Annotated in this window: 46 protein-coding genes and 1 pseudogene (2 of these 47 cut by a window edge); 20 read left to right on the forward strand and 27 right to left on the reverse strand. The window is 71.5% G+C overall.

Translation table 11 applies throughout. The features are described 5' to 3' along the window. The 3 genes from ACPEH0_RS06725 to ACPEH0_RS06735 form a co-directional block, all read right to left on the reverse strand. Positions 1-671: the 5' portion of an ABC transporter permease gene (locus ACPEH0_RS06725; RefSeq protein WP_064003763.1), read on the reverse strand. Its footprint begins 289 nt before the window's first position; only the first 671 of its 960 coding nucleotides appear in the window; its start codon is at positions 669-671; its stop codon lies beyond the left edge, outside the window. After that, the gene (locus ACPEH0_RS06730; protein WP_363379009.1) at positions 668-1,672 is read right to left on the reverse strand and encodes an ABC transporter permease; all 1,005 of its coding nucleotides are present in this window, start codon (positions 1,670-1,672) and stop codon (positions 668-670) included. The genes ACPEH0_RS06725 and ACPEH0_RS06730 overlap by 4 nt, the downstream gene beginning before the upstream one ends. 85 nt (positions 1,673-1,757) lie before the next feature. Next, on the reverse strand, positions 1,758-3,428 hold the full coding sequence (locus ACPEH0_RS06735) for an ABC transporter substrate-binding protein (protein WP_366213709.1): 1,671 nt from the start codon (positions 3,426-3,428) through the stop codon (positions 1,758-1,760). A 149-nt stretch (positions 3,429-3,577) separates the two neighbouring features. Here ACPEH0_RS06735 and ACPEH0_RS06740 point away from each other — a divergent pair, with 149 nt between their 5' ends. The 3 genes from ACPEH0_RS06740 (at position 3,578) to ACPEH0_RS06750 (ending at position 5,589) form a co-directional block, all read left to right on the forward strand. Next, positions 3,578-4,441: a spermidine synthase gene (locus tag ACPEH0_RS06740; RefSeq protein ID WP_366213708.1), complete on the forward strand. Its 864-nt coding sequence runs from the start codon at positions 3,578-3,580 to the stop codon at positions 4,439-4,441. Between the two features lie 88 nt (positions 4,442-4,529). Then, positions 4,530-5,057 carry a hypothetical protein gene (locus ACPEH0_RS06745; protein ID WP_064003759.1) on the forward strand — a complete coding sequence of 176 codons (528 nt, stop codon included), beginning with the start codon at positions 4,530-4,532 and terminating at the stop codon, positions 5,055-5,057. Between the two features lie 43 nt (positions 5,058-5,100). Then, positions 5,101-5,589 carry a SprT-like domain-containing protein gene (locus ACPEH0_RS06750; protein ID WP_217529482.1) on the forward strand — a complete coding sequence of 163 codons (489 nt, stop codon included), beginning with the start codon at positions 5,101-5,103 and terminating at the stop codon, positions 5,587-5,589. Here ACPEH0_RS06750 and ACPEH0_RS06755 read toward each other — a convergent pair. Further along, on the reverse strand, positions 5,576-6,235 hold the full coding sequence (locus ACPEH0_RS06755) for a 2-phosphosulfolactate phosphatase (protein WP_359920256.1): 660 nt from the start codon (positions 6,233-6,235) through the stop codon (positions 5,576-5,578). The two genes, ACPEH0_RS06750 and ACPEH0_RS06755, sit on opposite strands and share 14 nt — an antisense overlap. Continuing rightward, positions 6,232-8,691 carry a beta-glucosidase gene (locus ACPEH0_RS06760; RefSeq protein ID WP_366213707.1) on the reverse strand — a complete coding sequence of 820 codons (2,460 nt, stop codon included), beginning with the start codon at positions 8,689-8,691 and terminating at the stop codon, positions 6,232-6,234. Before ACPEH0_RS06760 ends, ACPEH0_RS06755 begins: the two co-directional genes overlap by 4 nt. Positions 8,692-8,781: 90 nt before the next feature. Between ACPEH0_RS06760 and ACPEH0_RS06765 the strand changes: the two genes are divergently transcribed. Next, positions 8,782-9,288 (forward strand): hypothetical protein, encoded by a 507-nt coding sequence (locus tag ACPEH0_RS06765; protein WP_366213706.1) that lies wholly within the window; start codon positions 8,782-8,784, stop codon positions 9,286-9,288. A 72-nt stretch (positions 9,289-9,360) separates the two neighbouring features. Here ACPEH0_RS06765 and ACPEH0_RS06770 read toward each other — a convergent pair whose 3' ends face one another. The 6 genes from ACPEH0_RS06770 to ACPEH0_RS06795 all read right to left on the reverse strand — a co-directional run bounded on the left by ACPEH0_RS06770 (position 9,361) and on the right by ACPEH0_RS06795 (position 15,160). Continuing rightward, the gene (locus ACPEH0_RS06770; protein WP_366213705.1) at positions 9,361-10,830 is read right to left on the reverse strand and encodes an ABC transporter permease; all 1,470 of its coding nucleotides are present in this window, start codon (positions 10,828-10,830) and stop codon (positions 9,361-9,363) included. Then, positions 10,827-11,588 (reverse strand): ABC transporter ATP-binding protein, encoded by a 762-nt coding sequence (locus ACPEH0_RS06775; protein ID WP_217529498.1) that lies wholly within the window; start codon positions 11,586-11,588, stop codon positions 10,827-10,829. The genes ACPEH0_RS06770 and ACPEH0_RS06775 overlap by 4 nt, the downstream gene beginning before the upstream one ends. 101 nt (positions 11,589-11,689) lie before the next feature. Beyond that, entirely contained in the window at positions 11,690-12,331 is a 642-nt protein-coding gene (locus ACPEH0_RS06780) for a response regulator transcription factor (protein WP_366213704.1), read from the reverse strand. A 19-nt stretch (positions 12,332-12,350) separates the two neighbouring features. Continuing rightward, positions 12,351-13,514 (reverse strand): sensor histidine kinase, encoded by a 1,164-nt coding sequence (locus ACPEH0_RS06785; protein ID WP_366213703.1) that lies wholly within the window; start codon positions 13,512-13,514, stop codon positions 12,351-12,353. 59 nt (positions 13,515-13,573) lie between these two features. Next, the gene (locus tag ACPEH0_RS06790; RefSeq protein ID WP_366213702.1) at positions 13,574-14,521 is read right to left on the reverse strand and encodes a diacylglycerol/lipid kinase family protein; all 948 of its coding nucleotides are present in this window, start codon (positions 14,519-14,521) and stop codon (positions 13,574-13,576) included. A gap of 180 nt (positions 14,522-14,701) precedes the next feature. Then, the gene (locus tag ACPEH0_RS06795) at positions 14,702-15,160 is read right to left on the reverse strand and encodes an Lrp/AsnC family transcriptional regulator (RefSeq protein WP_217529504.1); all 459 of its coding nucleotides are present in this window, start codon (positions 15,158-15,160) and stop codon (positions 14,702-14,704) included. Positions 15,161-15,278: 118 nt separating this feature from the next. On the opposite strand from ACPEH0_RS06795, the gene ACPEH0_RS06800 reads away from it, so the two are divergent. Continuing rightward, positions 15,279-16,691, forward strand: coding sequence for a DUF6421 family protein (locus ACPEH0_RS06800; RefSeq protein ID WP_366213701.1), 1,413 nt, complete (start codon positions 15,279-15,281; stop codon positions 16,689-16,691). A gap of 60 nt (positions 16,692-16,751) precedes the next feature. Here the strand turns inward: ACPEH0_RS06800 and ACPEH0_RS06805 are convergent, their stop codons facing one another. Then, positions 16,752-18,167 carry an MFS transporter gene (locus tag ACPEH0_RS06805; RefSeq protein WP_366213700.1) on the reverse strand — a complete coding sequence of 472 codons (1,416 nt, stop codon included), beginning with the start codon at positions 18,165-18,167 and terminating at the stop codon, positions 16,752-16,754. Positions 18,168-18,230: 63 nt separating this feature from the next. On the opposite strand from ACPEH0_RS06805, the gene ACPEH0_RS06810 reads away from it, so the two are divergent. Next, the gene (locus tag ACPEH0_RS06810; protein WP_366213699.1) at positions 18,231-19,298 is read left to right on the forward strand and encodes a threonine aldolase family protein; all 1,068 of its coding nucleotides are present in this window, start codon (positions 18,231-18,233) and stop codon (positions 19,296-19,298) included. A 3-nt stretch (positions 19,299-19,301) separates the two neighbouring features. On the opposite strand, the gene ACPEH0_RS06815 is transcribed toward ACPEH0_RS06810, so the two are convergent. Continuing rightward, positions 19,302-19,928, reverse strand: coding sequence for an NUDIX hydrolase family protein (locus ACPEH0_RS06815; protein WP_423719431.1), 627 nt, complete (start codon positions 19,926-19,928; stop codon positions 19,302-19,304). Between the two features lie 92 nt (positions 19,929-20,020). On the opposite strand from ACPEH0_RS06815, the gene ACPEH0_RS06820 reads away from it, so the two are divergent. The 4 genes from ACPEH0_RS06820 (at position 20,021) to ACPEH0_RS06835 (ending at position 28,266) form a co-directional block, all read left to right on the forward strand. After that, positions 20,021-20,680 (forward strand): alpha/beta hydrolase, encoded by a 660-nt coding sequence (locus ACPEH0_RS06820; protein WP_359920230.1) that lies wholly within the window; start codon positions 20,021-20,023, stop codon positions 20,678-20,680. A 285-nt stretch (positions 20,681-20,965) separates the two neighbouring features. Further along, the gene (locus ACPEH0_RS06825; protein WP_366213698.1) at positions 20,966-22,660 is read left to right on the forward strand and encodes an ABC-F family ATP-binding cassette domain-containing protein; all 1,695 of its coding nucleotides are present in this window, start codon (positions 20,966-20,968) and stop codon (positions 22,658-22,660) included. 59 nt (positions 22,661-22,719) lie between these two features. Then, on the forward strand, positions 22,720-27,483 hold the full coding sequence (locus ACPEH0_RS06830; RefSeq protein ID WP_366213697.1) for an ATP-dependent helicase: 4,764 nt from the start codon (positions 22,720-22,722) through the stop codon (positions 27,481-27,483). Positions 27,484-27,492: 9 nt separating this feature from the next. Continuing rightward, positions 27,493-28,266: a DNA-formamidopyrimidine glycosylase family protein gene (locus ACPEH0_RS06835; protein ID WP_366213696.1), complete on the forward strand. Its 774-nt coding sequence runs from the start codon at positions 27,493-27,495 to the stop codon at positions 28,264-28,266. 7 nt (positions 28,267-28,273) lie between these two features. Here ACPEH0_RS06835 and ACPEH0_RS06840 read toward each other — a convergent pair whose 3' ends face one another. Both ACPEH0_RS06840 and ACPEH0_RS06845 read right to left on the reverse strand, forming a co-directional pair. Beyond that, positions 28,274-28,573, reverse strand: a complete 300-nt coding sequence (locus ACPEH0_RS06840; protein WP_366213695.1) for a putative quinol monooxygenase — start codon at positions 28,571-28,573, stop codon at positions 28,274-28,276. After that, positions 28,573-29,238: a YitT family protein gene (locus ACPEH0_RS06845; protein ID WP_366213693.1), complete on the reverse strand. Its 666-nt coding sequence runs from the start codon at positions 29,236-29,238 to the stop codon at positions 28,573-28,575. Before ACPEH0_RS06845 ends, ACPEH0_RS06840 begins: the two co-directional genes overlap by 1 nt. Before the next feature lie 96 nt (positions 29,239-29,334). On the opposite strand from ACPEH0_RS06845, the gene ACPEH0_RS06850 reads away from it, so the two are divergent. The 4 genes from ACPEH0_RS06850 (at position 29,335) to ACPEH0_RS06865 (ending at position 31,855) form a co-directional block, all read left to right on the forward strand. Beyond that, positions 29,335-29,742 (forward strand): transferase, encoded by a 408-nt coding sequence (locus tag ACPEH0_RS06850; protein ID WP_217529530.1) that lies wholly within the window; start codon positions 29,335-29,337, stop codon positions 29,740-29,742. Positions 29,743-29,808: 66 nt separating this feature from the next. Continuing rightward, positions 29,809-30,339, forward strand: coding sequence for a thermonuclease family protein (locus ACPEH0_RS06855; RefSeq protein ID WP_366213692.1), 531 nt, complete (start codon positions 29,809-29,811; stop codon positions 30,337-30,339). 25 nt (positions 30,340-30,364) lie between these two features. After that, a complete protein-coding gene (locus tag ACPEH0_RS06860) occupies positions 30,365-31,087 on the forward strand; it encodes a LysR substrate-binding domain-containing protein (RefSeq protein WP_217529533.1) in 723 nt (240 codons plus the stop codon). A 42-nt stretch (positions 31,088-31,129) separates the two neighbouring features. Beyond that, a complete protein-coding gene (locus ACPEH0_RS06865) occupies positions 31,130-31,855 on the forward strand; it encodes a glutamine amidotransferase-related protein (protein ID WP_217529535.1) in 726 nt (241 codons plus the stop codon). A 90-nt stretch (positions 31,856-31,945) separates the two neighbouring features. On the opposite strand, the gene ACPEH0_RS06870 is transcribed toward ACPEH0_RS06865, so the two are convergent. The 7 genes from ACPEH0_RS06870 to ACPEH0_RS06900 all read right to left on the reverse strand — a co-directional run bounded on the left by ACPEH0_RS06870 (position 31,946) and on the right by ACPEH0_RS06900 (position 41,494). Next, complete coding sequence (locus tag ACPEH0_RS06870) at positions 31,946-32,764, reverse strand: tryptophan-rich sensory protein (protein WP_423719443.1); 819 nt, start codon at positions 32,762-32,764, stop codon at positions 31,946-31,948. A 186-nt stretch (positions 32,765-32,950) separates the two neighbouring features. Further along, positions 32,951-34,615, reverse strand: a complete 1,665-nt coding sequence (gene treZ, locus ACPEH0_RS06875; RefSeq protein WP_423719444.1) for a malto-oligosyltrehalose trehalohydrolase — start codon at positions 34,613-34,615, stop codon at positions 32,951-32,953. Positions 34,616-34,665: 50 nt separating this feature from the next. Then, on the reverse strand, positions 34,666-37,014 hold the full coding sequence (gene treY / locus ACPEH0_RS06880; RefSeq protein WP_366213689.1) for a malto-oligosyltrehalose synthase: 2,349 nt from the start codon (positions 37,012-37,014) through the stop codon (positions 34,666-34,668). Then, positions 37,014-39,224 (reverse strand): glycogen debranching protein GlgX, encoded by a 2,211-nt coding sequence (gene glgX, locus ACPEH0_RS06885; RefSeq protein WP_366213688.1) that lies wholly within the window; start codon positions 39,222-39,224, stop codon positions 37,014-37,016. The genes treY and glgX overlap by 1 nt, the downstream gene beginning before the upstream one ends. A gap of 69 nt (positions 39,225-39,293) precedes the next feature. Beyond that, a complete protein-coding gene (locus tag ACPEH0_RS06890; RefSeq protein ID WP_217529545.1) occupies positions 39,294-39,773 on the reverse strand; it encodes a glutaminase in 480 nt (159 codons plus the stop codon). Between the two features lie 5 nt (positions 39,774-39,778). Continuing rightward, on the reverse strand, positions 39,779-40,462 hold the full coding sequence (locus ACPEH0_RS06895) for a GTP pyrophosphokinase (protein ID WP_217529548.1): 684 nt from the start codon (positions 40,460-40,462) through the stop codon (positions 39,779-39,781). 9 nt (positions 40,463-40,471) lie between these two features. After that, complete coding sequence (locus ACPEH0_RS06900; protein ID WP_217529551.1) at positions 40,472-41,494, reverse strand: LacI family DNA-binding transcriptional regulator; 1,023 nt, start codon at positions 41,492-41,494, stop codon at positions 40,472-40,474. A gap of 151 nt (positions 41,495-41,645) precedes the next feature. Between ACPEH0_RS06900 and ACPEH0_RS06905 the strand changes: the two genes are divergently transcribed. The 4 genes from ACPEH0_RS06905 to ACPEH0_RS06920 are packed head-to-tail and all read left to right on the forward strand — an operon-like array spanning position 41,646 to position 47,131. After that, entirely contained in the window at positions 41,646-42,932 is a 1,287-nt protein-coding gene (locus tag ACPEH0_RS06905; RefSeq protein ID WP_366213687.1) for an ABC transporter substrate-binding protein, read from the forward strand. Between the two features lie 2 nt (positions 42,933-42,934). Beyond that, entirely contained in the window at positions 42,935-43,948 is a 1,014-nt protein-coding gene (locus ACPEH0_RS06910) for a carbohydrate ABC transporter permease (protein WP_254631853.1), read from the forward strand. 8 nt (positions 43,949-43,956) lie between these two features. After that, positions 43,957-44,832: a carbohydrate ABC transporter permease gene (locus ACPEH0_RS06915; protein ID WP_064003730.1), complete on the forward strand. Its 876-nt coding sequence runs from the start codon at positions 43,957-43,959 to the stop codon at positions 44,830-44,832. 1 nt (position 44,833) lies between these two features. After that, positions 44,834-47,131 carry a beta-glucosidase gene (locus tag ACPEH0_RS06920; protein WP_366213685.1) on the forward strand — a complete coding sequence of 766 codons (2,298 nt, stop codon included), beginning with the start codon at positions 44,834-44,836 and terminating at the stop codon, positions 47,129-47,131. Here ACPEH0_RS06920 and ACPEH0_RS06925 read toward each other — a convergent pair. The 3 genes from ACPEH0_RS06925 to ACPEH0_RS06935 are packed head-to-tail and all read right to left on the reverse strand — an operon-like array spanning position 47,121 to position 53,898. After that, positions 47,121-49,619, reverse strand: coding sequence for a glycoside hydrolase family 3 C-terminal domain-containing protein (locus ACPEH0_RS06925; protein ID WP_366213684.1), 2,499 nt, complete (start codon positions 49,617-49,619; stop codon positions 47,121-47,123). The genes ACPEH0_RS06920 and ACPEH0_RS06925 overlap by 11 nt on opposite strands. Next, a complete protein-coding gene (gene yicI, locus ACPEH0_RS06930; protein WP_366213683.1) occupies positions 49,616-51,892 on the reverse strand; it encodes an alpha-xylosidase in 2,277 nt (758 codons plus the stop codon). Before yicI ends, ACPEH0_RS06925 begins: the two co-directional genes overlap by 4 nt. Further along, positions 51,889-53,898, reverse strand: coding sequence for a beta-galactosidase (locus ACPEH0_RS06935; RefSeq protein WP_366213682.1), 2,010 nt, complete (start codon positions 53,896-53,898; stop codon positions 51,889-51,891). The genes yicI and ACPEH0_RS06935 overlap by 4 nt, the downstream gene beginning before the upstream one ends. Positions 53,899-54,076: 178 nt before the next feature. Between ACPEH0_RS06935 and ACPEH0_RS06940 the strand changes: the two genes are divergently transcribed. Together ACPEH0_RS06940 and ACPEH0_RS06945 are read left to right on the forward strand one after the other, a co-directional pair. Then, a complete protein-coding gene (locus ACPEH0_RS06940; protein ID WP_217529578.1) occupies positions 54,077-55,054 on the forward strand; it encodes a LacI family DNA-binding transcriptional regulator in 978 nt (325 codons plus the stop codon). 3 nt (positions 55,055-55,057) lie between these two features. Further along, positions 55,058-55,672 (forward strand): YesL family protein, encoded by a 615-nt coding sequence (locus tag ACPEH0_RS06945; protein WP_217529584.1) that lies wholly within the window; start codon positions 55,058-55,060, stop codon positions 55,670-55,672. A gap of 385 nt (positions 55,673-56,057) precedes the next feature. Here ACPEH0_RS06945 and ACPEH0_RS06950 read toward each other — a convergent pair whose 3' ends face one another. Further along, positions 56,058-56,702 (reverse strand): DsbA family protein, encoded by a 645-nt coding sequence (locus ACPEH0_RS06950; RefSeq protein WP_423719432.1) that lies wholly within the window; start codon positions 56,700-56,702, stop codon positions 56,058-56,060. 289 nt (positions 56,703-56,991) lie between these two features. Further along, positions 56,992-57,671, reverse strand: a pseudogene (locus tag ACPEH0_RS06955) (peptidoglycan DD-metalloendopeptidase family protein) (it continues 751 nt past the right edge of the window).

Genomic DNA, 57,671 nt, shown 5'->3' on the forward strand with positions numbered 1-57,671 from the left:
GTGATGCGGCCGCGACCGAGGCCGAGGGTCTGCGCCGAGAGGACGTAGTCGGCCGACCGCTGCTGCAGCATCGAGGCGCGGAGCAGGCGCGCGAAGATGGGCACCTGCGCGACACCGATGGCGATCATGACGGAGTTCTGGTTCTGGCCGAGGATCGCTGCGATCGAGACGGCGAGCAGGAGGCTCGGCACCGAGAGCAGGATGTCGACGAGTCGCATGATGACGTTGTCGACCCAGCCGCCGAAGGTGCCGGCGATGAGGCCCAGCAGCATCCCGCCGACGAGTCCGTAGGCGGTCGAGATGACACCGATGAGCAGCGACGACTGCGCTCCCCAGATGAGCTTGGACAGCACGTCGCCGCCGAACCGGTCGAGGCCGAGCGGGAACGCCGCGATCTCGCCGGGACCGGGGATGTAGGTCGGGGTGATCTCGCGCGCACCCGGGAGGTCGGTCTCGGGGTAGGGGGCGAGCAGCGGCGCGAGGATCGCGACGAGCACGAACAGCAGCACGATGACGAGGCCGGTCCACGCGACGGGGCTGCGCCGCAGGCGGCGGAAGACGTCGTGCCAGAAGCCGCCGCGCGGCGCTCCACCGCTGCCGGCCTTCAGGTCGACGGCCGTGGCGTCCTCGGCGGGGCTCCCGCCGGCGGCGGGGGGAAGGACGGTGCTCATGAGACCCTCACTCTCGGGTCGATCAGGCTGTACGAGACGTCGACGAGCAGGTTGATCAGCGCGTAGACGACGGCGATGAAGATGATGAAGCCCTGCAGGACCGGGAAGTCGCGGTTGAAGATGGCGCCGGCGAGGAACGATCCGATGCCGGGGAAGGCGAACACCGTCTCGGTGAGGATCGCTCCCGACAGCAGCAGACCCGCCTGCAGGCCGATCGTCGTGATGACCGGCAGCATCGCGTTGCGGAGGATGAAGCGGTTGCGCAGCAGCGCTCCGGGCACGCCCTTGGCCTTGCCGGTGCGGACGTAGTCCGCGTTCTGGACCTCGAGGACGGATGCCCGGGTGATGCGCACGATGATCGCGAGGGGGATCGTGCCGAGCGCCACCGCCGGCAGGATCAGGTGGAGGACGGCATCCCATGCCGCGTCGAACTCCCCTGTGATGAGGCCGTCGAGGACGTAGAAGTTCGTGTAGTGCGTCGCGTCGATCCGGGGGCTCTGGCGGCCGTCCGAGGGCAGCCATCCCAGCTGCACCGCGAAGACGTACTTGAGGATGAAGGCCAGGAAGAACACCGGCACGACGATGCCGAGCAGGCTGAAGACGACGGCGGCGCTGTCGGCCGCCTTGCCGTGGCGGCGGGCGGCCCAGTACCCGAGGGGCACGCCGACGCCGACGGCGATGATGAGCGCGGCGAGCGAGAGCTCGATCGTCGCGGGGAAGCGGCGCAGGAACTCGTCGAGCACGGGACGGCTCGTCTGCAGCGAGCTGCCGAAGTCGCCCGAGAGGAGCCTGCCGATCCACGTGAAGTACTGCTCGAGGAGCGGGCGGTCGAAGCCGTAGAGCTCGTTGATGCGGGCGACCGCTTCGGGGGTGGACTTCTCGCCGAGCAGGGCCTGGGCGGGCCCACCGGGGAGGGTTCTCACCCACCAGAAGAGCAGGATGCTCAGGCCGAGGAGGGTGGGGATCAGCAGCAGGAGCCTTTTGCCGATGGTTCGCAGCACGGGTGTCGCTTTCGGGGAGGTCGGTGCGGGGCGGGAGGGTGTCCCGCCCCGCACCGGTCAGGCGGCCGGGGCCGCCTCGATCGGCTTACTTCGTGAGGACGATCTCGCTGAACACCTCATCGTTCACGGGGCTCGCCGGGTAGCTCTCGACGCGGGGGTCGAAGGCCAGGGTGGGAGCCGGGTGGGCGAGCGGGACACCGGGGATGAACTCGGCGACCTGCTCGTTGATGTCGGAGTACACCTGCGTCTGCTCGTCGAGGTCCGCGATGCCGCGGGCGTCGGTCAGCGCGGAGAACAGCTCGGGGTTGTCGAAGCCCCACTCCGCCGACTTCTGGCCGAAGAAGACGCCGAGGAAGTTGTCGGTGTCGTTGTAGTCGCCGGTCCAGCCGAGCAGGTGGATGCCGTGGTCCGTGCCGCCGGTGATGAGGTCGAGGTACTCGCCCCACTCGTTCGACTGCGGCGTGGTCTCGACGCCGACCTCGTTCAGCTGCTTCGACAGCACCGTGAAGATCTGCTCGGGGTCCGGCATGTACGGACGCGAGACGTTGACCGGGTAGTTGAAGGTCAGCGCCAGCGGGTTGGCCTCGTCGTAGCCGGCCTCGGCGAGCAGCTGCTTCGCCTTCTCGGGGTCGTAGTCGTACGTCGTGACGTCGGCGTTCCAGCCGTTGACGGTCGGCGGCATGAACTGCGTCGCCTTCTCGGTGCCCTCGGGGAGGACCTGCGAGATGAGCGCGTCCTTGTCGACGGCGTACGAGAGAGCCTCACGGACCTTCGGGTCCTGCAGCTCCGGGACCGCCTGGTTGAAGGCGAGGTAGAGGATCGTGAAGGGAGGACGCGACACCATCTTGTAGCCGTCCTCCTCGAGAGCGGCCGTATCGGCGGGGCCGACGAGGTCGTACCCGTCGATGGAGCCCGACTCGAGCGCCTGACGGCGGGCGGTCGGGTCGTCGATCACGCGGAAGATGATCTCGTCGATCTGGCCGGCGTCGCCCCAGTAGTCCTCGTACGAGCTCAGCGTCAGCTGCTCGCCCGGCGACCACTCGTCGAACTTGTAGGGACCGGTGCCGACGGGGTGACCCATCGCGTACTCGCTGAGCGTCGGAGCCTCGGCGGTGCCGCCGACCTCGTCGGCCTTGTACTCCTCGAGGGCGGTCGGCGACTGCATCCCGAAGGCGGGGAGCGACAGCGCCGCGACGAAACCGGCGAAGGGCTTCTTCAGCGCGATGGTGACCGAGTCGTCGCCGTCGGGCGTGCAGGAGTCGTAGACCGCGGTGTCGGGGCTCGACGCGTAACCCTTGAAGAGCTTGTTGTAGTAGTAGCCGAGCGCCTCGCTGGCGGCCAGGCCCTCCCAGTTGTACCAACGGTCGAAGTTGGCGCAGACGGCCTCCGCGTTGAACGGCGTGCCGTCGTGGAACGTGACGTCCTTCTTGAGGGCGAACGTGTAGCTCAGCGAGTCGTCCGAGACCTCCCACGACTCCGCGAGGAGCGGCGCCGGGTCGGCAGTGCCGGGCTTGGTGCCGACGAGACCCTCGAAGATCTGACGCGAGACGCGGAACGTCTCGCCGTCCTGGGCGAAGGCGGGGTCGAGGCTGGCCGGGTCGGCCGAGGCGCCGAAGACGAACGTGCCGTCGACGTCGGCCGAGCCTTCGCCTTCGGTCTCGCCGCCGCGCTGACTGGCGCACGCGCTGAGCGCGAGCGCACCGATGACGAGGGCCGCGGCGCCCGCGACCACCCGCTTCCTGGACATGGGGAGCATTGCTGTGCACCTTCCGATGAGGCTCGTCGGCGATGCGCCTGGAGGGCGACGTTGCCGAAGGGATGCCGCTGACGCTACCTGCCGCACTGCGGGCAAGCGGTTACATCTGCATCTCGATCGTGTTTCTTCCTGCGGGCTACCGTAGACGAATGGCCCGCTCCCGCGACCCGATCGACCCGCCTGTCGCGAGACTGTCCGACGGCCGGCAGGCGCGCATCGTGCCGGGTCGTTTCGCCGGCGGCTGGGAACTGATCGTCGACACGACCCCCCAGTCGCACGTGGACCTCGACGATCCGTCGCACCTCCACTTCGAGTACGTCGCCCGGATGGGTGCGGTGATCGACCAGGTCGGGATGCCGGGCGAGCCCCTCACGGCCGTGCACCTCGGTGCGGGCGCCATGACCCTGCCGCGGTACGTCGAGCACACCCGGCCGGGGTCGCGGCAGCAGGTGATCGAGCTGGAGCAGGCGCTCGTCGACCTGGTCCGCGCGCACCTGCCGCTCCCCCGCACGGGACAGCTCCGGGTACGCATCGGCGACGCGCGCGACGTCGCGGCGCGCCTGCCCGCGGGGCTCGTCGGCAACGTCGACCTCGTCGTCTCCGACGTGTTCGCGGGCGCCCAGACCCCCGCCCACATCACGAGCGTGGAGTACTACCGCATCCTCGCGGGGCTGCTCGCACCCACCGGCATCCTGCTCGTCAACATCGCCGACGGCAGCGGGCTGGCCTTCGCGCGCCGTCAGGTCGCGACCGTGCGCTCGGTGCTCGAGCACGTCGTGATCCTCGCCGAGGTCGGCACACTCAAGAGCGGTCGGTTCGGCAACATCGTCATCGCCGCCTCTCCCGCTCCGCTGCCGATGGACTGGCTGCCGCGGCTCATGGCGGCGGGGCCGCACCCCGCGAAGGTCGCCCACGGCGCCGAGCTCGAGGCGTTCGCGCGCGATGCGCGGATCATGACGGATGCCGACGCCACCCCGTCGCCGAAGCCCGCCGCATCCGTCTTCGACCGCTGAGGCCACGACGCGCGGCGCGCCCTCAGCCGATTCCGGGTCCCGCCCGGCGACACTGGAGGCACACGTCGCTGGGTGGGAAGGATTGGCCGTGGGCTTCATCAAGGGATACGACCCGGAGACACTCCGAGAGATCGTCGACCTCGACGAATGCCAGGCACGGCTCGTCGAGCTCGGCGAGCAGCGCAGCCTCGCGGCGATGCTCGAGAAGGTGTGGCTCCTCAAGGTGACCGGCCGTCTCGACGACGCGCTCGTGGTGTCGGAGGAGTCGGTCCGTCTCGCGCGGATGGCCGGGACACGCAAGGACCTGCTGCGCGCACGGATGCTGCACGCCACCGTCCAGCAGTTCCGCGGCGCCTACGCGGCCGCGATCCACGAACTCAACACGTGCGTCGAAGAGGCCGAGGGCCAGGGCTGGGCGGCGGTGGCCGCGTTCGGCTGCCAGCACCGCGGGAAGGTGCACTTCGACGCCGGCGACGATGCGTCGGCGCGCGCGGACTTCAAGAAGGCGCTCTTCCTGCGGCAGGAGGCCGGGGCGCCCGAGGAGCAGCTCGAGTCGACGCTGCTCGCGATCGACGCCGTCGACCGGCGCCGCAACCGTTCCACGGTCGCCAGCTGAGCCGTTCCCGGCGAGTGTCGTACATCCGTTCTATCGTGCTGGCATGAGCGATCTGATCGACGTCCGCCGCGAGGCGGAGTCCCTGCTGCGGCAGCTGCTCGACGACTCGTGGAGCTTCGCGTTCGACAACGCCAAACGGCGCGCGGGCGCGTGCGACTACCTGCGCAAGCGCATCACGCTCTCGCGCTACCTCGCCGCGCGGTACGACGCCGAGACCAACCGGCAGACGATCCTGCACGAGATCGCCCACGCGATCGCGGGCGCCGCCGCCGGTCACGGCGCGGACTGGAAGCGCATCGCGCGCTCGCTCGGCTACACCGGCGGCGTGACGCACCGCGGTGAGACGGCGACCGAGCTCGCCCCCTGGGTCGGGGTCTGCCCCGCGGGGCACGTCGCCTACCGGCACCGCAAGGCCACGCGGGCGACCTCGTGCGCACGCTGCGCACCGACGTTCGATCCGCGCCACCTCATCACCTGGCGGCGGCGCGAGATCACCGCCGAGACGCGGCGGGCCGCCCTCACTCCGCGCTGATCGCCTCGTACGCCCGCCACACGCCGCCGCGCAGGACCGGCACCGCATCGTCGGCGTCGTGGACCGCGGCGGCGAGCACCTCGGCGCGGCGGTCGGCCTCGAGCAGCTCCTGCCCCGAGCCGCTCGCCGTCAGCAGGTGACGGACGGCGGAACGGAGCCCGCGGAAGGACTCGGATGCCGCCGCCGCCTCCGGCGACGAATGGTCGAGGCCGAGCGCCTCGAGGGCGGCGAACACCGCGCCCGCGCCCAGCTGGTCCTCGACCGAGAAGCGGAGGACCGCGGCATCCCCCTGCCCGGACAGCTCCCCCGCCGCGATCACGTTGACGCTCGTCCGCGCCGCGCGGCGGTTCTGCTCGGCCAGCACGGCGTGCGCGACCGCGGTCGCGTTGCGCAGGCACCCCAGGAAGACGACCGCGCCCGCGTCCGCGGCGGCCGAGGCGACGGCGGCGCCGTTGCGCGAAACGGCGTGGGCCGCGTCGTCGTGCGGCACGGTCTCGCCGCCCACGATCCGCGCCGACACGGTCGACGAGAACCGCAGGACGTCGACCACGACGACCACGTCCGCGGGGGCGAGGCGGCGCAGGCCCTCCTGCCCCCAGTCGAAACGCAGTTGGTAGCGGGACTGGTCGAATGGGCTCGCGGTCATCCCTCCAGCGTACGAGCGTCGACGACCGGCTTCAGCGCGAGCGCGAGGCCGAGGACGTTCCGCGCCGTGCGCTGCAGTTCACCGCGGGTGAGTCCGTCCGCGCAGGCGAGCGAGTCGAGGATCGACGTGTCGGCGTACGCCTGCGGCGCGCCGTCGCGCTTGACCCCGCCGGGCATGAGGACGTCCACCTGCGCACGGACGCGGTAGGCGTTGTCCGCGAGGGCGGGGAAATCGGGGTCGGCGGACTCCTCGATCCACCAGTCGGTGATGACCGTGCCCTCGTACCCCCACTCGCCCCGCAGGACGACCGTCGCGAGGTCGTGGTGGTAGTGCGCCCACACCCCGTTGATCTGGTTGTACGACGTCATGATCACGCGGGGCGCGGCTTCGCGCACGCAGATCTCGAAGCCGCGCAGGTAGATCTCGCGCAGCGCGCGTTCGGAGACCCGCGAGTCGTTGCGGGTGCGGTTGGTCTCCTGGTTGTTCGCGGCGAAGTGCTTCGGACAGGCGGCGAGTCCGGTGCTCTGCACGCCGCGCACGACGGCGGCGGCGATGCGTCCCGAGACGACCGGGTCCTCGCTGAAGTACTCGAAGTTGCGCCCGCACAGGGGGTCGCGGTGGATGTTCATGCCCGGGCTGAGCAGCACGTCCGAGCCCTTGCGCAGCATCTCCTGGCCGTGCAGCGCGGCGAGCTCCTCGATGAGCGGGACGTTCCAGGTCGAGGCGAACGCCGTCCCCGAGGGCAGCAACGAGGCGTAGGCCGCGAGGCGGATGCCGCTCGGCCCGTCGGTCGTCGTGATCGGCGGCACGCCCTTGGCGCGCAGCGACTCGGACACCCCGCCCAGCACGCCCGCGTTGCCGGCGGCCCCCAGCGGGCTGTCCATCGTGACGTCGCCGCGGGCGAGGAGCGACAGTTCCTCATCGCTCAGCTGCGCGACGAAGTCGTCGAGGGATGCCGCACCCGCGGCGACGTCGGCGAGGTCGACACCCCTGTCGCCCGTGTGTGGGATCTCGGCGGGCAGGGTGGTGAGGATCCGGTCGGCCCGCGCGACGGTGCGCGTGGGGACGGTCTCGTGGGCGACGACGGCCGAGCCGTCCGCCGCTCGCGCGAGCGTGAGTCGCTCGAAGGGCAGGACCGGGGCGGCGACCTCGGCGGCCGTGCGCACGACCCGCGTCTCGGGCACGTCGAACGCCGCCACGCGCGTCGCCGAGCGCACGTCGGTCCCCACGAACACGGGGTACTCGCCGGCTTCGAGGACCCAGGCGCTGCGGGTACCGGTCGCGCCGGCGTCGTCGTACGAGGCGAGGTCGTCGAGACGCACCGTGAGCCGGACCGTCTCGCTCGCCCCGGGCGCGAGCAGCCCGGTCTTGCCGAACGCCGCGAGCTGACGGGCGGGCTTGCCGAGGGCGCCGTCCGGAGCGCCGGTGTAGACCTGCACGACCTCCTTTCCGGTGACGGCCCCCGTGTTGGTGACGACGGCCTCGAGGGTCAGGGCACCGGCATCCGTCCTCACCGTCGTCGCCAGCTCGAACGTCGTGTACGACAGGCCGTGCCCGAACGGGAACAGCACCCGGTCGGGGGCGAACGTCTCGAAGTAGCGGTAGCCGACGAAGACGTCCTCGGCGTAAACGTTGACGTCGAGGTGACCGAAGTTCGGCGCACTGGGGTAGTCCTCGTAGCTGAGGGCGATCGTGTCGGTCAGCTTGCCGCTGGGGGCCGATTCGCCGGCGAGCACCCCCGCGACGGCGCGGGCACCCTCCATGCCGCCCTGCCAGGCCAGCAGCACGGCGCTGATCCGGTCGCCGTACGCGACGACCCACGACAGGTCCATCACGTTACCCGCGTCCACGACGACCACCACACGCTCGAAGTGCGCGGTCACGGCGTCGAGGAGGGCGCTCTCCTCCGGCGTCAGGTAGTAGCTGCCGGGCTCGAGGATGCTGTCGCGCGCCTCGCCCGCCGCGCGGCCGATGGCGACGACCGCCGTGTCGGCACGGGATGCCGCGGCCGCGACCTCGGCGTCAGCGATGGGCATCTCGGGGAAGTGGTGCGGCCACTGGCCCCAGTTGGCGGTGAACACCGGCCGGTTCTCGGCGGACCACGTCGAGTAAAGGGTCGCGAGGTCGTCGTCGACGCGGACACCCGCGTCGCGGAGCCCGGCGAGCAGGTTCCAGATGTAGGGCACCTTGACGTCGCCGCCCGAGCCGTAGCCGACGGCGAACCAGTCCACCTGCACCCGCCCGAAGACCGCGACGGTGCGCTCGCCGAGCGGCAGCGTGCCGTCGTTCGTCAGCAGCACGACACCCTCGGTGGCGGTCGCCCGCGCGATCTCGGCGAGGGCGGGATCGAGGGTCGGGTCGGTGTCGAGCAGCATCGACGAGATCTGCGCAACGGACTCGACGGGAGCGAGCGTGTGCGAGCGGTCGCCGGATTCGATGGCGGGTTCGAGGGGCATGGCGGTCTTTCGCAAGGGTCGCCGAGGCGACGGGAGTATGGGAGCGCTCCCAACGTACCGACTCCCCCGCCGGAATGCGAGAGTGGAGGCATGCGGATCCTGCTGAAACTCGAACTCGACTGCACCGCGGATGCGGCGTGGCGCGCCCTGCACTCGCCGCGGGCGGTCACCGAACTGTACGGACCGCTCCTCGACATGGCGCCGATGGCCGCCTTGCTCCCGACCTCGTTCGAGCCGGGCGCCGACGTCCCGGTCGAGATCCGCGCCCTCGGCCTCCTCCCCGTCGGTCAGCAGCTGATCCACGCGAGCGACCGCTACACCGAGGACGCGAACGGTCCGGTGCGAATCTTCCGCGACAGCGGCATCCCGCTCACCGGTCCCCTCGCGGCGCTCGACGTCTGGGACCACCAGATGGCGGTCAGCCCGCTGCCGGGCGATCCGTCGCGGACGCTGTGGCGCGATCGCCTCACGATCGGCGGGATCGCGGCGGTGCCGCTGTGGCCGATGCTGTGGGCGGCGTGGCAGTACCGCGGCATCCGTCTTCGCGCGCTCGCGCCGACGTGGTCGTACGACCCGCCGGCCGCCGAGGACGCCTGACCGACGGATGCCGCCCCTCCTAGCGACCCGGACAGGTCGCGCGGAGGGGCGACGGTCTCACTCCGCGAGCGCCTACTCCGACAGAGCCTCGACGGGCACCGTGCGGGTCGCGATCCGCGTCGGGGCGACGGCGGCGCCGAGGGTGAGGGCGGCGGTGGCGACGATCACGATCGCCACCGGCAGCAGCGGGATCGCGGGTGCGACGAACGTCGGCGACTGCCACAGCGGCGGCATCGCGACCGAGCCGAGCAGCGACTGCGCGGCGACCCAGCCGTAGAGGACGCCAAGGACGAGCCCGAACAGCAGCGCCGTGACCGTGACGTGCGCCGCCTCGATGAGGACCATCCGGCGGATCTGCGCCGAGGTGAGACCCAGCGCCCGCAGGAGCCCGAGCTCACGCTTGCGCTGCACGATGCCGATCGTGAGGAGGTTCACGAGGCCGACCGCCGCGATCACCGCACTGACGGCGACGAGAGACATCATGACCGTCGAGAAGGTGTCCATCATCTGGTTGAAGGCTGCGTCGGGTTCGCCGCCGCTCGAGGCGGTGACGAGGGACTTGGCCGACTCGGCCGCGACCGCGAACATCACGACGAGCGCGACGCCCATGACGACGCCGATGGCCATGCGGCTCGACCGCTCCGGGTACCGGACGGCGTTCTCGGCGGCCAGCCGCGCGGTGACCGACTTCCCGAAGAAGCGGCCGGTGGCCTTCAGCAGCGGCGGCATGATCGAGACCGCGCTCATCGAGACGGCGGTGAAGCTGCACAGCCCGCCGAAGAAGGCGACGAGCACGCCGATCGGGCTCAGCAGCCCGAGCAACAGTCCCCCGCCCAGCAGGACGGCGCCGATCACACCGAGGACGAGGGCGGCGACCTTGCGCCCACGATTCTCGGCGATCTCCTCCCGCGAGCGCTCGACCGATCCGCCGAGCGCCTGGAGCGGCGTGACGGTGAGCACCCGACGCGACCCGGACCAGGCCGCGATCCAGGTGGTGAGGGCGACGGCGACGGTCGGCACGAGAAGCGACGGCTGCACGGGCGACCAGGACGACGTCACCTCGAGGGCGCGGTTGAGGAACGGGACGGCGACGAGCATGAGGATCGTCGTCACGACGAGGCCGAGGACGGCGCCGATCGCGCCGACGATGAGACCCTGGCGGGCGACCTCGGTGCGCTGCGACCGGGCGGTCGCGCCGATCAGACGCAGGAGCGCGATCCGGCGGGTGCGGCCGGCGATGATCGTCGAGAAGGTGTTGGCGGTCACGATCGCGGCGACGTAGACGGCCACGGCGAGCAGGATGCCGCTGAGCAGCATCAGCACGAGGGTCATCGTGCCGGAGTCCCCGTACTCCGGGTTCGACCCAAGCGCGTTCGAGAGGTACCCGGTGGCCGAGAGCAGAACGACACCGAACGCGGTCGAGATGGCCGAGACGAGGATCGTGGCCCCCATCCCGCGTTCCCGCAACCAGGCGAGCCGAGAGGTCCGAGCGGGCTCCGGCACGGCGGTGACGGGGGCGGCCGGAGCGGCGAGCGCGGTCACGCGGTCACCTCCGCGCTGAGCATGTGGGCCGAGATCTGCTCGGCGCTCTGACGGGGCTTGTCGGCGACGATGCGGCCGTCGCCGAGGAAGAGCACGCGATCGGCGTACGACGCGGCGACCGGGTCGTGCGTGACCATGGCGATGGACTGACCGTGCTCGGTGCTCGCGGCGGCGAGCAGCGAGAGCACCTCGCGCCCGCTGCGGGAGTCGAGGTTGCCGGTCGGCTCGTCGGCGAAGACGAGGTCGGGCGCCGTCGCGAGGGCGCGGGCGATCGCGACGCGCTGCTGCTGCCCGCCCGAGAGCTGGTGGGGGCGGTGCCGCAGGCGCGGGCCGAGGCCCAGCGTCTCGACGAGTCCGTCGATGCGGGCGCGCTCCTGCGTGGTCGGCCGGCGACCGTCGAGGTCGAAGGGCAGCAGGATGTTGCCGATCGCATCGAGGGTCGGGACCAGGTTGAAGGACTGGAAGACGAAGCCCACCCGGCGGCGGCGCAGGATCGTCAGCTCGACGTCGGACAGGCCCGTGATGTCGGTGTCGCCGATCCAGACGCGGCCGGAGGCCGGGGCGTCGAGTCCCGCCATGATGTGCATGAGGGTGGACTTGCCCGAGCCCGACGGGCCCATGATCGCGGTGAACTCCCCGCGGCGGATGCCGACGGTCACGTCGTCGAGTGCGCGGACGATCGACTCGCCCCCGCCGTAGGTCTTGGTCAGGTGCTGGACGCGGGCGGCGAGGCCCAGGTCGGTGGTCGTGATCTCCATGTCTTCGACGCTACGGAGGAGGCCGCCCGCGCCGCGTCGGCCTGACGGTGCCTCCGCGTACATCGTGAGGATGATCCGGCATCCCCCGTCGCGACGGTGGGTCAGGCCAGGCCGTGCTCGAACGCGAAGACGACGAGCTGCACGCGGTCGCGCAGGCTCAACTTGGCGAGGATGCGGCTGACGTGCGTCTTCACGGTGGCCTCGGAGAGGAACTCGCGCGCGGCGATCTCGGCGTTGGACAGGCCCCGTGCCGCGAGCCCGAAGATCTCGCGCTCGCGCTCGGTGAGGGCGTCGAAGGCGGGCGGGATCGGACGGGTCGGCCCGCCGAGCGAGGCGAACAGGTCGCGGGTCGCCGACGCGGCGATGACCGACGACCCGGCGTGGACCGTGCGGATCGCCGCGAGCAGGAACTCGGGGTCGGCGTCCTTCAGCAGGAACCCGCTGGCGCCGCGCTGGATCGCCCGCGCGGCGGCCTCGTCGAGGTCGAACGTCGTGAGCATGACGACCCTGGGCGGATCGGGGTCGGCCAGCAGCGCCTCGGTCGCGGCGAGTCCGTCCATCACCGGCATCCGGATGTCCATCATCACGACGTCGGGCCGGGTCGCGCGGACGACCTCGATGGCCTGCGCGCCGTCGGAGGCCTCGCCGACGACCTCGAGGTCGGGCTGCGAGGCGACGACCATGCGGATGCCGGCGCGGAAGAGGGCCTGGTCGTCGACGAGGACGACGCGGATCGGGGTCATGCGGGGTCTCCAGTGGGGATCATGCGGCGGGCGCGCCGATCGGCAGCGATCCCGACACGAGGAAGGACGTTCCGGCGGGGGCGGCGTCCAGGCGGCCGCCGATCAGCTGCGCCCGCTCGCGCATGCCGATGAGCCCGTGACCGGGGGCGCGCTTCTCACCCGTCGACACGTCGCCGAGGTCGTTCCGCACCGACAGGTCGACGCGGTCCGGATGCCACGCGAGCGCGACGTCGACTCCGCCGTCGCCGCCGTGGCGGATCGCGTTGGTCAGGGCCTCCTGCAGGATCCGGTACACGGCGAGCTGCACCGAGGCGGGGACCTCGGCGGTGGGAGCGGGGTCGACGTCGACGCGCAGCGGCGTGCCCGCCGCCCGCACCTGCGCGTAGAGCTGCTCGAGGTCGGCGAGCGTCGGCTGCGGCCCCTCGGCCTGCGAGTGACGCATCTGCGTGAGCAGCAGGCGCACGTCCGACAGCGCAGCGCGCGCCGTTGACGAGATCGTGCCGAGGGCGTCGGACTGCGCCTTGGGATCGGATGCCGCGGCGTACCGGGCGCCGTCGGACTGCGCGATGATGACGGCCAGCGAGTGCGCGACGATGTCGTGCATGTCGCGGGCGATGCGGGTGCGCTCCTGCTCGGCCGCGGTCTCCTCCTCGGCCCGCGACTGCGCCGCGCGGTTCGCTCGGGCGCGGAGGGCGGTGCGGACGAGTGCGCCGGCGGTCCACGAGAGGCCGAGTGCGAAGAGGGCGGCGAGCAGGACGAAGATCAGGGTCGGGATGTCGGACAGCGAGCCCGTGCCGAGGAACGCCCAGCGGAAGAGGTAGGCCGTGATGGTCCCGGCGCCGAGCACGACGGAGGACAGACCCAACCAGAAGACGCGGCGCGACCCGTAGGCCGCCGTCGCGTACAGGACGGCGAAGATCGCGATGTCGGCGAAGCTCGGCCCCCGGTCCAGACCCATCTGCACGACGGCGCCGACCCAGGCGACGGCGAGCGCGAGACCCGGCGAGAATCGTCGCAGGCCGAGGGCGCCCGCCAGGAGGAAGACGACCGGGACCGCCGACCACCCGCCGATGGGTGACGACATCGTGCCGGTGTTCAGCTCGTACGGCAGCGCCACCAGCGCGAACAGCACCGCGACGGCCGCATCGACGGCGGCCTGGGAGGGGCGGAGCTTGCGGAACACTCCCCCGACGCTACGCGGTCGGCGGCGGCGCGGCATCCGCCCCGGGATGTATCCCGCGCTCAGCCGTCGGCGGCGGGAAGGTAGACCCGCAGACCGTCTGCGACCGCGCGCACCCGCATCCGGAATCCGTCGGCGCCGACCTCTTCGAGCTCGCCGTCGTGCACCCAGATGTCGGGCGCGCTGCCGGCGGCCACCTCGAGTTCGAAGTCCTCGTCGAGGATCCGTTCCAGATCGGATGCCGGGGGCATCACCCGCAGCGCGCGGAGGAGCTTGACGGTGTTCTTGCCGAAGGCGAGCGAGGCGACGGCCCGCAGCCGCGACCCGCGGGCGTGGTGGACGCGGACGTCGATGACGGCGTCGTGCAGGGTGGCCCGCTGCATCGTCGCGATGTGGTCGGGGTCGTTGCGCCCGACGCCCGCGAACACCGACCACACGCGGGCGCGCTTGCCGCCGCGGACGACGTCGACGGGGTGGGCGCCGTAAACCGCGCGCCAGGCGGCGACCGCGCCGCCCCACCACTTGCCGAGGCTCGTGCGGCGCTCGCGCTCGGCGAGGAACTCGGGATACGCCCCGAGCGAGACCGCGTTAAGGACCGTGATCGGATCGCCGCCGTCGACCGAGACCTCGGCGACCGCGACCGGACGCACGTGTCCCGCCGCGTAGGCATCGAGCCCGGCGTCGACGTCCTCGATCCCCGCCGAGCGCGCGAAGTGGTTGAACGTGCCGTTCGGCAGCACCAGGAGGGTGAGGTCGTGGCGGCGCGCGAGGTGCGCGGCGCGCGAGACCGACCCATCGCCGCCGAGGATCGCGAGGACCCGCGGCGGACTGTCGTCGGCCACGGCCGCCGCGACGACGTCGTCGAGGGTCTCGTCCTCACCCAGGCGGTGCACGGTGGCGCCCGGCATCCGTCGCTGCACGTCGGGGACGCGATCGGGTCGCCCGAGAGAGGCGCCCGAGCGGGCGTTGGCGACGACGAGGACCTCGAAACCGATCGGGGTGTCGCTCATGCCGCCACGGTAGGCGGCCTCGGGGTCCGTCGCCTCCCCTTGACACCCGCACGCGGTTCGCCGACGCGCACCGCCCGGCGCCGAATCACCGCCCCTGTGCCGAATCACCACCGAATTGGCGACATCGCGATGGTGATTCGGCAACCGAGTGGTGACTCGGCGGTGAGGGGCGGGGGCGGGTCAGGCCGGCGAGAGCGGACGGTGCTCGAAGAAGGTCTGCAGGACGACGGTCGTGCGGGTGCCCACCGAGGCGGCCGAGCGGATGTCGCGGATCAGCCGCTCGAGGTCGCGCGGGGTGGCCACGCGCACGAACAGCATGTACGCCGCGTCGCCGGCGATCGAGTGGCACGCCTCGATCTCATCGAGGTGCGCGATGAGCTCGGGGGCGTTGTCGGGCTGCCCGGGGTCGAGCGGGGTGATCTCGACGAACGCGGCGAGCGGCTTGCCCGCGACCTCGGGGTCGATGACGGCGCGGTACCCCGAGATGAGCCCGCGCGCTTCGAGCCGGCGCACGCGCGCCTGCGTCGCCGAGACCGAGAGCCCGGCGACCGCGGACAGCTCGTTGAGCGTCGCGCGCGCGTTGGCCGAGAGTGCGGCGATGATCGCGGTGTCGGCGGTGTCGGTCTCGTCTGCGGCCACGCTCCGACCGTACCGCAGGCGGGTTGCACACGAGATCCTTACGGCCTTACGCTGAAATGACCGGAAATCTTCCCGCAACAGCGCGAGGAAACCGTGAGGAACCGACAGGAGGTCCACCATGAGCACCGTCACCACTGCGCCGACGATCATCGGGATGCCCGAGGTCGTCGAGGACGCCCGCACGGCCGAGACCTCCACGGCCTGGGCGATGCTGCGGGATGCCGCGACCGCCCTGCAGGAACTGCAGACCACCGACGGCTCGGTGCCCGACGCCGCCGACCACGACGCCGCCCGCCGCCACGTCGAGGCGATCACCGCCGGCATCCGCTCGCTCTCCCCCGCCTTCCCGCACGACGCCGCCTACCTCGAAGTGAGCGTCGCGGACTTCGAGCGCTGGGTGTCGGAGGGGTTCGGGGTGCCCGACTTCCTCGACTCGCTCGTCGCCTTCCAGCCGCAGGAGCACCGCATCGACGGCCTGCGCCACCTCGTGGTCTTCCCGATGTACACGCAGAACGGCACCCGCGACCGCAAGGTCGAGGCCGTCCTCGTCGAGACGATCTGGCCCGAGTTCATCGCCGAGCTCGAGCAGACCTACACGAACCGCCTGTTCGTGTCGTTCCGCCTGCTCGACTTCACGCCCGGCTACGACACGAACTCGGCCGTACTCTTCCCCGAGACCGTCGCGATGCGCGAGATCCCGACCTTCACGTGGGGCGCGATCTTCCAGGACCGCGAGGCGGCCCGCTACCGCCGCGTCGTGCGCGCCGCCGCGGACATCACCCGGCTCGACCTGCCCGACGCCGCCGCGCGGCTGCTCGACGACCAGCGTCTCGCCGAGAAGACGTTCGTGATGTGGGACCTCATCCACGACCGCACGCACATGCGCGGCGATCTGCCGTTCGACCCGTTCATGATCAAGCAGCGGATGCCGTTCTTCCTGTACTCGCTCGAGGAGCTGCGCTGCGACCTCACCGCCTTCCGCGAGTGCGTCGCCATCGAGAAGGACCTGTCGGCGAAGGCCCAGCTGACGGATGCCGAGACCGAGATGCTCGAGCACGCCGGCCTCGTCCAGTTCGCCGTCATCTTCGACCGCATCTTCCGCTTCGCGATCACCGGCACGCGCGTGCGCAACTACGACGGGCTCGGCGGGCAACTGCTGTTCGCGTGGTTGCACCAGCGCGGCGTGCTGCACTGGACCGATACCTCGCTGGCGTTCGAATGGGACCGTGTCGCCGACGCCGTCATCGCCCTGAGCGACGCGATCGACCGGCTCTACTGGGAGTCGATCGACCGTCCGAAGGTCGCGCACTGGCTCGCCGCCTACGACCTCGTCCGCCAGACGGTCACCCCCCACCCCGCCTCGCAGTGGGCCCGCGGCCTGTCGGACGAGATCCTGGCCGGTCCCCCGAAGGGCTACACCGACGCCGTGATGGACGACGAGTTCCCGCTGTCGATGTTCTTCGAGGCCCTCGAGAAGAAGATGCGTCCCGTGATCGCGGGCGTGGCCGGCATCCGGGCCACCGACGCCTGATCCGCCGGCGGCCGGCTCCGGGGGGATGCCGGCCGCCGCGGGTCAGTGCACGCGTGCGCCTCACTCGCCCGCGACGCCGCCCGCCGCTTCGCGGGACGACGACGGGATGCCGGGGGCCGCGGCATCCGCTTCGGTCGTCTCGGGCGCCTCGCGGTACTCGGCGGAGAGCGTCCGGTAGGAGCGGGTGAGGAAGGCGGCGAGCGCCGCGGCCACCATGACGAGCCCGCCGATGAGGAAGATGAGCGCGATCCCGCGCATCTCGCCCTCGCCGAGCAGCCACGACCAGGTGCGCCGGCCCTCGTCGGTGCGCAGGGCGGGGATGATCCAGAACTCGGCGATCGGGGCGATCGCGAACGACGTGATCGGCCCGGTCGACACCTCGAGGGCCGTCGCGGCGCCGAACACCCGCCCCTGGCGCTCGAACGGCACGACCTTCTGGATGACGGTCTGCTCGGCGGACTCGATCACGGGGACGAGCGTCATGTACGCCCAGATGCCCAGGGCGTAGAGCCACCACCACTCCCGCAGGGTGAAGACCGCACCGAGCAGTCCCATCGCCGCGACCGCGAGCAGGAGCGTGCGGATCGGTTTCGTGCCGAGTCCCTTCGCGGCGACGATGCCGCCGCCGATGAGGAAGCCGGTCGCGGTCACCGCGAGGACGACGCCCCAGATCTTCACGTCGAAGAGTTCGAGACCGTAGGGGTCCATCAGCGCCATGTAGAGGCCGCCGATGAGGTTGTTGAAGGTGGAGAAGAGGATGAGCGCGAACAGCCCGGGGACGGCGCGGATGGCCGCCGCGGCACCTCGGATGTCGAGGATCTTGGAGCCCGGGTCGGGCGTCGGCGCGTCTTCGGGGATGCGCACGAACAACAGGTGGACGAGCGGGACCGCGGTGAAGGCGATCGCGACGGCGAGCGTGCCACCCATGCCGACGAAGCCGACAGCGAGACCCGACAGGGCGCTCGTCACGATGAACGCGATGCCCTGCACGGTGCCGACGAGACCGTTCGCGTTGGCATGGCGCTCGGTGGGGACCAGCAGCGTCACGGTCGTCGACAGGGCGATGTTGCGGAGGTTCTCGACCACCGCGCCGATGAGGATGATGCCCGAGAAGAGCCAGAACCAGGGGCCGCCGAGGTCGAGGATCGCGGACTCGGGCTGCGCGAGGTAGATCGCGCCGGCGGCGAGGAAGGCGGCGAGGGTGAAGACCCCGGAGAACACCATGACGGCGTGCTTGCGGAACCGGTCGACGAGGGTGCCGAAGACCATGCCGAAGATCGCGAGCAGCAGCATGTAGGCGCCGCCGATGATGCCCGTCGCGAGCACGGACTCTGTCTCGAGGTACACCCAGAAGGTCAGGGCGAACCACAGGAAGCTCGTCGTGACGTTCGCGACGGCCGTGTTCACCAGCACGTGCAGGAACGTGCGCACGCCGCCGGGCGGGACGGTGCGGGATGCCGGCGTCGCGTCGCTCATGCCGCGAGGGTATCGCCGGCCTCCGACACGGGAAAGAGCCTCCGCGCGACCTAGGCTGGAGGGGTGACGACGCTCCACGATCCGACGATCCGTTCCTTCGCCAGCGACAACTACTCAGGGGTGCACCCCGAGGTGCTGGCGGCCCTCGCCGCAGCGAACGACGGACATCAGATCGCCTACGGCGAGGACCTCTACACCGAGCGCCTGCAGCACGTCTTCGCCCGCCACTTCGGCGACGACGCGCAGGCGTTCCCCGTCTTCAACGGCACCGGGGCGAACGTCACCGGCCTGCAGTCGATGCTCCCGCGCTGGGGCGCCGTGGTCGCGGCATCCACCGCCCACATCAACGTCGACGAGGGCGGCGCTCCCGAGAAGGTCGCGGGCATCAAGATCCTGAACGTGCCCACCGACGACGGCAAGCTCACCCCCGAGCTCGTCGACCGCGAGGCGTGGGGCTGGGGCGACGAGCACCGCGCGCAGCCGCTCGTCGTCTCGATCACGCAGTCGACCGAGCTCGGCACCCTCTACACGCCCGACGAGATCCGGGCCCTCGCTGACCACGCGCACGCGCGCGGCATGCGACTGCACCTCGACGGCGCACGGCTCTCGAACGCGGCCGCCGCACTCGACCTGCCGATCCGCGCGTTCACGCTCGACGCGGGCGTCGACGTCGTCAGCGCCGGCGGCACGAAGAACGGCGCGCTCGCGGCCGAGGCGATCGTCGTGCTCGACCCCGCGGCATCCGCCGGGCTCCCCTTCCTGCGCAAGCTCAACATGCAGCTCTCGTCGAAGATGCGCTTCGTCTCGGCGCAGCTGATCGCGCTGTACGAGGACAACCTCTACCTGCGCAACGCCCGCCACGCCAACGCGATGGCCGCGCGCCTGCGCTCCGCCGTCGAGGCCGGGCTCACGGACGGGTCGATCGCCGGGGTGCGCTTCAGCCAGCCCACGCAGGCCAACGGCGTGTTCGCGATCCTGCCCGACGGCGTCGCCGACCGGCTGCGCGAGTCGTTCCGCTTCTACGACTGGGATGCCTCAAAGAACGAGGTGCGCTGGATGTGCTCGTTCGACACGACCGAGTCGGACGTCGACGCGTTCGTCGCCGAGCTCTCGCGCCTGACCCGCGGCTGAAGCTCAGCGCAGGGCGCCGACCGAGGCCAGCGCCTGCCGCACGAGCGTCGACCGGCCGCCCTCCATCTCGGCGGCGAGAGCGTCGGATGCCGCCTCCTCGGGCGACATCCACGTCACCTCGAGGGCGTCCTGACGCGGTTCGCACGTTCCCGTCACCGGCACGACGAAGGCGAGAGACACCGCGTGCTGCCGGTCGTCGTGGAACGCGCTGACGCCCGGGATCGGGAAGTACTCCGCGACCGTGAACGGCGCGGGCTGCGGCGGCAGCAGCGGGAAGGCCATCGGGCCGAGGTCGTTCTCGAGGTGACGGAACAGCGCGTCGCGCACCGTCTCGCCGTACCGCACACGGCCCGACACGATCGTGCGGGAGATCTCCCCCATCGGGGTCGCGCGCAGCAGGATGCCGACCTCGGTCACCGCTCCCATGCCGTCCAGGCGCACCGGCACCGCCTCGACGTAGAGCATCGGCAGACGCCGACGCGCCTCCGCGAGCTCGACGTCGCTCAACCAGGCCGGATTGCTCGCCGAGCCGGGACGCCCCATCGACGAGCCGAGCCCCCGCAGCGGATCGCGCACGGCCCCCTCGTCGTCGCGCTCGTTCGGGTCGGGGTCGGGAGTGCGGACGGCCATGCCTCCATGTATACCCGAGCGGATGCCGCGCCGCCCCGCGCGCGCCTCCCGCAGCCCGCACGGGTGTCGACGGCCTGGTGCAGGATGGACGCATGGCCGCCGCCTCACCGCTCGATCCCGATGTCGTCCTGTGGTCCGCGCCCGCCGAGGAGCGCGGCGACCGCCCGCTGCTCGTGCTGCTGCACGGGTACGGCTCGCACGAGGGCGACCTGTTCGGGCTCGTGCCGCACCTGCCCTCCGCGTTCGTCGTCGCCGCCGTGCGGGCCCCGCTCGCCCCCCGGTTCCCGATGCCCGGGTACTCGTGGTTCACGATCGATGGCGTCGAGAGCCGCGACCACGGCGAGGTGCTCGCCAGTGCCGAGGCGGTCTGGGACTGGGTCGACGAGGTGCGAGGGGACGCGGCATCCGTCGGCCTTCTGGGCTTCTCGCAGGGCGGGGTCATCGCACTGCAGATGCTGCGGATGCGGCCCCGCGACGCGGCGTTCGCGGTGAACCTCGCGGGCTACGCGTTCCCCGAGCCGCATCCCGGCGACGCCGAGCTCGCCGAGGTGCGCCCGCCGGTGTTCTGGGGGCGCGGCGCGCGCGACGAGGTCATCCCGCCGCGCTTCGTCGACCACACGGCGCAGTGGCTGCCGGGCCACGTCGAGCTCAGCGGACGCGTGTACCCGAACCTGGCGCACAGCGTCTCGGAGGAGGAGCTCGGCGACGTGCGGGTGTTCCTCGAGAAGCAGCTCGCGAAGCGCGCGGGCTGATCGGCCCCTGGCATCCGCTCGTCGTCGCGGCTACCATGGTCCGGTCCCTGTCCCGAGTGTGAGGAAGAGCCGTTGAAGGCAATCGACGCGATCGCGCTGTGATCCCGCGCTGACCCGTCGACCCTCCTCGAGGACGATTCCGACGGTCCGCCCGGTGATCGATTCACCGACCGGCGCGGACCGTCCCCCTTCGACCGCAGCACCTCGTGCTGCCCGGCTGCATCCAGCGCTGCACCCGGACCGTCGACGCCGGCGTCCGCGTACCCCGCTCACAGGGAGGCGCTCATGCCCACCACTCTCACCTCCGCGGTCACCCTCGACCGCGTCACCTACGCCTGGCCCGGCGGCACCGTCGCGCTGAGCGACGTGTCCGGCGCCTTCGGCGGCGGCCGCACCGGCCTCGTCGGGCGAAACGGCAGCGGCAAGTCGACACTGCTGAAACTCATCGCGGGGACCCTCGTCCCGGCATCCGGGTCCATCTCGACGGCCGGACGCGTGGACCTGCTGCCGCAGCAGCTCACGCTCGACACCGGACGCCGCGTCGCCGACGTGCTCGGGATCGCGCCGGTGCTCGACGCCGTCCGGGCGATCGAGCGCGGCGACGTCGACGAGCGGCACTTCGACACCGTCGGCGACGACTGGGACGTCGAAGCACGTGCGACGGCGGCCCTCGCCGAGGTCGGCCTGCCCGACGGGGCGCTCGACCGCCGTGTCGGCGAGCTGTCGGGCGGCGAGGCGGTGCTCGCCGCGCTCGTCGGCGTGCGGCTGCGCGGCGCCGAGATCGCGCTGCTGGACGAGCCGACGAACAACCTCGACCGCGACGCGCGGGCGCGGGTGCACGAACTCGTGCGCACGTGGCGCGGCACGCTGATCGTGGTCAGCCACGACGTCGCGCTGCTCGAGGAGCTCGACGACACCGCCGAACTCTACGAGCATGAGCTCTCGGTGTTCGGCGGCCCGTACTCCGCGTGGAAGGCGTGGCTCGACACCGAGCAGGCCGCGGCCGTGCAGGCCGAGACCGCCGCGCGGCAGCTGCTCCGGCGCGAGAAGCGCGACCGGCAGCAGGTCGAGTCGGCGATCGCCATGCGGAACGCGCACGGCAAGAAGCTCGCCGCGAAGAAGGCGGCGCCGAAGATCGTGCTGGGCGCCATGAAGCGCTCCGCCGAGGTCACCGCCGGCAAGCTGCGCGTCGAGGCGAACGAGAAGGTCGAGGCCGCCCGGGCCGCCGTCGACACCGCCGGCCGACGCGTGCGCGACGACGACACCGTGCACATCGACCTGCCCGACCCCGGCGTCGGCACCGGTCGGCGCATCGCGACGATCGGCGACGGCGAGCGCTCCTGGACCATCCAGGGGCCCGAGCGCGTGGCGCTCGTGGGGCCGAACGGCGCGGGCAAGACGACGCTGCTCGAACGGCTCGTCGCCTCGGCGGGGGCGGTCGGGATCCCCGGTCGGGCGCTTTCTGTGCCGAATGCAGGTTCAGCCGGCGGCGAAGGGGGCGAGACGGGGTCGGATGCAGCTTCGGCCCTGCACTCGGCACATCACGACGTCACCGCCGAGGCGCACACCGACCGGATCGGATACCTGTCGCAGCGGGTCGACGGGCTCGACGAGGCCGCGTCGGTGCTGGTGAACGTCCGCGCCGGGGCGCCCGGCGTCGGCGACGCCGAGCTGCGGAACCGGCTTGCCCGGTTCCTCATCCGCGGCGACACGGTGCTGCGGCCGGTGTCGGCGCTGTCGGGCGGCGAACGGTTCCGCGTCGCACTCGCCCGGCTGCTGCTCGCCGACCCGGCGCCGCAGCTCCTGGTGTTGGACGAGCCGACGAACAACCTCGACCTCGACACGGTCGACCAGCTCGTCGACGCCGTCGCGGCGTATCGGGGCGCCGTGCTCGTGGTCAGCCACGACGACGTGTTCCTCGAGCGGATCGGTCCCGACCTCACGCTGGAACTGCGGGACGGCCGGATGACGGAGCTCTGACGCGCGGGCCGGGGCGCAAGCCCCGGCCCGATGTCGGTGGTCCGCGTGATGATAGGAGCATGGCGGACGTGCTCGAGCGCTTCAGTCCTGCGACGCAGGACTGGTTCCGCGGCGCCTTCCACGCCCCGACCGCGGCGCAGGCCGGCGCCTGGCAGGCGATCTCGGCGGGCAAGCACGCCCTCGTCGTCGCGCCCACCGGCTCGGGCAAGACGCTGTCGGCATTCCTGTGGGCCCTCGACCGCATCTTCCGCGACCGTGTCGCCGAGGCGCCGAGGCAAGACGCGAAGCCGACGAAGAAGCGAGCGGATGCCGCTTCCCCCCGTACACGCGTCCTCTACGTCTCCCCACTCAAAGCGCTCGGCGTCGACGTCGAGCGCAACCTCCGTTCCCCGCTGGTAGGCATCGGCCAGTCGGCCCGGCGGCTGGGGATGCCGGCGCCCGACGTCACGGTCGGCGTCCGATCCGGCGACACGCCCTCCGCCGACCGGCGCCGCCTGCTCGCGGATCCGCCGGACATCCTCATCACGACGCCCGAGTCGCTGTACCTCATGCTGACCTCGCAGGCGGCCGAGACGCTGCGCGGCATCCACACCGTCATCGTGGACGAGGTCCACGCCGTGGCCGCGACGAAGCGCGGCGCCCACCTCGCCGTCAGTCTCGAGCGGCTCGACGCCCTGCTCGACACCCCGGCGCAGCGCATCGGACTGTCGGCGACGGTGCGTCCGATCGACGAGGTCGCCCGGTTCCTCGGCGGCGCGGCTCCGGTGGACATCGTCGCGCCGAAGGCGAGCAAGGCCTTCGACCTCTCGGTGGTCGTCCCGATCGACGACCTCACGAACCCGCCCCCGCCGCCGGGTGCGCCCGAGGAGGAGGCGCCCGTCGCGACCGATGACGACGATGACGGCGACGATGACGGCGACGGCGGCAACTGGTACACGCCGCCGCAGTCGTCCGAGATGACGGGGTCGGTCTGGCCGCACGTCGAAGAGGCGATCGTCGACCGCATCCTCGCGCACCGCTCGACGATCGTGTTCTCGAACTCGCGCCGGCTCGCCGAACGGCTGACCGGCCGACTGAACGAGATCTACGCCGAGCGCGTCGGCATCGACGTGCCCGACCAGACCGTGCCCGCGGCAATGAGGGTCCCGGGAGCAGAGGCTCCGGGCGTCGCGAATGCGACGTCTGGAGGAGCGGTCAGGGCGGCGCAGGCGGGGGCCTCGACCGGCGTCGAGGCGATCCTCGCGAAAGCGCACCACGGCTCGGTGTCGAAGGAGCAGCGCGCGCAGGTCGAGGACGAGCTGAAGTCGGGCGCGCTGCGCTGCGTCGTCGCGACGAGCAGCCTCGAGCTCGGCATCGACATGGGCGCCGTCGACCTCGTCATCCAGGTCGAGGCGCCGCCCTCGGCGGCCTCCGGTCTGCAGCGCGTCGGGCGCGCGGGCCACCAGGTCGGCGAGGTCAGCCGAGCCGCGCTCTTTCCCAAGCACCGCGGCGACGTCCTGCACACCGCGGTCGTCACCGAGCGGATGCTGGCGGGCCAGATCGAGGCGATCTCGGTGCCGCAGAACCCGCTCGACATCCTCGCCCAGCAGACGATCGCCGCCTCCGCCGTGGCCGTCCTCGACGTCGAGGGGTGGTTCGAGACGGTCAAGCGGTCGGCCCCGTTCCGTTCGCTGCCGCGCTCGGCGTACGAGGCGACGCTCGACCTGCTCGCAGGGCGCTATCCGTCCGACGCGTTCGCCGAACTGCGCCCCCGCGTCGTGTGGGATCGGGATGCCGGCACCATCACCGGGCGGCCCGGTGCGCAGCGCATCGCGGTCACCAGCGGCGGCACGATCCCCGACCGGGGGCTGTTCGGCGTCTTCATCTCGGGCGAGGCCCGCAACGCCCGCGTCGGCGAGCTCGACGAGGAGATGGTCTACGAATCGCGCGTCGGCGACGTCTTCACCCTCGGCACGACGAGCTGGCGCATCGTCGAGATCACCCACGACCGCGTCAACGTCCTGCCCGCGTACGGGCAGCCGGGCAAGCTGCCGTTCTGGCACGGCGACGGCCTCGGCCGCCCCGCCGAGCTCGGCGAAGCGCTCGGCAAGTTCTCGCGCGAGCTGTCGACGGCGAAGCCCGAGAAGGCGACCGAGCGGCTGCGCGAGTCCGGCCTCGACGACAACGCGATCGGCAACCTGCTCGCCTACATCGGCGAGCAGCGCGAGGCCACGGGCAGCCTGCCGACCGACAAGACACTGACCGTCGAGCGGTCGCGCGACGAGGTCGGCGACTGGCGCGTCATCCTCCATTCCCCGTACGGCATGCACGTGCACGCCCCGTGGGCGCTGGCCGTGAACGCGCGCATCCGCGAGCGTCTCGGCGTCGAGGGCGCCGCCGTCGCCAGCGACGACGGGATCATCGCGCGCGTGCCCGACACCGATGCCGAGCCGCCGGGCGCAGAGCTCTTCGTCTTCGACGCCGACGAGCTCGAGCAGCTCGTGACCTCCGAGGTCGGCGGCTCCGCGCTGTTCGCCTCGCGCTTCCGCGAGTGCGCCGCCCGTGCCCTCCTCCTGCCGCGCCTCAACCCGAACAAGCGATCGCCGCTCTGGCAGCAGCGGCAGCGCTCCGCGCAACTGCTCGAGGTCGCGAAGGAGCATCCGACCTTCCCGATCATCCTCGAGACCCTGCGCGAGGTGCTGCAGGACGTCTACGACCTGCCCGCCCTTCTCCGCATCGCGCGGAGCATCGCGGACCGCCGCATCCGTCTCGTCGAGACGACGACCAGCTCGCCGTCGCCGTACGCGCGCGACCTGCTCTTCGGATATGTCGGGGCGTTCATGTACGAGGGCGACTCGCCCCTCGCCGAGCGTCGCGCCGCCGCGCTCTCGGTCGATCCGGCGCTGCTGAGCGAGCTGCTCGGCAAGATCGAGATGCGCGAGCTGCTCGACCCGGGGGTCATCGAGCAGTACGAGCGCGAACTGCAGCGGCTCGACCCGACGCGGCGGGTCCGCGGCGTCGAGGGTGTCGCCGACCTGCTGCGTCTGCTCGGTCCGCTCTCGGCCGCCGAGGTCGCCGAGCGGCTCGAGGGAGCGTCCGTCGATCCCGACGCGCCGGCGCCGGCCGCGACCGAAGCGGACGCCGCCGCGCTCCTCGACGAGCTCGTCGAGGCACGCCGGGCGATCCGCGTCACGTTCGGCGGCGTCGCACGCGTCGCGGGCATCGAGGACGCGGGCCGCCTGCGCGACGCCCTCGGGGCGGCGCTGCCCGTCGGCATCCCGACCGCCTTCCTCGAACCCGTCGCCGATCCGCTCGCCGACCTCGTCGCCCGCTACGCGCGCACGCACGGCCCGTTCCGCACCTCCGACGTCGCGACCCGCCTCGGCGTCGGCGGTGCGGTCGCGCGCCAGACGCTGCAGCGAGTCGAGGCGCAGGGGCGCCTGGCGAGCGGATTCTTCCTGCCCGCCGACTCCGCGCACACCGACGACCTGGAATGGTGCGACAGCGAGGTGCTGCGCCGGATCCGGATGCGGTCGCTCGCCGCGATCCGCGGCAGCGTCGAACCCGTCGCCCCCGACGCGCTCGGCCGCTTCCTGCCGGTCTGGCAGCATCTGACGCGTCCGCTCGAGGGGGTCGACGGGGTGCTCGCCGTCGTCGAGCAGCTGGCGGGTGTCCCGCTGCCGGCGAGCGCGTGGGAGTCCCTCATCCTCCCCTCGCGCGTCCGCGACTATTCGCCCGCACTGCTCGACGAGCTCACCGCGACCGGCGAGGTGCTGTGGTCGGGTCACGGCTCGCTGCCCGGTCGGGACGGCTGGATCGCCCTGCACCCCGCGGATGCGGCATCCCTCACCCTGCAGACGCCCGACGACGAGCCCACGCCGTTCGAGCAGTCGATCCTCGACGCGCTCAGCGCGGGCGGCGCGTACTTCGCGGGCCAGCTCGCCGGCATGGTCGAGGCGCCGAACGAGCAGTCCGTCATCGACGCGCTGTGGAACCTGACCTGGTCGGGGCGGGTGACCAACGACACGTTCGCCCCGGTCCGGGGGCTGCTCGGCGGCGGGTCGCAGGCTCACCGCGTGAGCCGGCGCACACCGCGCAGCCGCATGTTCCGCGGCACGCCGATCGCGGCCGCCGCACGTCCCGCACCGCAGCGTCCCGCGATGGTGGGCGGGCGGTGGTCGCTGCTGCCGACGCCCGACACCGACGCGACGCTGCGGGCGACGGCGACGGCCGGTCTGCTGCTCGAGCGCTACGGCGTCGTCACGCGCGGCTCGGTGCAGTCCGAGGGCGTGCCCGGCGGGTTCGCGCAGGTCTACCGGATCCTCGCCGGATTCGAGGATGCCGGGCACTGCCGCCGCGGCTACTTCGTCGAGAAGCTGGGCGCCGCCCAGTTCGCGACGTCCGCCACCGTCGACCGGTTGCGCGAGTTCGCGTCGGTGCCCGAGCCCGCGCCGCTCACCGCGCGGACGCTCGCCGCGACCGACCCGGCGAACCCCTACGGTGCGGCGCTCACCTGGCCCGCGCTCGAGGGTGTGAACCACCGGCCCGGGCGCAAGGCGGGCGGGCTCGTCGTGCTCGTGGACGGCGCCCTCGTGCTGTACCTCGAGCGCGGCGGGCGCACGGCGCTGGCCTTCACCGACGACGAGGAGATCCTCGCCGCCGCCGCCCGCAGCCTCGTCGACACCGCCCGCGCGCGGAAGCTCGACACCCTCACGATCGAGCAGGTCAGCGGCGCGTTCGTCTACACGACCGCTGCGGGCCGCGCCCTGCGCGACGCCGGGTTCGTCGAATCGCCGAAGGGCCTCACGCTGCGGCGCGGGGCTCGCGAGCCGCAGCGAGCGTAGGGAGGCCGCATGCCCGAGGGCGACACCGTCTTCCGCGCCGCGCGGAAGCTGCACGAGGCACTCGCCGGCCACGAGGTGACCCGTTTCGAGGTGCGGGTGCCGCGCAGCGCGACCGTCGACCTGCGCGGCGAGACCGTGCGCGAGGTCGTCCCCCGCGGCAAGCACCTGCTCATGCGCATCGGCACACAGACCCTGCACTCGCACCTCAAGATGGAGGGCCGCTGGCACGTCTACCGGCCCGGGCAGAAGTGGCGCGCGCCCGCGTTCCAGGCGCGGGCGATCGTCGGCACGAGACCCGCGGATGCCGTCGGTTTCGAGCTCGCCATGGTCGAGGTCCTGCCGACCGCCGACGAGGGCCGCGTCGTCGGACACCTGGGGCCGGATCCCCTGTCCGCCGACTGGGATGCCGCCGAGGCGGTGCGCCGGGTCGCCGCCGACGAGCGGGCGATCCACGTCACGCTGCTCGATCAGCGGAACGTGGCCGGGTTCGGCAACGAGTACGCCAATGAGCTGCTGTTCGTGCGCGGCATCCGTCCCACCGCCCTCGCCCGCGACGTCGACGTGGCGGGTCTCATCGACACCGGGGTGCGGATGATCCGCGCGAACCGCGACCGGCAAGGGCGGACCTTCACGGGCGACAACCGACCCGGCAAGCAGACGTGGGTCTACGGACGCGGCGGCAAGCCGTGCCGCCGGTGCGGCACGCTCATCCAGGGGTCCGAGCTCGGGGCGCGCGCCACGAGCGAGCGGATCGTCTTCTGGTGTCCCGTCTGCCAGCCGTGACAGAGGCTCACTCCTCGGGCGGCAGCCCCTCGATGCGGTAGCGGCGTTCGATGCCCGCCGTCGCGCGGCCCCACTCGCTCTCCGCCGTGCGACGCTGGTGGGCGCGGAACGCCTGCGCGTCGGCCCAGAGCTCCTCCACCGACCACGCGCGCCCCCCGCCGAGCGGGGTGATCTCGAACAGCAGGCATCCGGGCTCGGCCCGCGTGCGCTCGATGTGCGCGTCGACGTGGCGACGCACGGCATCCGCTTCTTCCTGCGTGTGGCAGATCATGCGGCCCGACAGACGGACGCCTCCGATGTCGACCATCAGTGACCGATGTACCGGCCGGGCCGGTGGTTGAGGGCGAGCACGAGATTCAGCACGACGGCCCCCGCAGCGCTGAGCAGGACGTTCGGCCACGGGACCACGAGGAGGGCGAGCAGGATGACGAGGACATCGAAGACCATCATGGTCCACCCGACGCGGATGCCGGTCGCATCCTGGACGATCAACGCCACGACGTTGACCCCGCCGAGGCTGGCGCCGTGGCGGAAGACGATGAGTAGCCCGATGCCGGCGAGGAGGTTCCCGGCGACGGTGCCGAAGATCGGGTCGATGCGCTCGACGACGAAGAAGTGCTCGATGAGCACCGAGAACCCCGAGACGGCGCCGATGCAGACCAGGGTGCGGAGCGCGAAGTCCCAGCCGCGCTTCCAGACGGCGAGGACGCCGAAGGGCAGGTTGACCACCGCGAACAAGGCCCAGAAGGGCCACGAGACCGCGTAGTTGAGAAGCAGGGAGAGCCCGGCGGTTCCGCCGGTGACCGCGGTGCTGAGGTGCAGCAGGAACAGGCCGAGCGAGACGGTGAAAGTGCCCGTCGCCAACCCCACGACGTCGTCGAGCCATGAATGCGGGGCGGCCTTCTGCTCGAACACGAGCGACGGACCGGTCTCGGGGGCGTCGGCGTCGATCGGATCTGCGGGCACGGTCACCGAATCAGGTTACCCAGCGGAGGTCAACCCCATGATTTCGGTGCTGTCGGGGGAATGAAATGCCTTGTGGGACGTTGTATCCGTCGAGGAGGACCCGTGGGCAAGAACTACATCGACATCGAGAACGACCGAGGCGAGACGCTGCGCTACCGCAAGCACACCAACGGACGTGGCTTGATCGCGAACGGCGCCAAGGTGCACCCGAGCGCGGTCGTCGAAGCGGGCGCCTACGTCGAACCGGGAGCGCAGATCGCGGCCGGGGCGCGGATCGGACGCGGCGTCTGGATCGAACCCGATGCCATGATCGGCCCGAACGCCGAGATCGCGCCGCACGCGCACATCGGCCCGGGCGCCGTGATCGGCGCGGGCGCGAAGATCGGCGTGCGCTGCTTCGTCGGGGCGGGCGCCCGTGTGGCGAACGAGTCGCTGATCGGCGACGACGAGAGCATCGGCGACGGCGAGCGTGTCGCGACCGACCGTCGCGGGCTGCGACTGGCGGCCTGACCTGATCGGACGACCCGACCCTCACCCGGTCGGGTCGTTGTCCGTGCCGCGGGTTAGCCTCGGCGGGTGAGTACTTCCCGGTCGCGTCGTGTCGCCCTGGCGGCCGTGATCGGGATGCTGGTGCTCGCCGGGCTCTGGGTGGCGTGGTCGGCTGCGCCCGAGCCCGCTGGTGTTCCCGAGGGCGCGGGTGTTCCCGAGGACGCGGTCGCCTACACGGTCGAGCGGGTGGTCGACGGCGACACCCTCGTCGCGCGAGGGCCGGACGGCGAGGTGCGTGTGCGCCTCATCGGCATCGACACCCCCGAGGCCCGGCCCGAACCGGAGTGCGGAGCGGATGCCGCGACCGCCCGGCTGCGGGAACTCGCCCCCGACGGGAGCCGGGTCTGGGCGACCGCCGACCGGGAGCCGGTCGACCGGTACGACCGTGCGCTGCGCTACCTCTGGACGCCCGACGGGGTGTTCGTGAACGAGACGCTCGTCGCCGAGGGCCACGCGGAGACTCTCCGCATCCCTCCGAACACGCGCTACGCGACGCGGTTCGCCGACGCGCAGCGCACCGCGGAGGCGGACGGTCTCGGCCGCTGGGGGTCGTGCTGAGACCCGCGCGGCTACGCTGACAGGCATGGCGACACGCGGCGGACCCCAGCGCAAGGGCGGCCGCCCCGGCCTGGGCAAGGCTTCGGCGAAGACGTCTGCGAAGCCGAAGTCGCGCGCGAAGGCCGTGCCGGAGCCGGCGACCGTCGCGGCACCTCCCGCGGGACCGTTCCGGCTGGGCGCCGTGCCCGGCGCGACCCCCGGCAAGTGGATTGACACCTGGAAGACGCGGATGCCGCGCACGCCGCTCGAGCTCGTCCCCCTGCTCGTCGCGGAGCAGCGCGGGGCGTTCGAGCGGGGCGAGGTCGACGCCGCGATCGTGCGGCTGCCCATCGACCGCGACGGACTGCACGTCATCCCCCTGTACGAGGAGACGACGGTCGTCGTGTGCGCCGCGGACTCGCACCTGACCGCCGCCGATGAGCTGACCGTCGAGGACCTCGCCGGCGAGGTGCGGATCGTCCCGCGCGACGATGTGCTCGGCGTCGACCTGCCGGGAACCGAGGCGCCCCGCTTCGCCGCACCTGCGACGACGGGCGAGGCGATCGAGACCGTCGCCGCCGGCGTCGGGATGGTCGTCGTGCCGATGTCCCTCGCACGGCTGCATCACCGCAAGGACGTGACGTTCCGCCCGCTCGCGGGGGCCCCGGCATCCGCTGTCGCCCTGGCGTGGCCGGCGGACGGGACGACCGAGCTGGTCGATGCGTTCGTGGGCATCGTGCGGGGCCGCACCGCCAACTCGTCCCGCTGACACACGGCGTTCGGCCTCCGACCGGGCATTTAGACTGGACGGATGGCCCCGCTCGTCTACCTCTGCGTGCGCCCGCAGGTGGATGCCGCGGACGGCGAGTACGCGTCGTTCCAGCACGCGATGGGCGTCGACGAGACCGGGCTCGAGCGGTGGAACCTCGTCGAGGACGACCTGCCCGCCGACGCGTTCACCCGGTGGCGGGGGTTCGTGGTCGGCGGGAGCCCGTACAACACGACCGATCCCGCCGATACGAAACCGGTGGAGCAGCGGCGGATCGAGGCGGGCCTCGGTGCGGTCGCGCAGGCTGCCGCGGCGGGCCGGACGACCGCGCTGTTCACGTGCTTCGGGATCGGGGTCGCCTCGCGCGCGTTGGGCGGCGAGGTGACGCGGGACTACCCGGAGGGGACGGGGCCCACAGGCATCCGTCTCACCGAGGACGGTCGACGCGATCCGCTGTTCGGCGACCTGGCACCGGAGTTCAGCGCGCTGACGGCGCACAAGGAGGGCACCTCGCGGTTGCCCGCGAATGCCGTGCTGCTCGCCACGAACGACGACTGCCCGGTGCAGGCGTACCGGCTGGGCGAGCGGCTGTACGCGACGCAGTTCCACCCCGAGCCGACCGGGGTCGCCTTCACCGAGCGGATGACGATCTACCGCAACCACGGCTACTTCGACGCGGACGAGTACGACGCCGTCGCGGCGCTCGTGCTGTCGGCCGACCTCGCCGAGCCGCAGCGTCTGTTGCGCCGTTTCGCTGCCATGTTCTGACCCGGTCGCCGGGCATCTGCACGATGCGTGGTGCTGGTGTGCACACGCGAGCCGCGTGAGGCGACACCGACCCCACGGGTCGTGCGGACGTCAGGCGCGGGCGAGGGCGAGTTCGCCGCGGCGTCCGCGGATCCAGAGCGCGATCGGGACGAGCACGACGACGGCGGCCGCGATGAACGCCGCGATGGCGATCGGGGTCGACTGGGGCTCGGTCACGGTGCGGCCGACGCCGATCCAGAGCAGGCCCCACGCCGAGGCGAGGGCCGGGGCGAGGCGGCCGCCCGCGCCGATCGCGCTGGCCGCGGCGATGAGGGCGACGACGATGAGGACGGCGACGCCCCACGCGTTCGCCGCCCGACCCCACGACTCGGGGGCGACCTCGGTCGTGAGCCAGGCTGTCGTGTTGGCGACCGTCGCCAGCGTCACCCATCCGAGGTGAAGCCCCACGGTGACGTCTGTGAAGAACGTCTCGGCCACCGTCCGCGGCGGGTTCAGGACGAGGAGACGCATGGTCCAGCCGAGCGCGACGAGGAGCGCGACGATGGTCACGACGGTCAGCAGGAGCGTCGTGTACTGGGCCGCGAGCAGCCACAGACCGTTGAGGACGGCCGTCAGGGCGATGGGGTAGCCGACGCGACGCTGACGATCGCTGCCCCGCTGCGACGGCAGCGCCTGCCAGACCGTGTACGCGATCATGAACGTGTAGATGACGCTCCAGATCGAGAACGCGGAGCTCGCCGGCGCCAGCACGGTCGAGGTCGCGGAGAGCGCGCCGTTCTGCAGATCCTGCACCGGGGTGCCGCCGAAGACGCCCGAGCCGAACAGCGCGGCGATGATCATGAACGTCACCGCCGAGATGACGACGATCTGACGGGTCAGGTCGGAGGAGCGGGATGCGGTGGAGCTCATCATGGCGCGACGGTACGTCGCGCCCCGGCGGCGCAGCGAGCTCTTGACAGTCGGATGCCGGGGCGCCCGGCGCGGTCGCGGGTGTCACGGATTCGGATGTGCGCGCCGGATTCGGACCACACCAGCGGTTGGCATCCGAATCCGGGGACATGCTCCGAATCCGGCGCAGGTAGGCGCCGGCGCGACCTACTCCCCGATGACGACCGCGGAGTCCGGCGCGACGGCCAGCCGGTCGCCCTCGCGACCGGGGTCGGTCGACGCGATCCAGACGTCACCGCCCGGCACGTCCCACGGCTCGCTCGACAGGTTCACGACCACGCGCGCACCACCGCGTTGAAGCATGTACCGGTTGCCCGACGCCGTCGGCAGCACCTCGGCATCCCGCCCACCGGGACCGGGATGCGTCAGCTCGGGGCGCGAACGCCGCAGCTGGGCCAGCCGCCGGTACAGATCCAGCAGCCGCGCGTGATCGCCGACCTCGACCTCCGACCAGTCCAGCTTCGACCGCTCGAACGTCGCGGGCTCGTTCGGATGCGGCACGATGCTCTCGTCCCAACCCATCTTCACGAACTCCTCGATGCGTCCCTTCGCGGTCGCCTCGGCGAGCTCGGGCTCGGGGTGCGACGTGAAGAACTGCCACGGCGTCGACGCGCCCCACTCCTCGCCCATGAACAGCATCGGCGTGCCGGGAGCGGTCAGCGTCAGCACCGCGGCCACCGCCAGCCGATCCGTCGACAGCGTCGCCGTCAACCGGTCGCCCGCCGCGCGGTTGCCGATCTGGTCGTGGTCCTGCGCGTACGTCACCAGCCGCCACGACGCCGACTCGTCGGGCACCGGCTTGCCGTGATCGCGCTCCCGGAACGACGAGTAGGTCCCGTCGTGGAAGAAGCCCTTCGTCCACACCTTCGGCAGCGCTTCCGGATCGGCGAAGTCCTCGTAGTACCCCACCGTCTCGCCCGTCAGAGCAACGTGCACGGCGTGATGCCAGTCGTCCGACCACTGCGCCGTCAGACCGTACCCGCCGGCCTCGCGCGGCAGGAACATCACCGGATCGTTCATGTCGCTCTCGGCGATCAGCGTCAACGGCCGCCCGACGTGCGCGCTCAGTGCATCGGTCCGCTCCGCGATCTCCTGCAGGATGTGCACCGGCTGCGCGCCCGACTCGTGCAGCGCGTGCACCGCGTCCAGACGCAGACCGTCGACGTGGAAGTCCCGCATCCACATCAGCGCGTTCTCCACGATGAACGACCGCACGGCCGCCTCATCCAGGTTCAGGCTGTCGCCCCACGTGTTCCGCGACCCGTCCCGCAGGTACGGCCCGTACTCCGGCAGGTAGTTTCCGCTCGGACCCAGGTGGTTGTAGACGACGTCCTGGATGACCGCGAGACCCGCGGCGTGCGCGGCATCCACGAACCGCTGATACGCGGCCGGCCCGCCGTAGGTCTCCTGCACGGCGTACCACAGCACGCCGTCGTAGCCCCAGTTGTGGGTGCCGTTGAAGGCGTTCACCGGCAGCAGCTCGATGTGCGTCACGCCGATGTCGATCAGGTGGTCGAACCGGGCGATCGCGGCATCCAGCGTTCCCTCGGGTGTGAACGTCCCCAGGTGCAGCTCGTAGATCAGCCCGCCACCGAGCTGACGCCCCGTCCACGCGTCATCCGTCCACGAGAAGGATGCCGCGTCGAACCACGCCGACGCCTCGTGCACACCGCGCGGCTGCCGCCGCGACCGGGGATCCGGCCGCAGGTCGTCGCCGTCGCCCAGCACGAAGCCGTACTCGTCGCCGTCCGCGAGCACGACGTCGGCACGCCACCAGCCGTCGCCGGCCGCGACCATCGCCACGTCGTCCATCCCGGGACGGCGCAGACGCACCCGCTCGACCCGCGGAGCCCAGACCTCGATCACGATGCGTTCCCCTCGATGACATCCGCCGGCGCCAGCAGCGCGACGGGATAAGTGTCCAGCAGATCGGCCAGGCGCACGCGCCCACCCTCGACACGACGGTCGGTCAGCACGTCGACCATCGCACCGGCGCGCGTCAGCAGCTCGGTGTCGCCCCAGCCGCCGCGCGCGGCGAGACCGGTGGGCAGGCGCGTTGCCACCGCGACGGCCCCGCCGCGGTCGAACGCGACCGCGTGCTCGGCGGCGTCCCCCGCCGCCGTCATCGGCGTGTACCGCGTGAACAGCTCCGGGTGGTCGCGCTTGAGCCGCAGCGCGCGCGACACCACGAGCAGCTTCGCCGCTCCCGAGCCGTCGACGGGCGGCATCCACCCCTCGTCGAGACGCGCGAGCAGCCGGCGACGCTCTGCGAAGTCGACCTCGCGGCGATTGTCGGGATCGACGAGCGAGTGGTCCCACAGCTCGGTGCCCTGGTACACGTCGGGCACACCCGGTCCCGCCAGCTGCAGCAGCTTCAGCGACAGCGAGTTCGACCGGCCGAGCGGCGCGATCTCGTCGACGAACCCTTCGACGATCGCCCGCGCGTCGCCGAACGCGGCGTCGACGAGGTGGTGCATCTTCTCTTCGAACGCCTCGTCGGGCTCCGACCACGTCGTGCTGTTCCCGGCTTCACGCGACGCCTTCTCGGCGTACGCGTGCAGCCGCTCGCGCGACGCGGGCCACGCCCCCACGATCGCCTGCCACAGAAGGTTGTCGAACGGTCCGTCGCCCGTGGACGAGACCTCGCGCAGCGCGCCGAGCACCTCGGCCCACCGCTCCGGCATCTCGGCCAGCACCGACAGTCGCGCGCGCACGTCCTCGCTGCGCTTCGTGTCGTGCGTCGACAGCGACGTCATCGCCGCGGGCCACGCCGCCTGACGGTGAGCGGATGCCGCGTGGAACCCGTCGGCATCCACCGCCCACTCGGTCGGGTCGCCGCCCACCTCGGTGAGCGTGCCCAGCCGGGTGAACCGGTAGAAGGTCGTGTCCTCGACGCCCTTCGCCATGACGGGGCCGGTCGTCTGCATGAACCGTCGCGTGAACTCCGCCTCGGGCTCCGCGACCAGCCGGGCCGCGATCGCCTCGAAGGCGGCGGCGAGCTCGGGGCGCCGTCGCGACGCCAGCGCGACCGCCGCGTCGAGTTCCTCGGTTCCCGCCGGCAGGTACGCGCGGTACACCGGGAAGGCTGCGAGCAGCTCGGCGAGCGCGTCGAGCCACTGCTCGTCCGACGCTCCGCCGCGCTCGGCGGCGGGCACGAGGGCCGCGAGCCGCAGCACCTCGGCGTGCAGCCCGTCGGTCGCCCAGGCGAGCTTCGCCTCGTGCATCATGTCGGCGTAGTCGGCGTCCTGGCCGCCCCGCAGCCGGGCGTCGAGCTCGGTCAGCGCCTGCTCCCCGGCCGGATCGATCAGCACACGGTCGAGCACCGCCATCGCGTCGTACCCGGTCGTGCCGTCGGTCGCCCACCACGCGGGCAGCTCCTCGCCGTGCTCGAGGATCTTCTCGACGAGCACGTACGCGCCGCCGGTCGCATCCTCCAACAGGTCGAGGTATCCGCCCGGGTCGGCCAGACCGTCGGGGTGGTCGACCCGCAGTCCGTCGGCGAGACCCTCGCGGATCCACCGCACGATCTCGACGTGCGACGCGTCGAAGACCGCCGGGTCCTCGACGCGCACACCCGCGAGCGTCGTCACGGCGAAGAAGCGCCGGTAGTTGAGCTCCGCGTCGCCGCGCCGCCAGAACAGCAGTTCGTAGTGCTGCCGGGCGAGCACGTCGCGCACGTCGCCCTCACCGGTGCCGTCGGCCAGCGGGAACTCGTGGTCGAAGTACCGCACGACTCCCGCTGCGGCGTCGACCTCGATCTCGCCGTCGTCGATCGCCTGCTCGAGCTCACGGCCCAGCACCGGCAGCCGCAACCGCCCGCCGAGCGCCCAGTTGACGTCGAACGCGGCCGCGTGCGGCGAGTCCTGACCGCACCGCAGCACGTCCCACCACCACGGGTTCTCCCGCGGGGCGGACACGCCCTGATGGTTCGGCACGATGTCGATGAGGATGCCGAGGTCCGCCGCGCGAGCGGCGTCGCCGAACCGCTCCAGACCCTCCGCGCCACCCCGCTCGGGGTCGACGACGGTCGGATCGGTCACGTCGTAGCCGTGGTCCGAGCCGCTCGTCGCCTGCAGGATCGGCGACAGGTAGGCCCAGTCGACGCCGAGGTCGCGCAGATAGTCGGCGAGCTCGGCCGCGGCATCCAGGTCGAAACCCTTGCGGATCTGCAGCCGGTACGTCGACCGGGGAGTGCTCCGTCGCCCGGTCATCAGTGGGGCAGCTCGATCTGCGGCGCCTCAGCGGGGATCACGTCGATCGCGCCCGTCAGGGCGGCGAGCGAGGCCGCGACGGACGGATCCGGCTCGACGGTCTCCTGGACGTGGTCGCGCAGGACGACGAGCGCACGACCGCCGACCGAGACGGTGCCGCCCGGGTCGACGAGGGGGGCGTCTGCCGCACCGCCGGCGGTGTCGACGATCACCTCCCAGCGGGGGCTCGCCGACGCTGTCGGCACCGTGAAGTCGATGTCCTCGTCGCTCGCATTGAAGAACACGAAGAAGTGCCGGTCGTGGATCTCCTCACCGCGACGGTCGCGTTCGCGAATGCCGTCGCCGTTGAGGAACACGCCGACCGCGCGCCCGAACCCGGAATCCCAGTCCTCGGGCTGCATCTCGGAGCCGTCGGGGCGGATCCACGCGATGTCCGGGAGCGGAGCCCCCTCCTCGCGCCGCACCGGCCGGCCGTCGAAGAACCGCCGACGCCGGAACGTCGGGTGGTCGCGCCGCAACCGAGCGAGCACCGAGGTGAACTCGATGAGCGGCTGGTCGACGGAGCTCCAGTCGATCCAGGTGATCTCGTTGTCCTGCGCGTACCCGTTGTTGTTGCCGCCCTGCGTGCGGCCGAGCTCGTCGCCGTGCGCGATCATCGGCACGCCCTGGCTCAGCAGCAGCGTCGCGAGGAAGTTCCGCTGCTGCCGCGCCCGCACCCGCAGGATGTCGGGATCGTCGGTCGGCCCCTCGACGCCGTGATTGTAGGAGCGGTTGTGCGATTCGCCGTCGTTGCCGTCCTCGCCGTTGGCGTCGTTGTGCTTCTCGTTGTACGACACGAGGTCGCGCAGCGTGAACCCGTCGTGCGCCGTGACGAAGTTGATGGATGCCACCGGCCACCGCCCGTCCTGCTCGTACAGGTCGGCCGACCCCGTCAGGCGCAGCGCGAACTCGCCGAGCGTCGAGGGCTCGCCGCGCCAGAAGTCGCGGACGGTGTCGCGGTACTTGCCGTTCCACTCCGTCCACTGCGGGGGGAAGTTGCCGACCTGGTACCCGCCGGGGCCGATGTCCCACGGCTCGGCGATCAGCTTGACCTGGCTGACCACCGGGTCCTGCTGCACGAGCTCGAAGAACGTCGACAGGCGGTCGACGTCGTAGAACTCGCGGGCGAGGGTCGAGGCGAGGTCGAAACGGAAGCCGTCGACGTGCATCTCGAGCACCCAGTAGCGCAGCGAGTCCATGATCAGCTGCAGCGCGTGCGGGTTGCCGACGTTGAGGCTGTTGCCCGTGCCGGTGTAGTCGGTGTAGTACCGCTTGTCGTCGTCTTCGAGCCGGTAGTACGCCATGTTGTCGATGCCGCGCATCGACAGCGTCGGGCCCATGTGGTTGCCCTCGGCGGTGTGGTTGTAGACCACGTCGAGGATGACCTCGATGCCCGCGGCGTGCAGCGCCCGCACCATCGCCTTGAACTCCTGCACCTGCTGGCCGACGCCGCCGCCCGCCGAGTACGTGTTCTGCGGGGCGAAGAAGGCGATCGTGTTGTAGCCCCAGTAGTTCGAGAGGCCCTTCTCCTGCAGCGTCGAATCGTTGACGAACTGGTGCACCGGCATGAGCTCGAGCGCCGTGACGCCGATCTTCTTGAGGTGCTCGATGACGACGGGGTGCGCGATCGCGCTGTACGTGCCGCGGATGTCCTCGGGGATGTCGGGGTGCGTCATCGTGAGGCCCTTGACGTGCGCCTCGTAGATGACGGTCTCGGCGTACGGGGTCTTCGGCTGCCGGTCACCCTGCCAGTCGAAGAACGGGTTGACGACGACGCCTTTCATGTTTGCTGCGGCCGAGTCCTCGTCGTTGGTCGAGTCGGGGTCGCCGAACGTGTAGCTGAACACCGACTGCCCCCACTCGACCTGGCCGTCGACGGCCTTGGCGTAGGGGTCGAGGAGGAGCTTGTTCGGGTTGAAGCGGCATCCGTTGGCGGGGTCGTACGGGCCGTACACGCGGTAGCCGTACCGCTGCCCCGGCTGCACCGACGGCAGGTAGGCATGCCAGACGAACGCGTCCACGTCGATGAGCTCGACGCGGGTCTCCTGACCGCTCTCGTCGAACAGGCAGAGCTCGACTTTCTCGGCGCCCTCGCTGAACAGGGCGAAGTTCGTCCCATTGCCGTCGAAGGTCGCTCCCAGGGGGTAAGCGGAACCGGGCCAAACCTGCATGCGTACTCCCGTGTTAGGTAGAAGGCCACAGTACCCAGGCGAGGTCTCCACCCTCCGGCCCTTGACAGGTCAGCGCAGCGACAGCATGTCGTCGAGGTACGCCGCGAGGGGCCGCGGCGGCCCCGTCGTGCTCCACGCGACGTGGGGCACGCCGTCCACGAGGGACAGGATGCCGGAGCTCTCCCCGCGGTCGACGGCTGCGGCATCCATCTCGGTCCAGCCGAGGTGCAGCACCTCACCCTCGGCGAACCCGCCGCGGAAAGCCGCCGCGGCTCGCTCGGAGCGTGCCCGCTGCGCTTCGGCCGTGTACCCGCGGACGGCGTCGTGCCGAGCGCGCAGGACCTCTCCCGTGGCGAACACCCGGTCGTCGCCGATCAGCAGGACCCCGACATGCCACGCCTCGGTGACCGGGAGGATGCGAGGCGCGCGACCGATGCCGAGGATGCGGCGGTTCGCCGCCCAGTCCCCTAGTCGCTCCCGCGGGGAGCCGGCGAGCCGGGCGCGCGCCGCGTCGAGCAGACCGACCGTGGTCGTCGAGGCATCCGTCACCGTCGTCAGACGAGGCGGGTCGGCGCGACCGCGGCGCCGCCGCGGATCTGCTGATGCAGCCGCGCCATGCGCGCGTCGAGTTCGGCGGCGGCGTCGGCGGCGTCCTTCAGCTGGCCCAGCAGGTGCTCGGGCACCTGCCGCTCGTACTTGTAGTAGATCTTGTGCTCGAGGCTCGCCCAGAAGTCCATCGCGATCGTGCGGAACTGCACCTCGACCGGCACGTCGACCCGCCCCGTCGAGAGGTAGACGGGCACCTCGAGGATCGTGTGCAGGCTCTTGTACCCGTTGCCCTTGGGTGTCGCGATGTAGTCCTCGACCTCGCGCACCGTGATGTCGTCCTGCGCCGTGAGCAGGTCGAACAGCCGGTACACGTCGCTGACGAAGCTGCAGGTGATGCGGATGCCGGCGATGTCGGTGATGTGCGCGCGCACCGAGTCGAAGTCGGGCTCGATGCCGCGACGCTGGATCTTCTCGACGATGCTGTCAGGCGACTTCACCCGGCTCGAGACGTGCTCGATCGGGTTGTAGTCGTGCATCTCGTGGAACTCCTCGCGGAGGATCGAGATCTTCGTCTCGATCTCCTGCAGCCCGAACCGGTACTCCATGAGGAACCGCTGGAACTCGTCGCGCATCGCCCGGAGGGAGGACGCCGACACCGTGATCTGCTGCTCGTCGAGCGGAGTGGACATGGTGCGACGCTATCGGGAACCACTCTGAGCGTGCTGTGAGGGCGGCGCCGTCGTCGCCCTCGGCACGAGCGCCGTCGGCAGCCGCAGGTGCGTCGCGGCCGGGGTCGCCCCGCCCATCAGCTCGAGCAGCATCGTCACGGCCTCGGCGCCGAGGCGCTGCATCGGCTGACGGACCGTCGTGAGCGCCGGGTCGGACTGCGACGCGTCGGGCACGTCGTCGAACCCGACGACCGACAGATCGCCCGGCACCGACAGCCCGTGCTCGTGCGCGACGCGGATGACGGTCAACGCCGAGACGTCGTTCGCGGCGAACACTGCCGTCGGCCGGTCGGCGCGGCGAAGCAGCCGGGTCGCGGCTTCGCGGGAGATGTCCTCGACGTACTCTCCGACCCCGACGAGGCTCGGGTCGAAGGGGATGCGGGCGTCCTCCAGCGCGCGGCGGTACCCGCCCTCCCGCAGCATCGACGAGCGCAGGTCCGGTCGGCCCGCGACGAATCCGATGCGCCGGTGCCCGAGCGAGATCAGGTAGGCGACCGCGTGACGGGCGCCGGCGAAGCTGTCGGATTCGACGGTGGGGAGGTCCGCAGGTCCCGTGTGGGGATCGATGGCCACGACGGGCACCTCGGCGGTCACGTTGACGACGGTCGGCGTCACCATGATCACGCCGTCGACGAGCGTGCCGCTCAGCCGGCTGAGCGATCGCCGCTCCCAGCCCTGACTCGACACCTGACGCGACCCGCTGTAGGCGAGCAGGTCCAGCCGCGAGTCGCGCAGCGCCGCCCCGACACCCTTCAGCACCTCGGCCGAGAACGGCTCGAAGTCCGCCACGAGCACCCCGACGACCCCCGTCCGACGCGCGCGCATGCTGCTCGCGACGAGGCTCGACTCGTAGCCGAGCTCCTCGACCGCACCGAGCACACGCTGCACCGTCGCCGGCGCGACACCGTAGCGACCGTTGACGGCTTTCGAGACCGTGGCGACCGACACACCGGCCGCCGCGGCGACATCGTGGATGGTGGTGCGCCTGCGCATGCCTCGAAGCGTAGCCCCATGGAAAACATTTTCGAAAACGTTTGACGCCGACCACAACAATTCCGACACTGGAGCAAGCCCGGCACGCACCGCCGGGACCACCCGCACCTCGACGACCGAGCGTGCACTCAATGAGGAGATTGGTGATCACATGAGGACCAGACGGTTCGCAGTGGGACTCGCGGCCTTCGCGGCGGCGACCCTCGCGCTCAGCGCATGTTCGGCAGGAGGCGGCGGCGGCGGCGGCGGCGGCGTCGAGATGACGCTGTGGCAGAACTCGACCACCGGCCCCGGTCAGCAGTTCTGGAAGGACGCGATCGAAGCTTTCGAGGCCGAGAACGAGGGCGTCACGATCACGATGCAGTCCGTCCAGAACGAGGACATGGACGGCAAGCTCCAGACCGCGCTCAACGCCGGCGACCCGCCCGACATCTTCCTGCAGCGCGGCGGCGGCAAGATGACCGCGATGGTGAACGCGGGCCAGCTGATGGACCTCACCGACCTGATCTCGGACGACGTCCGCAGCGAGGTGTCGGAGGGTTCGTTCGCCGCCGAGACCTACCAGGACAAGGTGTGGGCCATGCCCCTCTCCGTCCTCCCCGGCGGCTTCTTCTACAGCCAGGACGCCTTCGACGCGGCCGGCATCGCGGAGAACCCGAGCACGATCGACGACTTGAAGGCCGCGGTCGAGGACCTGAAGGGCACCGGGATCGCCCCGATCGCCCTCGGCGCGAAGGATGCCTGGCCCGCCGCTCACTGGTACTACTTCTTCGCCCTTCGCGAGTGCAGCCCCCAGGTGATCGAGGAGACCGGCGACTCCAAGGACTTCAGCGACGAGTGCTGGACGCGCGCGGCTCAGGACCTCACGGACTTCGCCGCCATCCAGCCGTTCAACGAGGGCTTCCTGACGACCGCCGCCCAGCAGGGCGCCGGCAGCTCGGCGGGCCTCATCGCCAACCGCAAGGCCGCGATGGAACTCATGGGCGCGTGGGACCCGGGCGTGATCGCGTCCCTCACCCCCGACGAGAAGCCGCTCCCCGACCTCGCCTGGTTCCCCTTCCCGGAGATCTCGGGCGGTGAGGGCGAGCCGGGCTCCATGATGGGCGGTGTCGACGGCTACTCGTGCGCCGCGCAGGCGCCCAAGGAGTGCGCCGACTTCCTCAACTTCATCGCAGGCTCCGAGCAGCAGACGAAGTACTACGAGGCCTTCCAGTCGCCGCCGGTCAACTCGGTCGCGCAGGAGGCGGTGGAGGAGCCGTACCTGCAGCAGATCCTCGAGGCGTACAACAACGCACCGTTCGTTTCGCAGTGGCTCGACACGGTCCTCGGCCAGAACGTCGGCAACGCGCTGAACGTCGCGGTCGTCGACCTGCTCGCGGGAGGCAGCGACCCCGAGAAGTTCATCGCCGCCGTCAACGCCGCAGGCGCACAGGGCTGAGCATGACCGTTCGCGAGATGTCCGTCTCGGACACCCCTGCTCTCGCGGCGCACGCCGGGGGCGGCGACTCGTCGCCCCCGGCACGGCCGCGGTCCCGCCGCCGGCGGGGCCTCGGCTGGTCGGGGCGCCTCGAGGTGCTCCTGCTCGCCGGGCCCGCCGTCGTCTTCTTCGTCGGGTTCGTGATCCTGCCGGTGCTGATGGCCGCGTACTACGGCTTCTTCCGCTGGTCCGGGTTCGGGCCGGCCACCGAGTTCGTCGGGCTGAAGAACTACATCACGATCTTCAGCGACCCGAACTTCCAGAGCGCCCTGCTGCACAACGCCTTCATCGTCGTGATGTCGATCGTCTTGCAGGGACCGATCGCGATCCTGCTGGCACTGCTGCTCAACCGCAAGATGCGGGGGCAGTCGGTCATCCGCGTCCTCATCTTCGTGCCGTACGTCATCGCCGAGGTGGTCGTCGGCACCGGGTTCAGCCTGCTGCTCTCGACCAACGGTGCCGCCAACGGGATGCTCGAGAAGCTCGGTCTCGGCGGACTCGCGCAGGACTGGCTCGCCGACCCGGCGATCGCCATCTGGACCCTCATGGCGATCCTCACGTGGAAGTACGTCGGCTTCGCCGTCATCCTCTTCCTCGCGGGCCTGCAGGGCATCCCCGAGGAGCTCTACGAGGCCGCCGCGATCGACGGCGCGTCCTACTGGCAGATCCAGCGCCGCATCGCGCTGCCCCTGCTGGCTCCGACCCTGCGCATCTGGGCGTTCCTGTCGATCATCGGCGCGCTGCAGCTGTTCGACCTCGTGTACATCATCTGGGGTCAGTACGTCTCGTCGGTCGCCGGCACCAACACGATGGCGATCTACATGGTCGTCACCGGTCGCAACGCCGGGAACTTCGGCTACGGCAACGCCGTCGCCGTCGTGATCTTCGTCATCTCGCTCATCGTCGCACTGTTCTACCAGCGCTTCGTGCTCCGCCGCGACACGGCCGGGGCGATCACAGAGAGGGGCGTGCAGTGAGCGCCACCATGACCCTCGTCACGGCACCGCCCGTCGACACCCGCCCGCGGCGCGCGCCGAAGAAGGCGCTGCCGTGGGGCTCCCCCGTCGTCTACTTCGTCGCCCTCGTCGTCATCGCCCTCATGCTCGGGCCGGTGATCTACATCATCCTGGGCGGGTTCCGGTCGAACTCGGCGATCACGGTCGACCCGGCGGGCTTCCCCGATCCGTGGAACGTCGAGAACTACGTCGGGGTGATCACGAGCGGTCAGTTCTGGGGCCAGGTCGGCAACTCGACCATGGTGGCGCTCGCCACCACCGTCGGCGCCGTCGCCCTCGGGCTCGCCGCGAGCTACGTCATCGCGCGCTACAACTTCCGCGGCCGCGGCGCGCTCTACGCCCTGTTCGCCTCGGGGCTCATGTTCCCCATCACCGTCGCGATCACGCCGCTCTACATCGTGATCCGCTCGCTCGGGCTCATGAACTCGCTGCCGGGCATCATCCTCCCGCAGATCGCGTTCGCGCTGCCGACGACGATCATCATCCTGGTGCCGTTCCTGCGGGCGATCCCCGACGAGATCCAGGAGGCGGCGTCGATCGACGGCTGCAGCCGACTCGGGTTCTTCTGGCGGATGGTGCTGCCGCTCGCGGTGCCCGGCGTCATCACCGTCGGCATCCTCGCCTTCATCGGCAGTTGGAACGCGTACCTGCTGCCGCTGTTCATCCTCAACAACGAGGCGTCGTTCACGCTCCCACTGGGCGTGCAGGCGTTCTCGTCGCAGTACTCCGTCGACACGGCGCGCGTGCTGGCGTTCACCTCGCTGTCGATGCTCCCCGCACTGCTGTTCTTCAGCCTGTTCGAGCGGCGCATCGTCGGCGGCCTCACCGGAGCCGTGAAGGGCTGACATGACGGACACGACGGTGCGCGCTTCGGCGCGCGTACGCGACCTGCTCGCGCAGATGACGCTCGAGGAGAAGACGGCGCAGCTCGTCGGCTACTGGGTCGACCAGGGCGGCGAGGTCGTCGCTCCCCTGGCCGACGAGATGGTCACGACGACGAAGTACGCGGATGCCACGACCCACGGCCTCGGCCACCTCACCCGGGTCTACGGCACACGCCCGGTCGACCCGGTCGAGCGGGCGGCGTGGCTGTGGGGCGAGCAGCGCCGCCTGCAGACCGAGACGCGCCTCGGTATCCCCGCGATCGTCCACGAGGAGTGCCTGACGGGCCTCGCGGCGTGGCAGGCGGCGACCTACCCGACGCCGCTCGCGTGGGGCGCCTCGTTCGACCCCGACCTCGTGGCCGAGATGGCCGTCGCGATCGGCGAGTCGATGCGCGAGCTCGGCATCCATCAGGGGCTCGCTCCCGTCCTCGACGTCATCCGCGATCCCCGTTGGGGGCGCGTCGACGAGTGCATCGGCGAGGACCCGTACCTCGTCGGGACGATCGGGACGGCCTACGTCCGCGGTCTGCAGTCGACGGGGGTGGATGCCACGCTGAAGCACTTCGTCGGATACTCCGGCTCGCAGTCCGGTCGCAACCATGCGCCGGTCCACGCGGGACCCCGCGAGCTCGCCGACGTCTTCCTGCCGCCGTTCGAGATGGCCCTCCGCGACGGCGGCGCGCGATCGGTCATGAACAGCTACGCCGAGATCGACGGCGCTCCGGTCGGCGCGAGCCCGTACTACCTGAGCGAGGTCCTCCGCGGACGCCTCGGGTTCGAGGGGCCGGTCGTCGCGGACTACTTCTCGGTCGCGTTCCTCCACTCCACGCACGGTGTCGCCGCCGACCTGGGCGAAGCGGCGGAGCTCGCGCTGCGCGCCGGGATCGACGTCGAGTTGCCGACGCTCGACGCGTTCGCCGGTCCCCTGCGCGACCGCATCCGCTCGGGGGCGCTCGACGAGAGTGTCCTCGACGACGCCGTGCTCCGCGTGCTCGCGCAGAAGGAGCGCCTGGGGCTGCTCGACGCGGACTTCGCCGAGCCTCCCGCGAGCGTCGACCTCGACGGGCCGCGCCACCGCGAGCTCGCGCGGCGCCTCGCCGCCGAGTCCGCCGTCCTGCTCTCGAACGACGGCACGCTGCCCGCGGCAGCGCCGGGGCGCATCGCCGTCCTCGGCCCGAACGCCGACTCGTCCGAGGCGCTCATGGGCTGCTACTCGTTCGTGAACCACGTGCTCGCCCACCACCCCGGCACACCCGCGGGCATCGAGATCCCGACCGTCCTCGACGCGCTGCGCGCCGAGTACCCGGCGGCGCGGATCGAGTCGGTGCGCGGGTGCGACGTCGAGGGCGAGGACGCGGCGGGGATCGCGGATGCCGTGGCCGCGGCATCCCGGTCCGACCTGGCGATCGTCGTGGTCGGCGACCGCGCCGGCCTGTTCGGCCGCGGCACCGTGGGCGAGGGCAACGACGTCGACGACCTCGAGCTGCCGGGTGTCCAGCGGCGCCTGGTGGAGGAGGTCGTCGCGTCGGGCACCCCCGTCGTCGTGCTCGTCCTCTCGGGGCGGCCCTACGCGATCGGATGGGCGCTCGACGGCGCCGCCGCGCCGGCGGCGATCGTGCAGTCCTTCTTCCCGGGCGAAGAGGGCGCGGACGCCCTCGCGGGGATCGTCTCGGGTCGGGTCACCCCGTCGGGCCGCCTGCCCGTCTCGCTCCCCCGCTCGGCCGGTGCGCAGCCGTTCACCTACCTGCACCCGCGCCTCGGCGGACGCAGCGACATCACGAGCGCCGACCCCACGCCGGTGCGGCCGTTCGGGTTCGGACTGACCTACACGACGTTCGCGTACGAGGACCTGCGGGTCGCGACACAGGCCGCCACCGGCGACGGGCTCACCGCGACGGTCACGGTGCGCAACACCGGCGAGGCCCCGGCGACCGACATCGTGCAGCTGTACGGTCACGACGTCGTGGGCACGACGACACGGCCGTCGGCGCAGCTGCTCGCCTACCAGCGCGTGCCGCTGGGCCCGGGCGAGGCGGCGACCGTCGAGTTCCGCGTGCCGCCCGCCCGCCTCGCCTACGCCGGCCGCGACGCGGTGCGCGCGGTCGAGCCGGGACGCGTCGACCTGTGGGTCGGGCCCTCCAGCGCCGACCGCGAAGCGACGGCCTCGGTCGAGTTCACGGGTGAGGCGTACGTCATCGGACCGAACGACGCGCGGCTGGCGACGGCATCCGTCCTCGAGGGCGCCGTCGTCAGTCGGTGACGACGAGGGCCGCCTCGACCGGGAGCCGGTCGGCCGAGGGGCCCGCGGCGATGCGGTACGCGCCCGGCTGCACCCGCAGCGCGCCCTCGTACAGCCAGCCCTCGGGCGCCCCGTCGATCCGGACCGTGTCGTCCCAGACCGCGAGGCGCTCGACGGCGAAGGGGACCTGCACCGTGCGGGTCGTGCCGGGCTGCACCCGCACGCGGGCGTACCCGAGTAGCAGGCGGCGGGGGGCGGCGATGGGCAGCTCGGGCGCGACCGCGTAGACCTGCACGAGCTCCTCGACGGCCCGTGCCGACGTGTTCGCGACCGTCACGGTCGCGACGACGACGCTCTCGTCGACCCGCGGGTCGAGGGCGGGATGCCGGTGGCCGGGCGCCGGGGCGGCGACCTCGGCGGCATCCACCGTCACCGCCGTGTAGGCGACATCGCCGTAGCCGAGCCCGTGACCGAAGGCGAACGCGTACGGGTCGGGCTGGTGCCGGTAGGTCGCCTGCTGTCGCTGCGTGTCGTAGTCGAACAGGTCGCCGGCCTGCGCGGGGTGCGCGGGCCACGACTGGGCGAGGCGGCCGGTCGGTTCGCGGTCGCCGCTCAGCACGTCGAGCAGACCGTGCCCGAGCTCCTGGCCGGCGTGGCTCGACCACACGACCGTCTCGGCGTCGGCGGCGTCCGCGAGCACGTAGGGGAAGCTCGAGACGATCGTGAGGATGCTGCGCGGGTTCGCGTCGCGCGCGGTGCGCCAGAGATCCGTGGCAGCGGTCGGCAGCGACAGGTGCGGCCGGTCGACGGTCTCGCGCCCCGAAAGGTGCGGGTCGTTGCCGACGGCGACGATCACGACGTCCGCCGCCGCGGCTGCGCGGGCCACCTCGTCGCGGCCCGAGACGACCGTCTCGACCTCGAAGCGCGCGGCCTCGTCGAGGGTGACCGCCTCGGCGGCGAGCTGCCCGATGTCGCGGACGACCCGGACCCACCGGCCCGAGCCGAGGTGCAGGAGCGACCACGTGCCGTCCTCGTGGACGTGACGGCGGAAGCTCTCCTGCACGACCCAGCCGCCGACGCGCGTCGCGTCGGCGCGCATCGGCCAGCCGGCGCCGGTGAGCAGCCGGCCGCTCGCGTGCGACCGCAGCGTGAGCACGCCGTCGCCCCAGTCGGTCACGTCGAACAGCGTCGTGTCGGTGCGGGTCGCGGTGACGGCATCGACGAACGCGCCGTCGGCCGTCGCGGCGACGTAGCCGGAGGGGGCGCGCAGGGCGACGGTGTCGGCTCCCGTGACCGCCTCGACGTGCGCGTCGGGGTACCGGTCGCGCACCCCCTGGGCGATCCCGACCTCGTAGGGCGGCGTGCCCGAGTACCAGTCGGTGAGCACGAGATCGGCCAGCGGTCCGACGACCGCGACCGACGAGGGCGGCGTGAGCGGAAGGATGCCGGCGTCGTTGCGCAGCAGCACGACCTGGCGCGCCGCGGCGACCCGGGCGAGCTCGCGGGCCTCCGCGATGTCGATCTCGTCCGGGGCGATCCTGGCGTACGGATCGTCGTCGCCGTCGAACTCGCCGGTCCGCACCCGCATCTCGAGCAGACGCAGCACCGCGGCATCCACATCCGCCTCGGTCAGCAGCCCCGCCGCGAGCGCCCCGCGGACGGCCTCGAGGGTGGGGCCGGCGTCGGGGCCGTCGTCGGTGAACGAGTCCATCCCGCTCGTCACGAGCGCCGCGGCGCCGTGCACCTTGTCGGGCTGCGCGCGCTGGATGGTCACGAGGAAGGTGGGGGCACCGGCATCCGACACGACCGCGATCGACTCGTCGCTCCAGCGGCGCGCCTCGGCGACGAGCTCAGGCTGCGTGTGCGCCGGCACCCCGTTCACCCGGTTGTACGCGAGCATCATGCTGCCCGCGACCTTCTGCTCGATCGCCGGGCGGAACGCGGGCAGCTCTTCCTCATGGAGGGTGCGCAGCGACATCTCCGACGACGTCGCCGACCGGTCAGTCTCGTTGCTGTAGGCGAGGAAGTGCTTGAGCGAGGGCACCGTCTTCCACACGCGCGGGTGGTCGCCGCGCAGCCCGCGGCTGTACGCCGCACCCAGCTGACCGGTGAGGTGCGGGTCCTCGGAGTACCCCTCCTCGTTGCGCCCCCACGCCGGGTGGCGGAGCGTGTTGACGACGGGGGCCCAGACGTTCAGGTCGACGTCGGCGCCCGACGCGCGCTTCGCGCGGACCTCGGTCGCGACGAGGTCGCCGATCCGCTCGATCAGGTCGGGGTCCCAGGTCGCGGCGAGGCCCACCGGCTGCGGGAACACCGTCGCGACCCCCACCCAGGCCAGCCCGTGCAGAGCCTCGCAGCCGGTGTGGAAGGGACGGATGCCGAGACGGTCGACCGCCGGCATCGCCTGGTGCAGCATCGCGAGGCGCTCCTCCGGGGTCAGCCGGTCGAGCAGGTCGCGCGCCCGCTCGGCGAGGGGCAGGTCGACGCGGCGGAAGGCCTCGGCGCTCACCCCGCCGCCTCCACGCTGACGCTGCCGGCACCGGTCGCCGACGCCGTGCGGTCGCCGACCTGCAGGCTCCACGGCGCACGCGCATCGCTCGACTCGGCGGTGATGCGACCGCCCTCGCGGCGCACGCGGAACACGGTCGCGGGCGCGCCGTCGAAGCCCGGCACGATCGTCTCGGCGTCGTACCCGTCGGGCAGCTCGAAGCAGCGCAGGGTGACCCCGTCGGCCCAGTCGTAGTCGGGTCGGTCCTCGCGAGCACCCCACGGCAGCACCGTGCCCGGACGCACCCGGAGCGGCACCGAGTCGTACCCGTGGCGCTCGGCGTGCCAGCGCCGCCCCTCCGCGACATCGCCGGTCAGGAGCGAGGTCCATCGCCCGTCGGGCAGGTAGTACTCGACGTCACCGTCCTCGCCGAACACCGGCGCCACCATCAGGGCGTCACCGAGCAGGTACTGCACGTCGGCGTCGTGCGTCGTGCGGTCGTCGGGGAATTCCAGCACGAGCGGACGCATCATCGGGATGCCGTCGGTGTGCGCCTCCTCCGCGACCCGCGCGAGGTACGGCATCAGGCGCAGTTTCAGGCGCGTGAACAGGCGCGTGACCTCGACCGCCTCCTCGTCGAACGCCCACGGCACGCGGACCGTCCCCGATCCGTGCAGTCGCGAGTGCGACGAGAGCAGACCGAACGCCAGCCAGCGCTTGAAGACACCGGCATCCGGCGTGCCCTCGAACCCGCCGATGTCGTGACTCCAGTAGCCGAACCCGCTCATCGCGAGCGAGAGGCCGCCGCGCAGCGTCTCGGCCATCGACAGGAGGGTCGAGTCGTTGTCGCCGCCCCAGTGCACCGGGAACTGCTGCCCGCCGGCCGTCGCCGAGCGCGCGTAGAGCACCGCTTCGCCGACGCCGCGCTCCTCTTCGAGCACGCGGAACACCAGCGCGTTGTAGAGCTGCGGATAGTAGTTGTGCATGCGCTGCGGGTCGGAGCCGTCGTGCCACACGACGCCCTCGGTGGGGATCCGCTCACCGAAGTCGGTCTTGAAGCTGTCCGCGCCCTGCCGGACGAGTCGGCGCAGGTGTTCGCCGAACCACTCGGATGCCTCGGGGTTGGTGAAGTCGACGATCGCCATGCCGGCCTGCCACATGTCCCACTGCCAGACGCCGCCGTCCGTGGTCTTGAGCAGGTAGCCCTTCTCGGCCGCCTCGGCGAACAGTGCGGAGCGCTGCGCGATGTACGGGTTGATCCACAGCGATACCTTGAGCCCCCGCTCCCGCAGCCGCGCGAGCTGACCGTCGGGGTCGGGGAACATGCGCGGGTCCCACGTGAAGTCGGTCCACTGGAACTCCCGCATCCAGAAGCAGTCGAAGTGGAAGACCGACAGCGGCAGCTCGCGCTCCCGCATCCCGTCGACGAACTCGGTGACGCTCGCCTCGTCGTAGGCGGCCGTGAACGACGTCGTCAGCCACAGGCCGAAAGACCAGGCGGGTACACGCGCGGGCCGACCGGTGAGCGCCGTGTACCGGCGGAGCACATCCTTCGGCTCGGGGCCGGCGATCACGTAGTAGTCGAGCGTCTCGCCGGGGACGGAGAACTGGACGCGCGAGTTGATCTCGGACCCCACCTCGAACGACACCGCGTCAGGGCTGTCGACGAAGACGCCGTAGCCGCGGCTCGTCAGGTAGAACGGCACCGACTTGTAGGCCTGCTCGCTCGAGGTGCCGCCGTCGGCGTTCCACGTGTCGATGGACTGCCCGTTCTTCGTGAACGCGCCGAACCGCTCGCCGAAGCCGTAGACGCGCTCGCCGGGCTCGATCGACAGCTGCTGGTGCACGAAGGCGCCGTCGGGACCGCTCATGTGTCCGATCGACCGGGGCAGCGATGTCGTGAGGACGCGGTCGCCCTGCTCGAACGCCATCCGCCACGCCCCCTCGCGCGAGACGCGGACGCGGAGGTCACCGGCATCCAGCACCGCCTCGGCGTCGTCGACGGAGACCGTCGGCAGGTACCCCTCCTGCGCCGTCAGCGCGAAGTCGGGCCCGCGGTGCGCGGCGCCCGCGTGCCGCTGCACCCGCACCCGGATCACCCCGGGCGCCGGCGCCGTGAACGTCGTCGTGATCAGCGGGCGGTTGAGCGTGTCGCCGCGGTGGCGGATCTGCGCGGTGGGCGCGTAGACCGTGAGACTCCCCGCCTCGGCGTCGGCACGGACATCGTCCACCGTGCTCGCGTACAGCCCGGTCACTCCGGGCCGCATGAGCCAGTAGCCGTCGGTGAACTTCATGTCCTTCGCCTTTCCGTCACGACCCGCGCGTCCCCCCTCGGGACCGTCACGTGCTCGTCCATCTCGTCATCCGTCAACAGGTCGATCCACGCGCCCGGGAGCGGGATCGTCGCATCCTCCAGGGAGCGGTTCAGCAGGAACAGCGCGTCGCCGCGGCGCACCGCCTCGACTCCGGGCACGGGCTCGGCGAGCGCACCGGCGACCCCGGCCGCCGCGAGGACGTCGCCGACGATCCCGTCGAGCAGCGCGTCGTCGACGACCGCGCCGACGTACCACGCGCCGCCGTGGCGCGTCACGACCGGCCGCCCGGCGAGGTCTCCCTCGGCGAAGGCCACGACCGTCTCGGCCCCGTCCGAGCGGAGCTTCTCGGCGAGGACCGAGGCGACGGATGCCGGGTGCCGCCCGTCCGCCGAGGCGAGGGCGAGCCCCGCGTCGGGGAGGGCGACCCACTCCTCGCCGCTCGCGCCGATGAGGTCGCGCAGGAGCGCGGGCGAGCGGCCCGTCAGGATGTGGCCGCGCTCGTCGGCGACGCCGCTGAACGGTCCGATCACGACCTGCGCACCGGCGGCCGCGGCCTCCGCGAGGCGCGCGGCGTCGGCGGGGCGCAGGACGTAGCCGTGCGGCAGGACGACGACGTCGTAGCCGGTGAGGTCCGCGTCGAAGCGCACCACGTCGACGGGCACGTCGCGCCGCCACAGCGCGCGGTACCAGCGACGCACCTGGTCGAGGCCGTCGAACCGGGTCGTCGGGCGGGCGGGTTCGTCGGAGGCCCACCACGAGGACCAGTCGAACAGGAGCGCCGTACGGGCCGGGACGCGCCCGCCGACGACGGGCCGCAACCGGTGCAGGTCGCTCCCCTGGCGGCGGACGCCCGCGAACACCTCGGTGTCGGCGCCCGCGTGGGGCAGCATCGCCGAGTGGAACCGCTCGGCGCCGGCGGTCGACTGGCGCCACTGAAAGAAGCAGACGCCGTCGGCACCGCGCGCGACGGCCTGCAGCGAATCCAGCCGCGCCCGCGCGGGCGTCTTCGGGAGGTTGTGCGGCCGCCACTGCACGGCGCTGATCGCCTGCTCCATGAGCAGCCACGGCCGGCCGCCGCCGAGACCGCGCATGAGGTCCTGCGCGAAGGCGATGTCGGCGGGACTGTCGGGATCGGCGGGGTCGGGGTACTGGTCGTCGCTCACGACGTCGACGTCGTCGGCCCACGACCAGTAATCGACGTGCGCGAACGGCCCCATGAAGTTGGTGGTGATGGGCTGCGTCGCGCCGGCCTCGCGGATCGTGTCGCGCAGCTCGCGGTAGCAGTCGCGCAGCTCGTCGGAGGTGAACCGCCGGAAGTCCAGCGACTGCGTCGGGTTGATGAGGTACGGCGCGCGCCGTGGCGGCAGGATCTCGGACACGTCGGCGTAGCGCTGGGCCCAGAAGGCGGTGCCCCACGCCTCGTTGATCCCCTCGATCGACCCGTACCGGCGCAGCAGCCACGCGCGGAACGCCCGGGCCGCCTCGTCGCCGTGGTCGATCTGGCCGTACTCGTTTCCGACGTGCCACATCCGGACGGCGGGATGCTGCGCGTACCGCGCCGCGAGGTCGGCCGTGATCGCCCGCGCAGCGTCGCGGTACACCCGCGAGGACGGCGCGAACTGATTGCGGGACCCGGCCACGAGTCGCACACCGTCGCGGTCGACCGGAAGGGTCTCGGGATGCCGCACGCCCAGCCACGGCGGCGGCGAGGCCGTGGGGGTTGCGAGGTCCACGGCGATGCCGCCGGCGTCGAGCAGGTCGAGCACCTCGTCGAGCCAGCCGAACTGCCGGGAGCTGGGGGTCGGCTCGATCTCGGCCCAGCTGAACACGCCCACCGTGACGAGGTTCACCCCCGCCTGCTGCATGAGCTCGACGTCCTCGCGCCAGACCTCGCGCGGCCACTGCTCGGGGTTGTAGTCGCCACCGAAGAGGATGCCGCGCTCGGCCGTCAGTTCGGCGAAGGCCGCGGCGGCAACAGGAGTCATGACCGAGGGGCCTTTCAGCGATATGGACGACGGTGTCGAAGCGCTTCAACGATTCCAACCTATACTAGCGATCAGGACCGTGTCCATCGGTCCGGCGGGCGGCGTTCCCGGCTCATGACGAGCAGATACGCTCGATCCACCCGGGTGTCGGAGCAGACCCCGCGGAGAAGGAGTGTTCATGACCACGATCGCGGACGTGGCGCAGGCCGCGGGGGTCTCGATCTCGACGGTGTCCTACGTGATGAGCGGCAAACGGACGATCTCGCAGGAGACGCGCGAGCGCGTCGAGCGGGCGATGGCCGACCTCTCCTACAGCCCGCAGGCCAGCGCCCGATCGCTCGCCTCGCGCTCCACGAGCGTCCTCGGTCTGCAGGCGCCGATCCGCGCGGGCGTCGACGTGCACGTCGTCATGCAGATCGTCGCCGGCGCCCTCAAAGAGGCACGCGCGCATCACCACGACATCCTCCTGCTGACCAGCGACGACGCCGCGGGGGTGGAACGCGCCGCGCGGGCGGGCATGGTCGACGGCGTCCTCATCCTCGACGTCGAGACGAGCGACCCGCGCGTCGGTGCGCTGGCCGAGCTCAGCATCCCGGCCGTGCTCATCGGACTGCCGGATGCTGCCGACGACCTCGTCTGCGTCGACTTCGACTTCGAGGCCGCCGGCCGACTGGCCGCTCAGCGGCTCGCCGAGCGCGGCCATCAGTCCGTCGCCCTGCTCGGCGCCCCGCCGCAGGTGCAGGCCCGGCACACGTCGTACTCCGACCGCCTCATGCGCGGGTTCCTCGCCGCGAGCGAGGCGGCCGGCCTCACCGCGCGCGCCCTGCCCTGCCCGTCGGGGCCGGGTGCGACCGAGGTCGTCGACGCCGTGCTCGCGGAGTCCCCCGACACGACGGCGCTGTTCGTCCACAACGAGGCGGCCCTCCCCTTCATCGCCGCCCGCCTCATGGGAGCGGGGGACACGGGCCCTGTCGAGATCCTCGCGCTGAGCCCCGCCGAACTCGCCCTGCACGTGCCGGGCGTCTCGGACGTCATCGACCTGCCGGCCGAGACCCTCGGCGCGCGGGGCGCCCGGGCGTTGCTCGACGCCATCGGCGGCACCCGCGGACCGGGGGCGGAACTGATCGCCCCGCGTTTCGCCGATGCGACCGGCTGACGGATGCGGATCGATCCGGAGAACCGCGCGGTCCAGGGCCTGACGAGTTTCCTCGAGTTCGTCGCCCTCAACATCCTGTTCCTCGTGTGCTGCGTCCCGATCGTGACGATCGGCGCGGCCACCAGCGCGCTGTTCGAGGTGACCCGACGCTACTCGGACGAGGAGAGCGGAAGGCCGGTGCGCGACTTCCTCCCCGCCTTCGGCCGGAACTTCCTCGCCGCGACCGGGCTCACCCTCATCCTGCTGTCGGCCGCCGTCGCGCTGGCCTTCAGCGGCGTGTTCTGGCTGTCCTCGCCCGAGCCGCTGTTCACGGGTCTCGCGGTACTCGGTTTCGCGGCCGCGGCCTACGCGGTCGCCGCGTTCCTGCACGCGATGGCGCTCGTCGCCTCGTACCGGGCGCCGTTCCGTCAGACGCTCAAGAACGCGCTCCTGCTGCCCGCGGCGGAGCCCCTGCGCACCCTCGTGCTGCTCGTCATCCCGGTCACCGTGCTGTGCCTCGTGATCGTCTTCCCGCCGACGATCTTCCTCGTCGCGACGATCGGTTTCTCCGTCGGCGCCTACGGCTGCGCGTTCCTGTTCCGCAGCATCCACCGGCGCCGCTCCGGCACCGCCGCCTGAGACGTCATGCGATGTCGGCGCATCGACAGCACCCCAAGATGACATAACGCAGATTATCGGTTGACCCCGAGAGGGGCTGATGGGCCGAGTGACGCCCTGTCTAGAGGCGGCTAAGCAGCTCCAGGCTGACCAGCCTGCAGTCTTCGCATTCGGCGATACTTTGTCGGAGAGCGCTCCTTATCGATGCTCGGTCTGCGCCGGTATGACGGCTCAGGATGAGGGCAACCTCTGCGCATGCATCGACGATCAGATTGCCGGCAACCTTCTCGCACTGTAGGTAACTCTCGACGAACAACGCCCGTTCCTCGACGGTCAGTCGACCGTCGAGGGCACGTAGTTTGAGGAACTCTCGTACTGGCGCCATAGAGGCATCGTCAGGAATCCGTCATTGCTGCGGTGCGCGACCTGTTGCTTGGTCGAGCGCGTCGGTGAGGTCGGAGAGTTGCTCGAGTTGTAGCTTCTCGCCGTTGAGGAAGAAGGTGGGAGTGCCGGTGACGTTGAGGTACTGCCCGTCGTTGACGTCCTCCTCTACCCGCTGCTGCGTTGCCGGGTCCGCAACCGCAGCGTCATAGGCATCCATGTCGAGGCCGAGGTCTTCGGCGTAGCTGCGGAACAGCTCCGCGCGTGATTCGCGGAGTTCCCCCCATTCAGCTTGGGTTTCGAAGAGACGGCTGTGCATGGCTTCGAACTCGTCTTGTTGAGCGGCCGCTTCTGCCGCGAGGGCGGCGTTCATCGAGTTGAAGTGCCCTGGAAGCGGGAAGTACCGGACCACGAAATTGATGTCCCCGGCGTATTCCTCACGAAGCTGTTCTACGACCGGGTAGAACGCTCCGCATGCCTCGCATTCGAAGTCGAGGAACTCGACCAGGGTTGGCGCGTCGGGCCCGGCGTCATCGAGAACATGGGAATTGGCACGAGCCCCGGGGAGTGCCCCGTCGGTCGCGGCCGGGGGTGTGGGTGCTTCCGGACGGTTGATGAGTGCGATCGCGGCAACAAGTGCGACGAGGACAACGACCACGGCGATGGTCACGATGGTGGCTCTGGCTGCGGGTTTCACGAGACTCCTGATCATTCGGGTAGCGGTGCGTTCTACTTGCCCCTGGTGCTTGGGCGCTGGGTAAGGGTTCGGGCAGACCCATCGGAGGGCCCGGGGTCTGCCCGAACGGGCAGCGACGTGGCACCATCACGCAGCTGCCGCAGGGCGATGAGGGAATACGCCCCGCCTACCATCGCCGGTTTGGCTCGGTAGTTGATGAGGAGAGGAACCGACACTGAGCGTCGGAGTCTCCGTAAAACTGGCGATGTCGAGGGTTGCATTGTCAGAGGCCGACGCCGCGTGCTCGGAGGAAGGCTGCTGGGTCGACCCGCACCCCGCCGATGTATACCTCGAAGTGGAGATGGCACCCGGTCGAGACCCCGGTGGTGCCGGCATAGGCGATGACCTGCCCGGCGCGCACCGTCTGCCCATAGCTGACGTTCTACCCACCGTTGAGGATATGCGCGTAGGCGGTGACGCTGCCGTCGCGGTGTTGAATCTTGACGTAGTTGCCCCAAGACCCGCTCCATCCGGCAAAGATGACCGTTCCTGCTGCTGCGGCGTATAGCGGTGCGCCGCAGCCTGCGGAGAAGTCGAGTCCGCGGTGGCCGCTGGATGTGCAGTACCCGTTACTGCAGATTGTGCCGCGCGACCCGAAGGGAGATGTCACTCCTCCGTGCGCCGGCCGCACCCACCCGGAGGGAGCGGGACGCCCACCGGCTGAGCTACCGCCACTGGGTCTTCCCTGGTTGCCTCCGCCTGCTGCGGCTTGTTGGCGGCGGCGCTCTTCTTCCTCGAGCCGGCGGCGTTCTTCCTCGCGTGCCCGCTGGGCGGCTTGCTCTCTGGCTTTCCGCTGTGCTTCTTCACGGCGCTTGCGCTCGGCCTCCACACCTGCCCGATATCCGGCAGTGGTTTTGGCGGTGGTGTCTTGCAGCGCCGAGAGCTGCGCTTCGAGGGTGAGGC

Origin of the sequence: Microbacterium sp. NPDC079356 (assembly GCF_049545465.1) — a bacterium.
GTDB lineage: Bacteria > Actinomycetota > Actinomycetes > Actinomycetales > Microbacteriaceae > Microbacterium > Microbacterium gawkjiense.

Bases quoted from the DNA above. Each gene is read 5' to 3' on its own strand.
- ACPEH0_RS06735 (WP_366213709.1), bottom strand. From the start codon at position 3,428: ATGCTCCCCATGTCCAGGAAGCGGGTGGTCGCGGGCGCCGCGGCCCTC.
- ACPEH0_RS06740 (WP_366213708.1), top strand. From the start codon at position 3,578: ATGGCCCGCTCCCGCGACCCGATCGACCCGCCTGTCGCGAGACTGTCC.
- ACPEH0_RS06750 (WP_217529482.1), top strand. From the start codon at position 5,101: ATGAGCGATCTGATCGACGTCCGCCGCGAGGCGGAGTCCCTGCTGCGG.
- ACPEH0_RS06755 (WP_359920256.1), bottom strand. From the start codon at position 6,235: ATGACCGCGAGCCCATTCGACCAGTCCCGCTACCAACTGCGTTTCGAC.
- ACPEH0_RS06760 (WP_366213707.1), bottom strand. From the start codon at position 8,691: ATGCCCCTCGAACCCGCCATCGAATCCGGCGACCGCTCGCACACGCTC.
- ACPEH0_RS06765 (WP_366213706.1), top strand. From the start codon at position 8,782: ATGCGGATCCTGCTGAAACTCGAACTCGACTGCACCGCGGATGCGGCG.
- ACPEH0_RS06775 (WP_217529498.1), bottom strand. From the start codon at position 11,588: ATGGAGATCACGACCACCGACCTGGGCCTCGCCGCCCGCGTCCAGCAC.
- ACPEH0_RS06780 (WP_366213704.1), bottom strand. From the start codon at position 12,331: ATGACCCCGATCCGCGTCGTCCTCGTCGACGACCAGGCCCTCTTCCGC.
- ACPEH0_RS06790 (WP_366213702.1), bottom strand. From the start codon at position 14,521: ATGAGCGACACCCCGATCGGTTTCGAGGTCCTCGTCGTCGCCAACGCC.
- ACPEH0_RS06800 (WP_366213701.1), top strand. From the start codon at position 15,279: ATGAGCACCGTCACCACTGCGCCGACGATCATCGGGATGCCCGAGGTC.
- ACPEH0_RS06805 (WP_366213700.1), bottom strand. From the start codon at position 18,167: ATGAGCGACGCGACGCCGGCATCCCGCACCGTCCCGCCCGGCGGCGTG.
- ACPEH0_RS06815 (WP_423719431.1), bottom strand. From the start codon at position 19,928: ATGGCCGTCCGCACTCCCGACCCCGACCCGAACGAGCGCGACGACGAG.
- ACPEH0_RS06820 (WP_359920230.1), top strand. From the start codon at position 20,021: ATGGCCGCCGCCTCACCGCTCGATCCCGATGTCGTCCTGTGGTCCGCG.
- ACPEH0_RS06825 (WP_366213698.1), top strand. From the start codon at position 20,966: ATGCCCACCACTCTCACCTCCGCGGTCACCCTCGACCGCGTCACCTAC.
- ACPEH0_RS06830 (WP_366213697.1), top strand. From the start codon at position 22,720: ATGGCGGACGTGCTCGAGCGCTTCAGTCCTGCGACGCAGGACTGGTTC.
- ACPEH0_RS06835 (WP_366213696.1), top strand. From the start codon at position 27,493: ATGCCCGAGGGCGACACCGTCTTCCGCGCCGCGCGGAAGCTGCACGAG.
- ACPEH0_RS06840 (WP_366213695.1), bottom strand. From the start codon at position 28,573: ATGGTCGACATCGGAGGCGTCCGTCTGTCGGGCCGCATGATCTGCCAC.
- ACPEH0_RS06860 (WP_217529533.1), top strand. From the start codon at position 30,365: ATGGCGACACGCGGCGGACCCCAGCGCAAGGGCGGCCGCCCCGGCCTG.
- ACPEH0_RS06865 (WP_217529535.1), top strand. From the start codon at position 31,130: ATGGCCCCGCTCGTCTACCTCTGCGTGCGCCCGCAGGTGGATGCCGCG.
- ACPEH0_RS06870 (WP_423719443.1), bottom strand. From the start codon at position 32,764: ATGAGCTCCACCGCATCCCGCTCCTCCGACCTGACCCGTCAGATCGTC.
- treZ (WP_423719444.1), bottom strand. From the start codon at position 34,615: ATGGACGACGTGGCGATGGTCGCGGCCGGCGACGGCTGGTGGCGTGCC.
- treY (WP_366213689.1), bottom strand. From the start codon at position 37,014: ATGACCGGGCGACGGAGCACTCCCCGGTCGACGTACCGGCTGCAGATC.
- glgX (WP_366213688.1), bottom strand. From the start codon at position 39,224: ATGCAGGTTTGGCCCGGTTCCGCTTACCCCCTGGGAGCGACCTTCGAC.
- ACPEH0_RS06895 (WP_217529548.1), bottom strand. From the start codon at position 40,462: ATGTCCACTCCGCTCGACGAGCAGCAGATCACGGTGTCGGCGTCCTCC.
- ACPEH0_RS06900 (WP_217529551.1), bottom strand. From the start codon at position 41,494: ATGCGCAGGCGCACCACCATCCACGATGTCGCCGCGGCGGCCGGTGTG.
- ACPEH0_RS06905 (WP_366213687.1), top strand. From the start codon at position 41,646: ATGAGGACCAGACGGTTCGCAGTGGGACTCGCGGCCTTCGCGGCGGCG.
- ACPEH0_RS06910 (WP_254631853.1), top strand. From the start codon at position 42,935: ATGACCGTTCGCGAGATGTCCGTCTCGGACACCCCTGCTCTCGCGGCG.
- ACPEH0_RS06915 (WP_064003730.1), top strand. From the start codon at position 43,957: ATGACCCTCGTCACGGCACCGCCCGTCGACACCCGCCCGCGGCGCGCG.
- ACPEH0_RS06920 (WP_366213685.1), top strand. From the start codon at position 44,834: ATGACGGACACGACGGTGCGCGCTTCGGCGCGCGTACGCGACCTGCTC.
- yicI (WP_366213683.1), bottom strand. From the start codon at position 51,892: ATGAAGTTCACCGACGGCTACTGGCTCATGCGGCCCGGAGTGACCGGG.
- ACPEH0_RS06935 (WP_366213682.1), bottom strand. From the start codon at position 53,898: ATGACTCCTGTTGCCGCCGCGGCCTTCGCCGAACTGACGGCCGAGCGC.
- ACPEH0_RS06940 (WP_217529578.1), top strand. From the start codon at position 54,077: ATGACCACGATCGCGGACGTGGCGCAGGCCGCGGGGGTCTCGATCTCG.
- ACPEH0_RS06945 (WP_217529584.1), top strand. From the start codon at position 55,058: ATGCGGATCGATCCGGAGAACCGCGCGGTCCAGGGCCTGACGAGTTTC.